Below are 57,671 nucleotides of genomic sequence, written 5' to 3'. Positions count from 1 at the left end.
AACCAATGACACAAAAGAGTAAAAAATCACATATTCCGTTCCGCTTGAACCTATTGTTTTTTGTAATTTTTGGTTTGTTTGTGGCATTGATCGTACGATTAGGCTATTTACAGATCGCTGAAGGACAGGAGTATGCAAAAAAGGCTGAAGAAAACTCAGCATTGCAGATCAAAAGCAGTGCGCCGCGAGGTGAAATATATGATGCAAAAGGAAATTTACTCGCTGGAAATAAGGCCAATCTGGCAATTACTTACACACGTGGAAAAAAGGTTCAGACAAAAGACCTTGTGCCGATAGCAAATAAAGTAAATGATTTGATCCATGTACCCGCAGATGAATTGACGGAACGGGATAAAAAAGATTTTTGGTTAGCAACTCCTGAAAATTTAAAAGCTGCTCAAAAACGTTTAACTGATGCAGATAAGACGGACGAAAAAGGTAATAATATAACAGATGAAGGAACCTTATATGCTAAAACAGTGGAAAAAGTAACGCCAGAAGAAATCAATTTTGATGAACATACGTTACAAGCAGCTACGATTTTTAAACGAATGAACTCTGTAGGCGAACTTAATACAGCTTTTATAAAAAATGAAGGAGTTACACAGGATGAAATTGCAATAATCGGTGAGCATACTTCAGAAATTGCGGGTGTTTCTACTGGAGTAGACTGGGATCGAGATTATCCAAATGATACAGATATTAAGAGTCTTATAGGAAAGGTATCTTCTCAAAAAGCAGGTTTGCCAGCGGAAGAAGCTGATAAATATATCGCTAAAGGGTACGAACTAAACGATCGAGTAGGAACTAGCTATTTAGAGAAGCAATATGAAGACATTCTTCAAGGTAAAAAAGGAATTTCAGAAGTAACACTGGATAGTAAAGGCAAAACAGTTACTCAAACACCTGTAACAGAAGGTAAAAAAGGTGAGAATCTAAAATTAACAATTGATATGGCGTTTCAAGCAAAAATCGAAGAAGTTGTTCGAGAACAGTACCAACAACTATTAGCAACAGGAAATGCTGCATATTCAGATGGCGCGTATGTCGTTGTTATGAATCCCAAAACAGGTGCTGTAATGGCTATGGTTGCATTAGACCGTGATCCTGCAACCAATGAACTAACGTCAAATCCATTAGCTACGATCAATAAAGCATTTGAACCTGGTTCAGTAGTAAAAGGAGCAACGATTTCAGCTGGTTATGAACAAGGTGTGATTACTGGAAATGATTTATTAATCGATGAGCCTTTGCAAATTTTGGGAAGCGAGCGAAAATCGTCTGTATTTAACAAAATTCCAGGAAATCAAATTCCGCTTAGTGCAGAACAAGCATTAGAGTACTCATCTAATGCTTATATGATGAAGCTAGTATTAAAAATGATGAATACTGATTACCAATATAATATGCAGCTGCCATACGAAACGGGAGATCCCACCTTATTTAATGTTTTGCGCAAAACATTTGGTGAATATGGAATGGGTGTTTCGACAGGAATCGATTTACCTGGTGAAGAAACAGGCTTTACGAATAAAGCTTTTGATGATCCAGATCGTGCGCCAATGCCAGGACATTTACTCGATTTATCCTTCGGGCAGTATGATACGTATACAGCGATGCAACTTGCGCAATATGCCTCCACGGTAGCCAATGGTGGCACTCGATTCGCTCCGCATGTAGTTGAAGGAATTTACGATAACAACTCTGATGGTACACTTGGTGATTTAAAAAAAGAAATAGAACCGAAAGAATTGAATAAGGTAGATATTAATCCAGAACAAATGCAAATCATTCAAAATGGTTTTTATGATGTTGTTCATGGAACTGGTGTCTTTACGACAGGAAAATATATGCAAGGTGCAGCACTTGAAATTGCTGCTAAAACAGGTACGGCTGAGACCAATGTTGGTGAGCATGTTACGGTTAATAGTAACGTAGTAGCTTATGCTCCTTATGATGATCCAGAGATCGCTATAAGTGTCATTTTACCTCACTTGACTGATGAAAGTAGTAGACCTAACCAATCAATGGTTACTGCAATCGTCAATGCGTATGCTGAATATAAAGCTCAATAAAATTTGTAAAGTAGTTTTCCTTTACAAATTTTGTTAAAAGGGTAGAAATTCTTAAGTAAACATGATATGATATTTGAGGCTAAGAAGTATCTTAGAAATATGAAATTAGATATAGGAGGGAAAACACATGCGCGTAAACATTACTTTAGAATGTACTTCTTGTAAAGAACGTAATTATCTTACAAGCAAAAATAAACGTAATAATCCTGATCGTTTGGAAAAGCAAAAATATTGTCCACGTGAAAGAAAAGTTACTTTACACCGTGAAACTAAATAACGTTTTAAATTATACGCTCAATCCCTTAGCATATAAAGGATTGAGCGTTTTTTAGTTACTTAAAAATAATTTTTATATTCCAGCTTCAAAAAGGATCGTAGTATGAGTATGTCTAAATTCTTGGTAGCCCATGTTCTGCAGTCCAGCTTTTTATCATTAACCATGTGTTGTGCTGTTTTTAAATCTATTCGTTCAAGTTTAATAGCACCAAAAGTAGGCAATACATATTTCTTCATTCGGTGGTCAGTTTGCAGATAGGTTGTCTCTTTGACTGTTGTTTTGTCAAATTCAAACCATAGAATATATATTTCTTCAAGAGTAACAACGGTTTGCTATACGGATTTGATAATAAATGGTTCAATGCTTTCTGTGTACTTATTTTTTAGTCTTGAACCCTCGTCTAATAGTGTTACACCGCTCTCCAGTAACACAGTCATAATGTAGGAATGTTTCGAACAGCCATAACGTATACCATTTTTCTTTGTATATTGTTTAAATGTAGCTATTCATTTTTTGAATAAACTTTTCATCGATCAGTTTACCGTCAATTTCGTAAGCTAAACAATCACTATTTTGTCATGTCCCAGTCACTTTTCTTGAACTACTTTATTTTGTGTATCAATAAAGAGTTGGATAGGATTTTTTTCTGTTTTACTATTTGTGATACTTAACTCAACACTAGATATATCTTGTGGACGAATATCACCAATAGGAGACGAATAAATATATTTACCATTTACTTTAAGTTGGTTATTTAAAGAAGTATCTGCAATCAATGTTGTAGTAGCAGGAACAGACTCTCTTTTCCAATTAACATGTATAAATAATACGTTAGTATCTGAAGGATATGCTTGAATCAAATCATTATCAAATGTCAAATTAATACTATAGTCATTGAAAGAGCGTGTGTCACGGTAAAAGTTTATAGCCAACAATTGTGTATTCTTTCCAAAAGGTTCATGTAAAGGGATTTGTTCTTGGTTTACTAATTTCGAATTAGAGTAATCAAAGCTGATATCTTTATCAAATATGATGACGTTTGATCCTTCAGGTAGTCCGTAATAGTTTTCTACATTCCCCTTAAAGAGGTCAACACTATCAGAAGGATTATATAATTTTCCGACGAAATAATTTGGAATATAGATTGTCTTTTGATTTGCTGATTTACCCGATAAGATAATATCTTCTCTTATTTTGAATTGTCTATTTAAAGAGATTACACTTCTCGTAGTATAATAATACCCGAATAGGAAAGGGATACAAAGCAAAGATATAAAATAGGTAGTGCTTTGTTTATAGAATGGCACATTAGAGTAGAATAAATCGTTTGAAATAAAGGATATCGAAATTAAAAAAAAGATCAATGCACCATTTAGAGACCTAGGTTCTACAGGAAATCCATATGCTCCACCAAGAGCAGCGTTTGTAATAATAGCAGAAAAGAAAAATATTATACTATAAACAGCATTATTTTTAAGAGGTGCTTGTTTCCTGAATATATATATAAATCCTATTAAAATGAATGCAACGAAAATCCATGAATAACTTTTGAAAGTATCGATAAATAGTTGACTAGAGAAGTAATTCCATAGTCTTCTAAATAGCGAGTATTCACGCTGTATTTGAAAAAGAGGATTTTTCAGCCTTTCGTAATTGCCAGGAGCTAGAAGTAGAGTTAAACTTCCAATAATTGTGAAAGGCAGACCGAGAATAAATACAAATTTCTTTTTTTCGATAAGTAAAAATGTCAGTGTAAGTAAAATGACAACAATCGAAGTATTCTCATTAGAATTTCCAGCAAGCCCTCCTAAAATCGGAATCAAGATATAGTGCCATTTTTTTAGTTGTTTATCTTTAAGATAAAATAGTATGGCAAAGTAAGCTACAATAAAAAAGTTTGTTAAGATATAATTAGAAAAACCTACTGTCCAAAGTGACGTTTGCCCAAGATTTGGGTTAGCGATCCAATAAAGTAAAAATACTATGATGAAATTATTGAAAGGCCATTTGTAATTCTTATTCGTAAGTGTTGGAAGGTAGGAAATAATTAAAAGTAACCCAATCCAAATAATAGCTTTAATCAACTTGTACAAGATAGGAGGTAGCTGTAATAATATTAGAGAAAATGAATCAGCAACAAGTCTTCCCGACCAGTTCAAGTAACGCCATCTTATGTTTGCCCAGGGAGTATTGTTTGTTACATAAATAAAATCATCACTCAGTATAGGTGTAAATACTATAGGAATTAAAACTAGCACAAACAATAGAGTAAAAAATATTAGAATGTACATCCGACTACTCTCTTTTTTAGAACTTCTTGTTGTTGTATACAACCGTTGCGAATCTTTCATTTTGTACTCCTTAGATAGAATTTTCATAGTCTAAAATAATTTGTTTCTTTACATTTGATCCAAATCCTGAAAGAGCAACATTTATATGCTGCTTGTTTCCAGTAGATTGGAATCTCTTGATTCGCTTTGAAGTATACAAGAAATCGTGATTAAATTGCTGTATACAAAATTGAACAAGCTTGTGTAGAGTGCTGCATTGCTCATTTTTAAGTTCTCAGCTATTTTATAGAAAGATATATTAGATTCCATGTATTTCACAATTATAATACCTGGCAGCATAAGTATTCCAGTTTCAGCATTGGCTAGATATTCTTGATATAATTCCTCTTTTTTAAGTTCCCTTACGAAAAATCCTCTTCCTTTTGATAGTCTTTTAATTTTTTCATATAGATTCACTATTAAGTCAACCTTTCTAAGTCGACAAGAATAATAATTAGACTAAAAGGCTACATATCCACTGGAAAAGTAGAATTTAGGTTCTAATGGTATTCTTGTAAACAAGTTTAACAACTAAAAAGACAACTAATAAATACGATGATTATATCAGCAGATCTCCAGTAAAGCTTTTAATCAAAATATTCATGTCTTGTTTAAGTATGTTTAAAGTGTAGAATAAATCTTTATTTACGTCAACGAAGTTTAGAAAATAGTTGTTAAACTTGTTTAATAAAATTGTTAGGATTTAATGATATGGCTAATATCCAGGAAAAAAAGTTTTGGATCATTTCGCTAATAATGATTGGGATATACCTGATGTTGCTAGTGCTTTAGAGATAATCAAACAGTATTCTAGAAAAATTTCAAAATATCCATATATAAGCAAATATGATTCTGTCTCATTTATGCAATTCTTATTGATTGGTGCTCAAAGATTAGAAATAGATACTATATCTGCTGACAGTATTAAAGTAGTGTAAGAAAAAAATACTTAAAAATGAACGTACCCTAAAAAGTTAGATTTTTGAGGTACGTTCATTGTCATATAAAAGGCTAGCGATTTTTTAAGAAATTAGTGCGCATAGGTAATAAATTTATTTGTTTTTTCGGTAGGCGATTTAAAAATAGTGTCTATTTTCCCAAAATTAGTAATTATATTCATTATATAATGGTTGTTCTTTTATTATCTTTAGTTTATAAAAAAAGAGCGCAAAAATATATAAAAAAGATATATAATTGTATTAACGATACGTTTAACATTTGTCGTTTTGAGGATTGAGGATTGTAAATAGTCTTAATAATTAAAGTTTTATCAGTATCTTATAGTTACAATTCTTTATTATTTGGCTGTATACACATTTATTATTTTAATGTTATTGTTTCTTTTTATATTTTTAAAAATCTCATAATTATATATTTCTTTAATTAATTTATGGAAGAAATAAGAGATTTATATAAAAAAGAGGAAAGGTGGATTCTATAGTAGTTTTCTAACATTTTAGAAAGGAAGGAATCAAATTGAAGAAAAATCTTTATTTAACGATCTTATCCGCAGGTTTACTTAGTGGAATTTTATTTGCTGGGGAGCAACTTGTAAAAGCAGAGTCCGCTGCAACGACTCCTGGTCAAATTGAATTAAAAGTGAACGATGATATGACTGATCCTAAAGATCCCACAAATCCAACGAAACCAGGAAGTATAGGTGATAATGGAGGACTGAGTACTGCAAATGAAGGTCCATTGTCATTGGATGTAGCACCAGCAGTTTTTGATTTTGGCTCTCAAAAAATGTACATTTCAGCACACACTTACTCAGCGGTAAATGCCGATGCAGAGAAGGAAACAGGTGATCCAATTGAAAACCAATATTTACAAGTGACAGATAATCGAGACGCTGGCATTTTTGGTTGGGTAGTAAAAGTAAAACAAGATACCTACTTAACAGATGGGAATAAGGTGCTAACTGGAACAACCATCAATATTCCTGAGGGGATTGCACGGAATGAATTAAATATTCCTGCGACTGATCCAGATTCAAAATTGACGACAGAGGCAGTAAAAATTGATACAACCGAACAAACAATTTTTGCTTCTAAAGCAATAAATGAAGGTGGAAAAGCAACGAGCACTTCTTTTTGGAAAGCAGCAGATGTCAGTCTAACGATTCCAGCTAATACAGCTCAAGCAGGTAACTATACGAACACAGTAACTTGGACTCTGACAGCAGAAATCATGCAATAAGAGGATTAAATAATAGATAGTTAGATAAAATAGGAGGAAACAACATGAAAAAAGTTGATTTATTAGTTAGTACAATCTTATTAGGTGCTTTAAGTTTGAGTTTTGCGGCTCCAGCTTTAGCAGAAGATGCAGGAAATTCTGCAACAGTTACGGGAACAGTTACGTTTGAAGCAAATGATAATGCTACAGGTGCTAAAGATCCAGAAGATCCGACAAAACCAAACCCTAATTTACCAGATCCGAATAACTCTACTACTGGTGCAAAGGGTCCTCTTTCTTTAGATGTCGCTCCAAGTGGTTTTGATTTTGGTTCAAATAAAATAAGTATGGGTAAAAAAGATTATGCGTCTAGCATGACAGGGAATCATTATCTGCAAGTAACGGATAATCGTGATGATGCCGATGGATGGACAGTAAAAGTGTATCGTACAGAATTTACGAATGAAACAAGCGCACTATCAGGCTCAACATTCACGATTCCAGCTGGTATAGCACGCAACTCATTAAGTGAGACACCTTCTGAAGAGGATCTAACTATATCTACAGCTGGTAAATTTAGCATTCCTGTAGGTGAATCTTCAGCAATAAGCGTTGTTGGAGCAACAGGTGAAGAAAAAGTTGGTAAACAAACGACAACGTACGTTTGGGATGCATCAGAAGAAGTATTGACGATTCCTGCAAATACAGGAAAACAAGGAACATTCACTTCAACAATTAATTGGGTAGTAGCAACAGAAGTTTATCAATAAAAATAGAGAATGGGGATAATAAAAATGAAGAAATTGAGTATTTTATTTAGTGTCGTTTTTCTAGGTATGTTAACAGCGAGTTTTGAAAAACAAGCTTTAGCGGATGAAATTGGTACAGAAGCAAATCCTGCAAAAGGAACGGCTGCAATTGAATTTACAGACAATACAGGGGTAACTGATCCGAAAGATCCAGAAGATCCGACAAAACCAAACCCTAATTTACCAGATCCAAATAACTCAACTACAGGAGCAAATGGACCACTTTCTCTTGACGTGATCCCTAATGAGTTTAACTTTGGAACTCACGTGGTAAGCTATGGCGAAGGTACGTACAATTCTAATGCAGCTGCTGGAATAAAGCACTATATTCAAGTAACAGACAATCGTGATGATTTAGGCGGCTGGTCAGTTAGTATGAGTCGTACAGAGTTTACGGATGGGACAAATACATTACAAGGATCGCAACTTTACATTCCTGCTGGTACAGCAAGAAACAATTTATCTGCTAATGCAACAATTGCAGATCCGAATATAACTTTAGGTGAAACAAGTGAAGCTAACGGTTTTGAAGGAATGCATTCAATTTCAACAACTGAAAGCACGCTATTTAGTGCTGCAGATAATATTGAAGATCTAGTAGGTAAAGGAACAACTGTTTATTCTTGGGAAGCGGCAGATGAAAAACTTTCTATTCCAGCTGGTAGTGCGAAAAAAGGAACATTTACTTCAACAATTAATTGGGTATTAAATGCGACACCAATGAATTAATTATACAATTAAAGGATGATTAAATATGATCGGATGGAAAAAAAAGTTAATAGCGCTTGGATTGTTCATTTTTTCCTTTGTCCAAGTAACTGCAACAATTGCATACGCGGATAACGAAAACGAAGCTGAAAAGAATTCTTCTATAGGCTATAGTGTGCAAAAAGTAAGTCCAGAAAATGAACTGAATAACTCTAGTTCATTTTATGATTTGTCAGTGAAACCTGGGGAAGAATTTACAATTGAAGCAAAGTTAATAAATCCTTCCGATGAAGAAATAATTATCGAATCCCAGTTTTTCACTACATCGACGAATAAAAATGGAGAAATTAATTATACATCTGAGGTAGAAAAACCCGATAAGAGTTTGAAATACAAGTTTTCAGATATTGGAGAAATTACTGCCTCAGATATAAAAACAACACTTCCACCTAATTCTGATAAAATAATTAGTGCAACAATTGCAGTCCCAAAGGATGTGCCAGATGGTGTTATTTTGGGCTCTTGGTACTTTGAAAAATTAGGTCAAGCAGAAAAAGACAAAGATGATGAAGGTATTGTGATTAAGAATAAATACAGCTATGCGATGGCTGTGAAATTGACTGTAAATAAAGAAATTGAAGAACCCAATCTGAATTTATTAAACGTGACAGTTGGGTTAAATAATTACAGAAAAGTAATAAATGCAAATATTCAAAATAACAAGCCAGCAATCGTCTCTAATTTAGAAATTTCTGCTGAAGTTATGAAAAAAGGTACATTTGACGTTTTATATAAAAATGATGCACAAAATATGATTATGGCACCCAATTCTAATTTTCCTTTCCCAATATTTTTAGGTGAACAGCAGATGAAAGCTGGGGATTACACATTAAAAATGACAGCGACAACAGACGATCCAAAATGGGAGTCTGAGACTTGGGAATGGACAAAAGACTTTACCATTACATCTGATAAAGTCAAAGAAATTAATGATGCTGCAATCAATGATCCTAAAAAACCGACTCTTTGGTGGTTGTATGGATTAATTATTTTAGGAATACTGATTGTTATCGTTTGTTTAGTATGGTTCTTTAAAAGAAAAAAGAAAAATAACGACGTAGAAAAGCCAATCTAAGTAAAAGGGGTACAGGCCATAGGAAGAAAGGAAGAAACAAATGAAACGAATACTTTCTTTATTATTTGGAATAATGTTGTGTGGGAGTTTTCTACTCAATTTCCCACTAAAAACATTAGCTGATGATGGATCTACTACGGTTGCTACGAAAGGTTCCCTTGTCTTAGACGGATGGGCTGAAGAGCCTATTGCTGATTCGAATCAGCCAATCGGTCCTCAAGGGAATTCAAGTCTAAATAACTACAATGAAGGTAATGGTGCTAGAAAGACTCTTCCCCAAACGAATACTAGTTCAAATCTGATATTGAGTCATTTAGGGTTAACTTTATTAATGTTAACTACATTTTTTATGGTAAGTAGAAAAAGATTAGCTTATTCAAAAAAAGAGGTAATAAAATGAATAAAAAAAACGTTACATTATTATTAACTGTTCTTTTTATAAGTGTTCAATTTATAATACCAATTTCGATTGTAAGTGCGCAAGAAACACTAAGTAGTTCTTCATTAATAACATCTGAACATGAAAGAAATGAAGAGGAATCTACGACAATTATGACAGAAGAATTAACTGATGAAACGACTGTCACTACCGAATCAATTGAAAGTCAAAGAACGAATGATTCTTCAGTTCATTTGACCGAAGAATCGATCGTTAATACGACTGAAGAACCAGAAATAGAAGAACCAGCTATAGAAAATAGCAAAGCTCTAAAACCAGGTGTAGTTTTGGCTGAAGGGATGGTTGTATCCGCAGATTTTCCAGATAATATGACACTAGAACAATATTTAGCTCAATATTCTTATCCTCATTTACCGAAGGCAGGCGTTACAAGCGCATACAGATCAGCAGAAAGCGACTTAAGAACACTAAATTCAAGTGAAATTGCATTAGTACGAAATGAAACAGAGCTTATTGCTGCTATTGGGAATGCTAACATTAAAGGAATTAGTGTTATGAAATCTTTTGCGGTCTCAAACAATAGCTATTTTGGAGGAGCGAATAGAAAAATTATTTTGGAAGGGAACGGGATGTTAATTGATTTTAAGCTTACCCTTTCAACTATTTCAGGAGTAAATTCAGAGGTAACAATACAGAATCTAAATATGTATCACGCCAATTATTTTGGAGCAATCCTACCAACTGCATCTACTTCAATATTAAAGTTTCATAATGTGAATGATTACGGAACACAAATAATTAGTTCAGCATTGTTGCCTGTACAAATATCTGGGGATTTTGTTAGTAGATTTTCAACGATAAGCTATACTTCTCCTATTGATGGAACTATAGTATATACACAATATAATGGGCAGCAAAACTTTGAATCTTCAAATATTGAGTTCTTTGCTGATTCTGTAACAACGCTTGAAACCTATAATGGTACAAACATTGATTTAACTGCAGCTGGGAATGTAATTGTGGAAGAAAATGCTAAATTGAATTTGATGGCGGCAAATAAAGAGATGAGCTATGGTGAAGGGATTCAAGGGTATGGTATTAGTACGAGATATGCTTCAAAATTTATTATGGAAAAAAATTCAGAAGTAACCTATACGTATAAAGACCCAGGAAATGGTATCAGGGACTACGCTGGAATTCTTTGGTTTCAATCAGCGGGTAGTAGTTTTACCATGAAAGATGGCGCCAAAATGTATGTAAATAAAGACTCTCATTCTGGAAATAATGGATTAATCCATTTTAATGGAAAAGGGACCTTTAATTTAGATAGTGGTAGTTCCATTGAGATGAATATTAAGGATAAAAATGCTGGTGCCACTGCCATTAGTCTACCAACGGTTGGTTCTGAATTCAATATTGTCAATAATAGTAAAATGAAATTAAATATGACAAATACTGGGACTGGAACCAATCCATTGCTAAATGTTGGTGGACAAGCGAAATTAACGGTTGACTCAGGCTCAATTTTAGACATGCAAGCAACAGGTTACCAATCGAACTTAATTACCTTAGGTAGCGGGACGGCCTCTGCTAACACGCTCTTTACTGTGGGGGAAGATGCAACCCTAAATGTTCATTCATCTAAGCGAACAAATAGTTTAAATGATGTCGTTTCAGTTGGTAATTATGCTACATTTAAAATTAAACGACTGGGAACCTTCAAGTTAGCTGCAAATAAAGCTAGAAATATTTTTTCAGTCGGTTCGAATTCGACTTTTCAGTTTTTCGATGCTAAATTTGTAGATTTTGGCTTTACTGAAAATCCAGATGCGACGAGTTCTCTAATTAATATGAGTGGGAGCGCTGGGAAATTTTTAATAGATATTCAACATATAAAAGCATGGAAACGTACTTCTTCAGCTCTAGTTGATGATAAACCAGACTTTGACTGGAACCCGATGTACGGACTTGAAATTCCTTATTCAGGTAATATTGTAACATCAGCAAATCTCAAGGGGAATTCTACAACGGCAGGAGTTGCTGAAAGTTTCAAAACGAATTTTAAAACAGGTCCGACAATTGGATTTCAACGATTAGTGTTTGAGTTTATTCCAGATGTGACAGTCTCCATTGACAATAGTCCAGTCGATAATCCAAATGATGAAAATTCTAGAATTATAAGAGGGACGACCAAAGGCGGCGCATATGTTCGTTTAGTGGATGAAGTTGTAGCTGGTGGCTATAGTTCTTTTCCAGCAGAAAATAATAAAATCCCTAATCCAGCAGAAAATTTATCAGGGAGTGATACAAAAAACTTTACGACACAAGCAGATTCATCTGGTAAGTTTGAGTTTGAAGTACCAAATGGGAATAAGAATCCATTCGTAGCTGGAAATGAAATTACAGCTTATGCTTTTTTAGATGGTAAATCTGACACGGATAAAAAAGTTGTTTTGGACACTACTGCACCTACTGCGACAGCTATTGAGCAAATGGTATTGGTTAATTCTGATATTCCAGATGCTAAAAGTTTTGTTCCTAATTTAACTGACTCTAATCCTAATGGCAAACCAGTAGCTTCTTATTTAGAATCAGAAGAAGTTTTAAGCGAATATCTTTCTGTGATTGGGCAATACGATATAACAATTAGAGCAGTTGATGTAGCTGGAAATGAAGCAACTTTTCCAACTAAATTGACTGTTGTTGATAAATCTCATGATTTGACAGGTCAAGACGTTACATTAAAAATTACTGAAATTGAGGATTTATCGAAAACTGAATTTGAAGAGCTATTAAAAAGAAAAGTAAATGCTTCCGCTTATTCACTTATAGGTGGTATCTTAACAGACTTAACGAATAAAATTAGTTATGATTTTTCAACTGTATCTCAAAGTGCGGGGGATTATTCTTTACGTTTTAGTTTATCAGAGACAGATTCAGGTGTTGTTGGAGGATTAACGTATACAGTGAAGGTTACAATTGGGGCGTTAAATCCGACAAGTCCAGTAGATCCCGACAATCCAGGCGCTGGAACACCTCCACCTGGAGGAACAGAAAATAGTGGAACTGGAGCAACAGGATCATTACGAATAGATTATGCACCATCTTCTATTAACTTTGGAAGTATACCATTTTCTTATACTACTACTACACATCAAGCAAAGCTAAGTACTAATACCGAAGGGCAGCCGTTAGATAAGCAATGGATTCAAGTATCGGATAATCGTTCGGATGGTAATGGTTGGAGTGTTAAAGCTGAGCAAATAGAAGCCTTTAAAGACGATCAAGGAAATGAGTTAAAAGGAACAACATTGACTATTCCTAAAGGGACCATTTATAATTCAGAAGTGACAGGTTCTGTTGATACGGATGGTTCTAACTCGAAAATGATAGCTCAAGAAGGATCTATTCTTTCTGGAACAAGTGCTACTCTTTTTGGGGCACATGATGCTGGTAATGATAGTATTGGAAAAAATATCAGTACTTATCAATGGGATCCAACGAAAGTAACTATTAGTATCCCAAGGGGAACAGCAAAGACTAAGACAAAATATCAGACTACCATTAATTGGTCGTTGACCAGTGAGGCCACACAATAACATATTTTCAAATATAAAAGTATGAAAGGCGTTTGTTTGATTAATTACATCAATCTGGTCAAGTTAATCAGATTAAGTACAAACTGGCGTAGAAAAATAATTAGTCTGTAAGATTCGATAATTATTCGATTCTTACAGACTAATTTTATTTTAGAATAGTCAATGAATTATTTTTTGTGATGAAAGGTAACTATTAAGTTTTCAATGCTATAAGGAGCTGTTTTTAAGAAATTCATCAAATGTATCATGTAATGTTTTTATATCACGTCCATTTAATTCTGGACTTAGATAACAAATAAATGCCGTTTGATTTTTATCAGATATATTTGTTGAAAAGCTTAAAGTAGAATTTGTATTGATCGTGATATCAACAGCTTCATTAGTAAAAAGTAATTTGTAATAATGGCTAAAGGAATAAGTAATTAGCGTTTCAACCATTGATTTTTCTAATTCTGACTTCAAATTTATAATTTCTAACCGTATTTCTCTTTCAAAATAGGGAAAAGGTCTATATTCCCCGAAAAGAAATTTGTATCGTTTCTTAAGTAAAGAGGTATTTAGAAAAATTTCTTTTTGTGTACTGTCAATATCTTTTTCTAAAAGATGCTCTATTTTATTTTCTAAAATAGGCGTGTTTATATTTAACCTTTTTTCAATATATTTATCCGGCCAGTTAGGATAAATCATTTGTTCACAATAAATACTATATAAATATCCTTTTAGTTTTGTTAATTGATCAATCTCTTTTTCAGAAATTAATTCTAGAAAGTCAGTTGTAGCAGAGTCTACAAGAGCTGAAAGACGGAGACTGTACTCACGAAAAATTTCAAATGTAAAAGAAGCATTTTTAGTGTAATAAAATGAATCATAACTTAAAAGATTAAACAAAAAAAATGAAATTTCGTGATTATAATTACGCGTAAAAATGCTAAATGAACGAGTTGTTTCAAAAAAGTGAGTAAATAATTCTTTGCCTTCAGCTAGTACAGCAGACGTTAATTCTATCAATCGGTTGTTACGAATACGTATCAGTTGAATAGCTAAATCAAAAATGATTTCTTTGAAAAAAATATCGTTATCAATTGTTATTTTTGAAAAATTAAGAAAATCGTTTTTTAGTGTATCATAATCAATATATTGCTGGAATGGCCAAGGCTGTCCTAGATAGACTTCTGTTAAAGCATAGTATGCTAATTTTCGAATAGTGGATTCGTCACCAGTTAAATTTAGGACACCATTTTTTGAGATGACTTTTAGTTGATAGGCAGAAAATTCTATTCTAAGAGCTTTCAATCTGCGACGAAACGTAGCGATATTTACATCATTCTCAATGCAAAAATTAGTTACATTTATTTCAAATCCTAAAATCAGTAGAATTCCTAATTTCACCGATGTACAGCTTTGAACTAAACTATTTCTTAAATAGATATATTGTTCAGCATCTTTAATTTTAAAGTAAACAACTTTGCTATCATACGAAAGTTCCATAGCAGATGGATGGACATTCTTCATATCTAATTTTAATAAGTCTAAGTATTTTTTTAATGTAATTTCTGAAAAAGAAGTAGTGTGTTTTAATTGATTGATTGTAACAATAAAATCATTATCTACTAAATTATCCAAAATCAATAATTTAGTTCTTACTTCTGTATCATAAAGTATTATTTTATTTTTATTTTTCATTTTCAACCTCTCTTTATTTTTTGGTTAAAATTATTATTTTTTTTATATTTAAATAAAATATATCTAATTTCTGTAATGAAGTAAAGGAATTTGATACATGCGTGTATGAATAAAAATAAGTGAGTTTTTTGAAATATTTCATTTTCAGGATAAAGATCGAATGGCATTTCAAGTAGTTGAATAAATTTATTTTGTGATTAAATGAAAAATGTGTATGTAGAATAACAAGAAATTTAAGTAGGGGAGCTAATGGTTAAGAAAAACTTAAAAATATCTAAAAGATGTCCATTAGATGTCTTTTGTGTTACGATTGTGTTACGAAAGTATTAAAGGAGTTTTTCATGAAAAAAATAATGGTGGTTGTTAGTTTGCTATTTCTATTTTTACCTATTATTTGCCATGGAGAAGAAAGTGGAGAATCTTCTACTGAATCAAAATTCGATGATTCAAATGAATTATCGTGTCAGTATGCTCGAAAGCAAATTTTAGATGGGAAAACAACAAGGATTAAGAAGAAAAAAGAAGAGGTTTATCTCGAATTTCCTTTTAAAAACAGTCCATATATGAGTTTTGCAACGTTTGTGTTGAATGGGCCAACGAATAGTTATGGTGGATTTATTGAAACGATTTTTTATCGGGATGAGATTAAGATCAAAGAGATGTATTATGAGAAAGATCCGGTTAAAACTGATAAAATAGGTATCTATACAACGGATTTATGTTTTACTTCAGAAGAAGGAGTCATTTATCATTACAAAAATGTTCCATATTTAGTTAATAGTGATAAGCCAACAACGTTCTTTTCAAAGGTGAATTTTAATAAAGAAAATAAAACGATATCTGGTGAGGTCATAACACCAACATTAAAAAATACTTATCACATTGAACTTTTCTACACAGATAATGATGAGTACCATTACCAGGAAGGGGTGGTAGATAAAAATGGTGCATTTAGTATTGATTTAAATCGAGAAGGTATTGAGGGGAGAATGTATCTTAGAGCAAGTGATGGATTAGGAAATTATGCCGATGCCTGTGATATTATAAAAGAAGGAAGTACCAATTATCCTGTTCCACCAAAAGTTTTGAAGACAGCAAAAGAAAATCAGAAAGTCATTAAACGTAAAGAGAATTCTTTTGGAATGATTGTCATTATTTTTATTCGAATATTCGCTGTATTTTTGCTATTTTTGGCACTTCTTCGCTTGAGAGTACTTTTAAAGAGACGAAAAAAGTATAAACAATAAGATACTATCTAAAAAAAATAGTGAATTTTAACTAAAAGTATACACGTCAATAAATAAGACCTGTTAATAGGAGGTGATTAGCATGAAGATCAGTGTTAGACATCGATACATCAAAAAGATTCCCGTTCTGGAAGTTGTCTCAGAGGAAGAGAAAAATAATACGTTGCCTTTAGTGATATATTATCATGGTTGGCAATCGGCGAAAGAACTGTCACTGACCCAAGCTCGGAAATTAGCGAAAAAAGGAATACGTGTGATCTTACCGGATGCAATGAACCATGGTGAACGAAAAACAGGACCGATCTCACCAATCCCGTCAGTAACTTTTTGGTCGAGTATTCAATACAATATTATTGAGTTTACCCAGTTGGTGCGTCATTTTGAGAGACAGCAGTTGATCGAAGGAGGGAAAATTGGCGTTGGTGGTGTCTCGATGGGAGGAATCACAACCTGTGCTTTGCTGACTCAACATCCAGAAATCAAAATAGCTGCTTGCCTGATGGGAACACCAGCACCGCAGCGTTATATTGATCGAGTGATGGAGCGGTCAGTGGAAATGGACTTTTTTGTACCATATGATTTGCCCTTATTGCTTAGCTGGGTTGCGAAGTATGATCTTTCAAAAGTTCCTGAAAAGTTAGCACAGCGTCCAGTTTTATTCTGGCATGGGACACAAGATTCTAAAATTCCTTATGAGGATATGGCTAATTTTTACCAAGTGATTCAAAGTGAGTCTTATGCCAAACGTAGTCGATTTATTACTGGTGAAGGTGAGGGACATCTGGTCAAAGGGGAGATGATGGAGGTCGTTGCTGATTTTTTTGAAAAGGAATTAATTTATTGTTAAAGCGAACTCAAACAAAAGTGATCTACCCCAGAAAATAAGCTGAAATTCGCGAAACTTACTTTGCTAAGATTGGTGAATTTCAGCTTTTCTCATGTTTTGTTCGGATGGTGTTTCAGGCACTTAGTTTTTATTTTGTGGATTGCTTATTTTAGTTTAAATTTAACTTGTGTATTGTCGTTAAATTGCCCTTGATATTGGAATTGTTTGTAGCTTGTACCTTTACCTAGTTTATTTAAAATATGTGAAGTGATTTCTTTTTCACTACCATTTTTTAGATCTAAGCCAGCAATGATACCTTCGATTTTTTCTTCAGCAGCACTGCCTTGTAATTGAATTTTATTCGATTTATCTTGGTATTGCGCTTTGATCGTGCCGTTTGAATTTACTTGATACTGTAATTGGACTTGTTGCCCGGTTTTGTAGGTTACTTGAATTTCTAATTTTTTCAAATCGGATTGCTCAGGAGTAACAGGTGTTTCAGGCGTTTCGGGTTTTTCTGGAACTTCTGGCGTTTCTGGATCAGTAGGTGTTTCAGGTTCTTGGGGTTTCTCAGGAACTACAGGCGTTTCTGGAACATAGTATGATTGTAAGCCGAATTCTGCTTTTACATACCCTTTCGTAATCAAGATCACTTTAAGATGTAACTCTTTTTGGTACGTCATTTTTTGTAATAAGTTTACTGATTTGTAGTAATTTCTACTGAAATCTCTTGCAATTACAGTGGCATCTGATGATGAATAACCAGCTGCTTCCCAAGTACTTGCTTTAACAAGTTCACTGTATACAGACGATACATTTGAACTGGTTAACGATAACCCTGTGTACGTTAAGATGTCCGCTTTATTGAATAAAGTGACTGTCTTATTGTAATTTGACTCCACTACTGTTGCTGCGTCTGCTGAGTTTGACACCACTGCCAAACTAGCGGAACATAAGCTGATTGCTAATCCTGCAACCATCATACCTTTAAAAAATTTCATAAAAATACCTCCTCTTTTTTGCTACTATTTTATGAATAGTAGCTTGCCTATATTATTATCCAAAGTAGATATAAAGTAAATATAAATGAGTGATTTCTCATAATGTTTGAAATTTTTTATTATTATGAGTAGGCAATGAAAGAGAAAATTGATTGAATTAAGTTAGTTGACTCATAATGTTTTGATTTTTGATATAATGTGTAAAGAAGTAAAGAGAAGTGTAGAAAGGAACTGTAATGATGAAAAAAGCAACGATTAATAAAACGGTGAATTTGTTAGATGGAGGCTGTAATGCTTGCGGAATTATTGAAGATGAAAATTACACATTGACAATAGATGAACAGGTCATTCCTTTGGAGGTATTGACAGTTAATTCTTTGATAACGGCGATTGTTTTAAAAAATGGATATACACGAGACTATCTGATGGATGTTATTGATGATTATACGTTATATAAAAAAGATGACTATCAAGTTACGCTTAAAGAAGAATATGATTTTTTGACTTATTCGAATAATGCAGTGACAATTGAAACAAAAGATCAAATTATAGATGAAAAAAAGTTAACAGAAAAAGTGAATGAAATCTTGGATGTTCTTTTCAATGTGGAGAAATTAGCGTTTAGTAATTAGACAAGTTTGTAAAAAAATTGAGGTCGGGACGAAGTAAGAGTGATGTCCCGACCTGCTTTTTTGTTATTCTATTTGAAAAAGTTCTGACATCCCTACTTTTTCAAATCTTTCTTGCGAATCAGAAGGACTCTCATCATGATCGTAAACCAATAGCTTGAAATCCTCTGTTTTTGGGATTCGTAAGTATGTTTCACTGTCAGTTAAAAGGATGATTTGCTGGCAAAGCCACTCAAGAACCGTTTGGATATCTTGATCATCTTCTACCCAATCATCAAACAAGTGCAGAGAAGCAAAGCGCTGATTTTCATCCCAGTCTCTAGAATTGTATTTCGTATCTTCTAATTGTGATTTGCTATGGCCCTTACTCATATAATAATTCGTTGTTTCTTGCCAAAGTTCCACAGTATTAAAACAAAGGTTGATTTCACCTTCTTCATGAATATTGCAGTCTAAAGCAAAGGCATAAAACGTTTCATCAGGATGATCTAATAAAAAGTTATCGATGCTATCTGTCAAAAAGTTGAAAAAGAATTCTTGCTGCTTTTCTAAAAAATAGTCCATTTTGCATCCTCCGTATGTTATGTCCTTTAAACATTGAAACAGATAGTAGTATGAATGTCTATCTAAAGTTGATTTTTATAATAAGATAGCTGTTTTTTAAGAAAATATAAAGATTGTTTTATTTAATAGTATCTGTTATTATATACCGCTTCTATTTAAAGTACAATTATAGAGCGTTCTATTAAAAAGCATCGTTATGAGTTTAGATTATTTAGCTAAAATTTAATTTGACTTTGTGATTCGATACGCTTATAGTTTAAATTGAATTAAATACTTGTTAGGTGAGGCTCCTATATAAACACAAGCTACTGCTCAGAAATGTCGAAAGACAGGTACGGGTAGGACAAGATTCGTCGAATTAAGGCGTTTTTCAAAGTAGCTAAAAGCAATGCTTTTTACGTTATATAGTGCTAAAACTCAACGAAGAGAAGATCTGGTTAAATTGTAAATCCATGAAATATTATGTGTTTACCTTCTCCTGTAATCTAATCCCTTCGCTGAGTATTCTTGGTGAGGGATTTTTTCTTTTATCTAAGAAAAATTGGAGCTAATTAGTTTCATGTGCTATACTACGCTTTGCTTTAAATATGAAACAAGTCTAATCAATTTTTATGTTTAGAAAGGAATAAACAATGAAAAAATCTGTAAAAATAGTGACAATTGTCTTGTTATCGACCCTTCTTGTAGTCGTGAGTGCAGGCTGTTATGCAGCAGTATCATTTCAAACGGCAAAAGAAAAAAGTGGATCCAAACTTCCTAATATAAATCAAAATTTTACTGGTGATGAACAAACGAGTGATAAAGAGCTGACGGTTATGGTTGTTGGGAATGATTCTAGAGACGATGATGAAGATCAAGGTCGCTCAGATACGTTGATGGTCGGTCACTATGATGGGAAAACGAAACAGCCAAAACTGATTTCAATCATGAGAGATAGTTATGTAACATTTCCAGATGGCGGGCAAGATAAAATAAACGCTGCATACGCATATGGTGGTGCACAAATGACAAAAGATGTGTTGAAGATGAATTTTGATTTGCCGATCAATTATTATGTTGTCTTAGACTTTAAAGAATTTAGTGATATTATTGATGAGCTTTATCCTAAAGGGGTCAAGATTGACTCTGAAAAAGAGATTAATTTAGATGGCGTGGATATTCCTAAAGGAGAACAAATATTGCATGGAAATAGTTTATTGCAATATGCTCGTTTTAGAATGGATGAAGAAGGCGATTTTGGTCGTATCAGACGCCAGCAACAAGTGATGGATGCGCTAATTGAGCAGTCTAAAGATTTAATTCCAATTTGGGAATTACCTCAAGTCGCTGGGAAAATGGTTGGAAAAATCGATACAAATGTGCCGACGAGTTTATTAATTGATATAGCAAAGGATTTTCTTACTGGGAAAGTGAAACCTTTAAAATCACTCTCCGTTCCAGTTGAAGATTCTTGGAACTTTAATGATTATACTGAATCAGGAAGTGTAATCGAGCTTGATGAACAAAAGAATGCTGAGGCGATTAAGGCATTTTTGAAAGATCAATAAAACGTCATTAAATAATAAAAATGATTCGTTTACTCTCTTATTTTTATAGTGAGTAGGCGAATTTTTTTGAATTGGTAAAATATATCGGCTTATTTCTATGCGTTGTGATCTAGCGTGTGCTATTCTTTAAGAAAACGGTTTATTTTATAGAAGGAAGGTTTTATTGTGAAAGTCGTGATCATTGGTGCTTCATTTGCCGGGGTTTCCGCTGCTTGGTCGATCAGAAAAAAACATCCCGCAGCGGAAATTCATTTAATCGACAAGCAACGTACAATTGGCTATCTGCCTGGAGGAATTAGTCTTTATTTTAATGAAACGATTGATCTTTTGAACATACCTAAGTTTATTTCAGAAGAACAGTTAATAGATAATGGTATTTGTTTGATGTTAAATTCAGAAGTAGTTAGCATCGATTCAAAACAACATATCCTCACTTATGAAAAACAAGAATCAGCATTTTTTATGTCATTTGATAAGTTGATTTTAGCTACAGGCTCTAGTCAATGGTCTCAAAAAATTCTTGGTAGTGATTCCGAAAAAGTTTTAAAATATAAATTTTTACCTGGGGCGCTACAAGCTATCGAACATTTGGAAAGTAGTACTAAGATAGCTTTGATCGGCGGTGGTCAAATTGGTGCAGAAGCAGCAGATACGTTGCTGAAAAAAGGGAAAGACGTGCATCTTTTTGAACGTATGGATTATTTATTATTTAAGTATTTTGATAAAGAAATGATTCAGCCCGTTCAAGCTGAAATGGTTTCTCGTGGCGTTGTCTTCCATTTTGATGAGACGGTTGAAAAAATAATAGATACAGAGAAAGAGCTTCTCATCGAGACGAAAAAATCCCAACTAATCTGTGATAGCGCTATTTTTGCTATGAATGTCCGTCCTGATTTAAGCTATCTAGATGAGCACATCAAGATGCATACGGATCAAACAGTTTTAGTGAATGAGTATTTACAAACCTCTCAAGAGAATATTTTTGCGATTGGCGACTGTATTCAAGTTCCTTACAGTTTATCAAAAGAATCCTTTTACATTCCATTAGTAAACAATGCGGTGAGGTCTGGATTAGTGGTGGCTCAAAATCTTGTAGAACCCACCACGCCTTTTATCGGCTCAATTCGTACAATCGGAACAAAACTTGTGGATTATTATGTGGCAAGTACTGGCTTGACTGAAGCAGAGGCGCTATTTTATACACAACCGATAGCTGTTGCTCATGTTCAGCAAAAAAGTTCTTTATTTTCTGGCGGTGAAAAAATACAGGGAAAAATTATTTTTGAAAGAGATAGTCATAGATTACTAGGAGCCCAATTGGTTTCAAAGGCGGATATCTTAGAGAAAATCAATACACTAGCGCTTGGAATTCAAGTCGGCCAAACACTTGAGGAGTTTTATCAAAAAGATTTTTTGTATCATCCGTATTATTCTAATGTGATTGATGTTACCAACCAATTAGCTTTTGAGGGTTTGCGGAGTGTTGCAGATGAAGATTGAGAAATTATTAGATAGAAAAGAAGCGAGAGAAGTTGGGATTTTAAAGAAAGTTATCATCGCTGGTGGCCGTATTACGGATACTGATTTGCTCGATTATTTAGGTATTTCAAAGGCTTCTTTGGAAAGTGATTTAAAGGAGTTAGGTTATTACTTAAAGCCTTATGACAGAGACTGCAAGCTATTTTATGATGGTCAATGCGTAGCAATTCATATGTCAGATAAGTTTTCGATCAGTAAAGTTTTGGATGATTATGTTCGAGCGTCGATCAAGTTTCAGTTGATCGATTACTTATTTCATTATCGTGAATTTACTATTGCACAGCTGACCACCAAATTTATGATCAGTGAGTCTTCTTTGTTTCGAAAAATCAAAGAACTAAATCTCTTATTAGAAGAGTTTGAACTTAAAATTGGTAATGGTCAATTAAAAGGTGAAGAACTGCAAATTCGTTATTTCTATTTTCAAATATATTGGTTTTTGACTCCTTATGAGCAACATCAAGAAAAAACATTAACAGTTCAAAACACTAGAATTATTGAGGCACTGGAAAAAGCGTTATCTCTTTCTTTTGAGGAACATAGCAAATTGAAAATTAGTTTATGGTTGACGATTAGTAAAAAAAGAATTGTGGTTCAATCAAAAATATTTAAAAAATTATATGCTAAACGTCAGATGTATGAACAAGATCCTTTTTTTAAAACCTTGCGTTCGTTTGTCTTACGTTTTTTTAGCCGATATCCGCTTGAAATTGATGAAGAAGAGAGTCTCTTGCACTTTGTTTTTTTAATGAGTATGTCTGTTTTATCCGAGTCAGATTTTACAATGTATAATTTAATTCGAGGTAGGCGTACACCAACTTCATTAGCAGATACATTTGTCTTAGAGCATGTAATTTTGTATTATCGTCCGCAAAAATTTTTCCCAGAATTAGAGAAAAAAATTTTTTATTATTTCTCGCAAATTCATAGTCGATTGTATTTTTTTAAAGGTGAATTGGAATTGTTTGACCGAGAGAATATTTGGCAAAAGGAACAGCATCTTTCTAGCCACCAGCTGGCGGATTTTTCTCGGATTCTTTTAGATAAAAGTTTAGAATGCTTTGGGGAAAGGTATCAAACGGGTAATAGTTTATATGAATGGTCATTGGTGAAATATCTTAGTGTACTGGCAATCATTGATTTTGAAATCGTCGGTGAAACTCGGATCGGGATTGATTTAAAAATGGATCATTTGTATAAGGAAGTAATGACTCAGGTTTTAGTCTTGAGTTTGAAAAATTTGAATGGTTTAACGATTGAATCATTTGATTCAAAAAGATCGTATGATTTGATGATCACAAATATTATGAAGCCACATACTTATCGCTATGCAAAAGAGGTTTATGTGTTATCGGAACTTGGGTCAATGTATGATATCAATCAAATCAGGAAGAAAATCCGCGAGTTGCATACTAAAAGTTAAATCGAATAAAAAGACTAAATATAAAATGAGTTGCTATTTTGTTTTTGGTCTTTTTTTATTGATAGGAAAAGGTTATTTTGAAAAACGTTCATTTATTTTTGAAATAAAAAAAAAGATGACGTTTTTATGAAACTATTTCCTATTATTATAAATACATAAAATATAAAGCGGTTTCAAGAAGGAGAGGGAATTCTAATGACAGAACAAAAATACATCATGGCAATCGATCAAGGAACAACCAGTTCAAGAGCAATTATTTTTGATAAGAAAGGTAATAATATCGGTAGTTCTCAAAAAGAATTTACACAAATTTTTCCTAAAGCAGGTTGGGTCGAGCATAATGCGAATGAAATTTGGAATTCCGTTCAGTCAGTAATAGCAGGTGCTTTAATCGAATCAGGGGTAAAACCTTCTGATATCGCTGGAATCGGCATTACCAACCAACGTGAAACAACAGTCGTTTGGGACAAGCAAACGGGCTTACCTATCTATAATGCGATCGTGTGGCAGTCTCGGCAGTCTTCACCAATCGCCGATCAATTAAAAGAAGATGGTCATGGGGATATGATCCATGAAAAAACAGGTTTGATCGTGGATGCTTATTTTTCAGCAACGAAAATTCGCTGGATTTTAGATCATGTTGAAGGTGCACAAGCACGAGCTGAAAAAGGAGAGCTATTATTTGGAACAATTGATTCTTGGTTAGTTTGGAAATTAACGGGTGGAGAAACCCATGTAACAGATTATTCCAATGCGAGTCGTACGATGCTATTCAATATTCATGATTTAGATTGGGATCAAGAAATTTTAGATATTTTAAATATTCCACGCGCAATGCTACCTAAGGCAACCTCGAATTCAGAAGTTTATGGATTGACGAAGAACTATCATTTCTACGGTAGCGAAATTCCTATTTCAGGTATGGCGGGTGACCAACAAGCTGCATTATTTGGACAAATGGCTTTTGAACCTGGAATGGTCAAAAATACGTACGGTACAGGTTCATTTATTGTCATGAACACAGGGGAAAAACCTCAGCTTTCTGATAATAATCTACTGACAACGATTGGTTATGGGATTAATGGTAAAGTTTATTATGCATTGGAAGGAAGTATCTTTGTGGCTGGTTCAGCGGTTCAATGGCTAAGAGATGGCTTGAAAATGATTCAAACGGCTGCTGAATCAGAGGCTGTAGCAAATGAATCACACAACAAAAATGAAGTCTATGTTGTGCCTGCTTTCACGGGACTTGGTGCGCCTTATTGGGATTCTAATGCAAGAGGAGCAGTCTTTGGATTAACGAGAGGAACGACGAGAGAAGATTTTGTCAAAGCTACATTGCAAGCAGTCGCTTACCAAGTAAGAGATATTATCGATACGATGCAAAAGGATACAGGTATTGATATTCCAATGTTAAAAGTAGATGGTGGAGCTGCGAACAATGATTTATTGATGCAATTTCAAGCGGATATTTTAAATATATCTGTCCAAAGAGCTCAAAATTTAGAAACAACAGCATTAGGAGCAGCTTTTTTAGCTGGTTTAGCCGTTGGTTTTTGGAAAGATTTAGATGAATTAAAAGAGTTTTATGAAGATGGACAAGTGTTTGAAGCGAAAATGTCAGATGAAGAGCGTGATGATTTATACGAAGGCTGGCAACAAGCAGTCGCTGCAACGCAAATGTTCAAACATAAATCAAAATAAAGAAAGAAGTGAATGGTATGTCATTTTCAATTCAAACGAGACGAGCATCAATTGAAAAGATGAAGTCAAAAGAATTAGATTTATTGATTATTGGCGGTGGGATTACAGGTGCTGGTGTGGCGTTACAAGCAAGTGCAACGGGCATGAAAACAGGACTAATTGAAATGCAGGATTTTGCTGAGGGAACATCTTCACGTTCAACAAAATTAGTTCATGGTGGAATTCGTTATTTGAAAAATTTTGATGTGGAAGTTGTTGCAGATACGGTTCAGGAGCGAGCGGTTGTTCAAACGATAGCGCCTCACATTCCTAAACCGGATCCCATGCTATTACCGATTTATGATGAGCCTAAAGCGACATTTAATATGTTTTCCGTCAAAGTAGCAATGGATTTATATGATCGCTTGGCAAATGTAATTGGCACAAAGTATGAAAACTATACGCTGACAAAAGAAGAAGTGCTAGAACGAGAACCTCAATTAAAAAGTGAAGGATTACAAGGAGGAGGTGTTTACCTGGATTTTAGAAATAATGACGCTCGTCTTGTAATTGAAAATATAAAACGTGCTGCAGCTGATGGCGGTTTGATGGTTAGCAAAGTCAAAGCAGTTGGCTTTATCCAAAACAATCAAGGCAAGATTAGTGGTGTGAAAGCGAAAGATTTGTTAACAGGTGAAAAATTTGAAATTAAGGCTAAGATTGTCATTAATACCACAGGACCTTGGTCTGACAACGTTAGAGGTTTAGATACTAAAGAACAGTTAGTTCCACAAATGCGTCCAACAAAAGGTGTTCATTTGGTTGTGGACAGTAGTAAATTACATGTACCCCAACCTACTTATTTTGATACAGGAAAACATGATGGACGGATGGTATTTGTAGTTCCTAGAGAGAAAAAAACGTATTTTGGAACGACGGATACGGATTATATCGGGGACTACGAACATCCCACTGTTACAAAAGAAGATGTCGATTACTTGTTAGAAATTGTAAATAGTCATTACCCTAAAGCGAACATAACGATTGATGATATTGAAGCGAGCTGGGCAGGTTTGAGACCCCTAATTTCAGAAAATGGCGGTTCGGATTATAACGGCGGCATGAATGGCAAAATATCGGATAATAGTTTCGATCAAGTAATCGATATTGTTGATAAATATCAAAATAAAGAAGCTACACGTTTTGATGTAGAAAATGTCTTAAACCACATAGAAGAGTCATTAGCTGAAAGTAAAGAAAATCCTTCTGCTGTTTCTCGAGGTAGTTTGTTGGAGCGCTCAAATAATGGATTATTAACACTTTCAGGCGGAAAAATTACGGATTATCGCAAAATGGCTGAAGGTGCGATGAAAAAAATTCAATGTATTTTAAAAGAAGAATTTCATTGTATGATTGAATTGATTGATTCAAAAACATACCCCGTTTCAGGAGGAAATATCGATGCAACAAATGCAGAATCAGAACTAAACAATCTTGCCCAAATTGGTGTGAAAAAAGGATTGAGCCAAGAAGATGCAGAATACCTTGCTCATTTATATGGTTCAAATGTGACAACTCTTTTTGAAAGCATTTCGACTACTGAACCTGTAAAAGGGCTGACTTTAGCGGAGACTCTGTCTCTTCAATATGCATTAGAAAATGAAATGGTTCTGACACCAGCCGATTATCTTGTACGTAGAACGAATCACTTACTCTTTATGAGAGATACGCTGGACGAAGTGAAGCAAGGAGTAATTTCTGAGATGAGTCATTATCATAATTGGTCTGAAAAACAAATAGAGCAGTATACCAAAAATCTAAACGAGTTAATCGCAGAATCGGACTTGAGTACATTGAAAGAAGGGACGAAGTAAAATGGATACTTCAAATATGACGCAGATTTTCAGTGAGTTTTTAGGAACGATGATTTTGATTCTTTTAGGTGATGGCGTATGTGCGGGAGTAAATTTGAAAAAAAGTAAGTCCACCGCATCGGGTTGGATTGTCATTGCGTTTGGCTGGGCGATGGGTGTCACGATTGCAGTCTATGTTGCAGGGTACATGGGCCCCGCTCATTTGAATCCAGCGGTGACGGTTGCAATGGCGATGACAGGTAGTTTTGATTGGAGTTTAGTTTTACCGTTCGTTGTAGCACAAGTACTTGGAGCACTTGTTGGGGCTGTTTTAGTTTGGTTAGCTTATTTACCACATTGGCAAGTAACGAAAGATCAAGGAGCGATTTTAGGGACATTCGCTACTGAACCTGCGATTCGTAATTATCCAGCGAACATGATGACTGAGGTTATCGGCACATTTGTTTTGGTTTTGGGATTACTTTCATTTTCTCAACACAATTTTGCAGATGGCTTAAATCCATTGGCTGTTGGGGCATTGATCTTGTCTATTGGTCTATCTTTAGGAGGACCTACGGGATATGCAATTAATCCTGCTCGTGATTTTGGTCCACGTTTAGCGCATCAATTATTGCCAATTTCAACTAAAGGACATTCTGATTGGAGTTATTCATGGGTTCCTATTGTTGGTCCTATAATTGGTGCGGTTGTTGCTTCCGGTATATATATGATGATGCTTTGATTTTCATATGAGAATTAAGAGTTGAGGAAAGCAATTTTCTTAGCTCTTTTTTAATTGCCTATAAATTGATAAAGAAAATCTACATTTGACTATTTCATTTGTGAAAGATACTTTATAATAAATACTATCAATTGAGAAGAGGGGAAGATATGGAGCATAGTACTTTTTTGTCATCCGATCAAAAAACAACGAGTCATTTTATTTGTTGGAAGCCTATAGGTGAAGCCATTGGAACGGTTCAAATCATTCATGGAATGGCGGAATATATTGAACGTTATAATGACTTTGCGCAGTATCTAAATGAGTTGGGATTTATCGTAGTTGGTCATGATCACCTAGGCCACGGTGATTCTGTTTCAAAAGTTTCACCAAAACATGGGTATTTTGGTGAAGCTGAGCCAGTGCGTTTCGTGCTAGAAGATATTCATCAGATCAAAGAATGGATTGAAAATAGCTATCCAGAGTTGCCGCATTTTATGCTAGGTCATAGTATGGGATCATTTGCGTTACGCAATTATTTACAATTATATGAAGCTAAAATTAGTGGGGCTATTTTTATGGGTACGGGTAAAAAGCCTGCAATGCTTCCGTTAGCCCTTTCTTTAACGAAAGGACTGAACTTAACGGCTCCTGGAAAGCAAAATAAATGGTTGGATCAATTAGCGTTTGGTTCATTTAGCAAGCAGTTTAAAGAAGTGGGTAAGTTTAATTGGTTAAGTAAAAATCAGGAGAATGTGAAACGATATGAAGAGGACTCCTTAACAGGTTTTATGTTCACAAACAATGGCTTCTACACGTTATTTCGTTTAGTTGACGGAGCAAATTGTGCTGATTGGGCGCAGAAGATTAATCAAGAGTTACCAATTTTAATTATTAGCGGTGAGCAAGATCCAGTTGGCGATTTTGGTAAAGGTCCTAGGAAGGTTGCAAAAGAGTTGGATGAGGCGAATGTTAAAGATGTCTCACTGGTGTTATTTGCAAAACTACGACATGAAATTTTATTTGAAAGTGAAAAAAAACAGGTGTATAAAGCAATCCGCAATTGGTTAAAAAAAAGACTGAATTCTTAGTTAAAAGACTAGAAATTTGTTTGCTATTTAGTGGTTTTTTCTATAAACTACAATATAAGGTTAAAAATCAAAGTGATTTATTATAGGGAGGGATGCATGTGGAAAAAACGAGAGTAAGAAAATTAGGCTTGGCAAACTTAAAGTGGCTCCACGAGCATCCAATATTGAAAAGACAAAAAGAAAAGAAAATCAGTCAATCTTTATTCAATGATCCTTGTTGGAAGAAAGCACAAACGATTGCGATTACTAAATCGTTAGATGTTGAATTTAATACGCATATTCTGCTTGTTAAAGGCTGGGAAGAAGGAAAGCAAATGCTAATGCCGATAACAGGTCATAAGCGGAAATTAACGTTTCATTCTGTGACAGCCGAAACTGAATTTGAAACAACCGCATTTGGTGTGGATGAACCTGTGGCAGCTCCCGAAGTCTCTGTTGAAAAAATTGATTTATTGGTTGTACCAGGAATCGTGTTTAAGCGAGAGGGGTTTCGAATTGGTTTTGGTGGAGGCTTTTACGATCGGTTTTTGGAGCATTATCAAGGTGAAACATGTAGTTTGGTATTTAGCGAACAAATTCAGGAAAATTGGCAGGTGGAATCTTTTGATTTACCTGTAAAACGATTATTTATCAGCTAGGAGGAACGCATGAATTATCAAATGCAAATAAAAATAAAAAAACTTTTAAAACAGCCACTAGTGACGTATCTTTTACTTGGGATCACGACGATTGTTTTTTTAGGAATGGAATTGTCAGGCGGATCGGAAAATAGTCAGGTTCTGATCGATTGGGGCGCAATGTCGCGAGTAGAGATTCTTTATTTACATCAATATTGGCGTCTATTTACACCGATGTTTTTACATATCGGTTGGTTGCATTTTGCAGTGAATATGGTGACACTGTACTATGTCGGTTCACAAGTTGAGAGTATCTATGGTCACTGGCGTTATCTTCTTATTTATCTATTGAGTGGTATATCTGGGAATATTATTAGTTTTACTTTTGGTTCGCCAGCTAGCATTTCAGCAGGTGCTAGCACATCTTTATTCGGATTGTTTGGCGCTTTTGTTATTTTAGGTCGTCATTTTAAAAACAATCCAGCGATCTCATTTATGGTACAACGTTATGCGATGTTTATCGGTATCAATTTGATTTTTAATTTATTTAGCAGCTCAGTTGATATTATGGGGCATATTGGAGGCTTGATCGGTGGGCTTTTAGTAGCATCTGCTTTAGCTGTACCGGATCGTTCGGAAGAGTTCAATATCCACGAACGAATTATATGTGGTATCATTTTTGTTTTTTTATTAGGTGTTTGTCTAGCCTGGGGTTTGAAAAAATTCGGTTTACTTGTATAATAAGGAAGTGCATTTAATGGAAACGCTATATGATGTGCAGCAGTTATTTAAGCAGTTCGGTATTTACATTTATGTAGGTGCTAGAATTTACGATATTGAGTTGATGATGATTGAACTGAAAAATATCTATGAAGGTCAGTTGATTGATAAAGACACCTATCTCCATGCGAGAAGTGTTTTGCAACGAGAACATCGAATTGAAGAAAGCAGAGCAACTGAGAAAGGAACCGAGTAAATGGATAAGAAATTGATTGGGATTGACTTGGGCGGAACAACGATTAAGTTTGCAATTTTAACAACTAATGGAGATGTTCAGCAAAAATGGAGTATTGAAACCAATATTCTGGATGAGGGTCGGCATATTGTGCCAGATATCATTGAATCAATCAATCATCGGATTTCTCTTTATGAGATGAAACATGAAGATTTTATTGGTATCGGTATGGGTACTCCCGGCAGTGTAGATATAAAAAAAGGGACTGTAGTCGGTGCTTATAACCTTAACTGGACAACAAAACAAAATGTAAAAGCGCAAATAGAGGAAGCTACTGAAATTCCTTTTGTTCTAGATAATGATGCCAATGTAGCTGCTTTAGGTGAACGTTGGAAAGGTGCTGGTGAAAACAATCCAGATGTTGTTTTTATCACGCTTGGAACAGGAGTTGGCGGCGGTATTATTGCAGAAGGGAATTTATTACATGGTGTTAACGGTTGTGCGGGTGAGATTGGACACGTAACTGTTGATCCGGGTGGTTTTGAATGTACTTGTGGTAAACGTGGTTGTTTAGAAACTGTTTCTAGTGCTACTGGTGTGGTTCGGGTTGCTCGTCATATGTCTGAAGAATATGCGGGGGATTCGCAGTTGAAGCAAGCCATTGATGATGGTCAAGACGTTTCAAGTAAAGATATCTTTGATTATGCAAAAGCAAACGATCCGTTTGCCTTGATGGTTGTTGACCGTGTATGCTATTTCTTAGGTTTGGCGGTCGGAAATCTTGGTAATACGCTAAATCCATCAAGTATCGTGATTGGCGGTGGAGTTTCTGCAGCAGGTGAATTTTTACGTAGCCGTGTCCAAACATATTTTGAAGAATTTACTTTCCCAGAAGTTCGTAGTAGCACGCAAATCAAACTTGCCGAGCTAGGCAATGAAGCAGGTGTTATCGGAGCGGCTTCACTGGCATTACAATTTATGGAGAAAGAGTAAGAAAGGGATTTTATAATGAATGTTTTATGGATTATCAACGGTGTTTTAATAACAATTTTATTAGCAATTGGAGCAAATGAATTATATCTTCGAATCATGGCAAAACGCTCAGCCAAAACAATCACAGAAGAAGAATTTAAAGAAGGTATGAGAAAAGCTCAAATTATTGATGTCCGTGAAAAAGACTCATTTGATGCAGGTCACATTCTTGGAGCACGCAATATGCCTTATACAACGATCAAAACGACACTAAATTCAATTCGTAAAGATCAACCAGTCTATCTATATGATCAAAAAAAATCATTGAGTATTCGTACAGCTAATCAATTACGAAAAAATGGTTTTAAAGATCTTTATATTTTAAAAGGCGGTTATGAAGGCTGGACTGGAAAAACGAAGAAGAAAAATGCTTAATTAATAAAAGGCAGAGAGAAACGCTGGTTCGAAAGAGGCTCTTTGTCAACGAATGTTGGTGAAGAAAATCTAAAGAATTAAATCAATTAGTATGAGACCTAGAGGAAAAATTCCTCTAGGTTTTTTGTTTGCCTGAAAAAAATGGTACCAAAACATAAAGAAATTCTCAATTTAAAATTATAAAAATTACGAAACCCATAAGCATTTCTCTTCAACACCTTAATATGGTTATTTAGACATTCCAGTGGTCCATTAGAATAAGGCAATTCTAGCGCAGGTCTAATTTCATTTTGGACCTTCTTAAAAGTACCAATAGTCGTTTGATAATAGCTGGGAAGACGGCTGAACTCTTCGTCTAATAGGGCGTAAAACCAAGCGAAATCTCTTGTCTGTATGGCATAAAGAAAGTCCTGATAACAAGTGTAGCCCATTTTCAACGCGTCATCATACGCAAGTAAACGATCAACGATTTCTGTTTCAGTTAAATAGGTGCGGAAGGAAGAACGCCAAAGCCGTTTTCAAAAACAAGCTTCGATTGATTTTTTTAAGGAAGTTTCCAGTATTTCTTCAAGTGTCGATACTTTTTCGCTCCGGTATTCCCCTGATGAAGAAACGTGTTCATTCTCTGACATCATTCAGTAAAATCAGAGAAGTGGTATAGCCCCAACGGATAATAGAGGCTTCCTCTTCCGATTCGCAATGAGGACAAACATGAGCAGCATAATCGAGCGTACCTGAAAAGACCTAGCAGATTCTTCCTTTTGATTGGTTTTCGTCGACTTAATTCTAAAGGATATCAGGGTGTCTTTTCTATTATTTTGCATTAAAAAAAGATGCCAGTGAGTTCTCACCAACATCAGAAAGTATAGAGCCTCGAAAGATGGACAACGTTTTCTTCTCTGTGTTTTTTTAATTCTGAACCGAAAATCATTTGACTTTTGCCTGCATATCTAATAAATAAAAGATAGTTAAGGTGAAACCAATTATGAAGTACGGATTTTTATTTATAGTGGTAAACAGCCAGTAAATTCTGAGAGAAATCTACTTTAAAATTTGTAAATACTCATCGCATACTAAATCTAATTTTCATCATTTTAACTTATTGATAAAAGTTGTTTTACGGAAGTTGCTTGTTAGGATAAAATGAAGATGAGGTGACAAAAAATGATTCAAATAAAAAGAGCTTATGAAAAGCCAAATACTGATGATGGTTACCGTGTATTAGTCGATCGTTTATGGCCTAGAGGAATATCAAAGAAAAAAGGGCACTTAGATTTGTGGTTAAAGGAAATTGCACCTAGTAAAGAACTTAGAAACTGGTTCAATCATGAACCAGATAAATTTCCTATATTCAAAAGAAAATACCAAACTGAATTAAAATCAGGTGTAGCTCAAGCTGCATTTCAAGAGCTTTTGCAACGCATGAAAAAGTATCCTGTTATGACGCTGATTTATAGTGCAAAGGATGAAGTACATAATAATGCTATTGTACTAAAAGAAGTTTTAGAAAAAAAGAGTCACATTAATCTAAAAAATTAAGTTGAAAGGAGGCAAATAATGAAAATCGCGATTGTTGGCGGCGGTCCTCGTGGGCTTTCTATTTTAGAACGAATCGTTGAGTGGTCGAGAGAAGAACAGGTGATCCAGATTACAATGTTTGATCCTTATGGACCTGGAGGCAAAGTCTGGCGGGAAGATCAGCCTTTATCTTTATTGATGAGTTCAGTTACCTCTCAAGTCACTTTATTTACAGACGAAACGCTGAGTACAAAAGGTCCTATAGCAAAGGGACCGAATTTATATGAATGGGCACAAGGAGAAGCGGCGATTTTTATCAAAAAATACAATTTTGAAAATAAAGTAATGCTACTGGAAGAGTGTGAAAACTTAGGGCCAAATGATCACTGCTCAAGAGTTTTCTATGGGTTATATCAAAAATGGTTCTATGAATATGTACAGACTCGAATGACAGAACAGACGTCAGTAAAATTCTTTAAGGATACCGTTCGAGCTGTAAAAAGGCAGGAGGATAAGTTTTTAGTTTATACTAAAGCAGTGGAAACTACGGTAGATACAGTTATTTTAGCGTTAGGTCATCAAGAAAATGAATTAATTGGAAATGAAAAAGAGTTAGCCGCGTATGCTAGCGAACACCGCTTATTTTATTGCTCACCTAAAAATGCCGCGAATGCTTATCTCGAAGCAATCACGGAGAACACAACCGTCTTGATTAGAGGCTTAGGATTAGTCTTTTTTGATTATCTTACTTTACTAACGAGCGAACGTGGCGGCTTATTTAAAAAGCAGAAGGGTGAGTTGATTTATCAAGCTTCAGGAAAAGAACCCAAAATCATTGCAGGTTCTGGTCGAGGTATTCCTTATCATGCTAGAGGTGTTAATCAAAAAGAATATGGGGAAAAATATCAGCCGCGTTTTCTAAAAGAAAAAAGTTTGAATAAGTTTAAAAGAAAAGGGAAATTTTCTGCGGAGCAGTTTTTTGAGCTTTTAAAGAAAGAAGTGGAATTTGTTTATTATTCAACATTGGTTGATGCGAATTATCCTAAAGTAAATCAAAGTCGATTTAATGAGGAGTTTATTCGAACAAGAGGGGCTAATTCGCTCTTAGAAAAATATGGTATCCATAAAAAATATTATTGGGATTGGTCAGTTATTCAAAGTCCGGATCAATGTGTGGGAGAGGTAGATTCTTTTCAGGAATTCATCATTACGTATTTAAATTGGGAGGTTGAAGAGGCAAAAAAAGGCACGATTTCAGGCCCCTTTGCGGCAGCATTGGATAGTTTGAAAGATTTGCGGGAGGAAGTTCGTTTTATGCTGGATCATGAATTATTTTCAAATGATGAGTGTAAAGAATGGCTGTGGGACTGGTTTACTCCTTTAAATGCTTTTTTATCAATCGGACCACCATTAGAAAGAACTTCAGAGCTAAAAGCGTTGATTAAAGCTGGTATCGTAACTCTACTTAAACCAGAAATGGAGATAGTGACTGAAGCGGGTTGGTTCATTGGTTCTTCTCATAAAGATCTGACTCAAAAATATAAAACCCATTTTTTAATTGAAGCGAGATTATCGAAAACAGCGAATCAATTTAGTTTAAATCCTTTGGTGCAACAACTTTTAAGAGATAAAATGGCGTGTCTGCATCAATTGAACTTAGCAACAGGCGAAGTTTATCAAACAGGTGCACTTTTAATAGAGCGAAAAACGAATCAAATACAGTTAGCAACAGGGGAAGTTGTTAGTGGCTTGTTTTGTTATGGTATTCCAACAGAAGGAATTCATTGGTTGACAGCAACTACTTCTCGTCCTGGAATCAATCCTTGGAACTTGAGAGAAGCAGATTTGATTGCTAAAAATATTTTCGAAGGACTAAAAGTGGTAAAAGAGGACAGTAAAGTCTAATTGTTGCTTTCCTTTTTAGTTTGAATTTTGGAAAAAATAGATAACCTTCACATAGAACGCTTTTTGTTCTATGTGAAGGTTATCTATATTACTTGGTTTAAAGAGGGCTAAGCATAAGCACGTTATTCCCTGTTGCTTATTATCGAGAAATGCGTTTACGCATGGCTTTTTTACGATTTTCCTCGATCATGTCTTCTTTTTCTTCAATTGGATCAAGAACAGTTTTTTTAATAGTAGCTGCAAAGCCGACAACAGCAGCACATGTTACTGCTGTTCCTACAAGCATACCTGAAATAAATTTTTTCATATACATTCTCCTCTCACTTATTTAGACACTTTCATTATGAACTAAAGTAAGGAAAAAATCCAATAGATTGCGGTAAATGTATAGTAAACTTATCTAATCGATGAAGCTAGGTTTGATTTTCGCAAATATTTATGAAATACTTGATTTATTTTAGTAAATGTTTTACAATTTATTTACTAAAATAAATCAAGAGGTGACAACTGTGGAAGATGAATTGAAAGAACGATTTCATTCTGTGTTTGGAATAGAGTCAAAAGAAGTTTATTTTGCTCCTGGAAGAATCAATCTGATTGGTGAACACACAGACTATAATGGTGGGCATGTTTTTCCAGCAGCTATTACGATTGGCACTTACGGCGTAGCTAGAAAACGTGAAGATCAAACGATTCGTCTTTATTCAGAAAATTTTTCAGAAGTAGGAATTATTGAACGTTCTTTCACTGATTTAGTGTATAAAAAAGAAGATGATTGGACAAATTATCCTAAAGGTATGATTCATTATCTGATTGAACAAGGCTACAAAATCAATCAAGGACTGGATATTCTTTATTATGGTACGATTCCAAACGGAGCAGGTCTTTCTTCCTCCGCTTCGATCGAATTACTAACAGGGGTCATTTTAAATGATCTGTTTGATTTAAAAATTGCAATGTTAGACTTGGTGATCACAGGAAAGCGTGTAGAAAATCAATTTATCGGGGTAAATTCAGGCATTATGGATCAGTTTGCTATTGGTATGGGCAAGCGGAATCATGCTATTTTATTAGATACCAATACACTCGATTTTGAATTGGTACCAGCTGAATTTGGCGAGTATGCGATCGCAATCATGAATACAAACAAACGCCGAGAACTAGCGGACTCAAAATACAACGAACGCCGAGCAGAATGTGAACTGGCTTTAAGCCGCTTGCAAACCGTTTTACCGATTAAATCTTTGGGAGAATTAACAGAGGAACGTTTTGAGCAAAAGAAAAAAATCATCGCTGATGAGTGCTTGATTAAACGAGCGAAACATGCTGTAACTGAAAATCAACGAACGATCAAAGCCAAAAAATTTCTCGCGGAAAATGATGTATCAAGTTTTGGTCAATTATTGAATGATTCACATGCTTCTTTAAAAGATGACTATGAAGTGACTGGAATTGAACTAGATACTTTAGTAGAGGCAGCACAGCAATTTCCAGGTGTATTAGGCGCACGAATGACAGGAGCAGGTTTTGGTGGTTGTGCAATAGCTTTAGTCAAAGAAACAGAGATGGATCATTTTGTTAAACAAGTTGGACAAACGTATCAAGAAAAAATAGGTTATCCAGCAGATTTTTATATTGCAAATGTTGATGATGGCGCTAGAAAACTGTAGAATAGAGAATACATTAAAAAAATGAATTTAATTTCGTTTGTATTCAACAAGGAGGCAGCAACATGTCAATTTTAGTTTTAGGCGGAGCAGGTTACATAGGTTCTCACGCCGTTGATCAATTAATCAATAAAGGCTACGAGGTGGTCGTTGTTGATAATCTACAAACTGGGCACAAACAATCAGTTCATGAAAAAGCCACATTTTATCAAGGGGATATTAGAGATAAAGGATTTATGCAAGATATTTTCAAAAAAGAAACGATTGATGGTGTGATTCATTTTGCTGCCAGTTCGCTTGTCGGTGAATCAGTAGAAAAACCATTAGTGTACTTCAATAACAATGTTCATGGAACTCAAGTTGTATTGGAAGTGATGGAAGAATTCGACGTTAAACATATTGTGTTCTCATCTACAGCTGCAACTTACGGAGAACCTAAAGAAATGCCAATCATGGAAACAATGCCGACAAATCCTGAAAACCCATATGGTGAAAGCAAGTTAATGATGGAAAAAATGATGAAATGGTGTGATAAAGCTTATGGTATGCGTTATGTTGCATTGCGTTATTTCAATGTTGCTGGCGCTAAATCAGATGCCTCTATTGGCGAAGATCACGATCCAGAAACTCATTTGATTCCAATTATTTTGCAAACAGCATTAGGGCAAAGAGAGTACTTAGGGATTTATGGTGATGATTATGATACACCAGACGGTACTTGTATTCGTGATTATGTTTATATTGAAGACTTGATTGCAGCTCATATTGCGGCGTTGGAGTATTTACAAAAAGACAATGAAAGCAATATATTCAATTTAGGCAGCAATACTGGCTATTCAGTTAAAGAAATGCTGGAAGCAGCTAGAGAAGTAACAGGTAAAGAAATTCCAGCTAAAGTATTGCCACGTCGTCTAGGTGATCCTAGTAAATTGGTTGCCTCAAGTGAAAAAGCTAAAATGATTTTAGGATGGCAGCCTCAAGTCACGGATATCAAACAGATCGTCAAAACGGCTTGGGATTGGCATGTCAGTCATCCAAAAGGTTATGAATAATTTTGTCAAAGCAGATATATTATCTAGTTTCAAGAGCTAGCTTCTCAGGAAAAAGATAAAAACTGAATGAGCTTGTTCAGTTTTTTAGATTTAGGAGGGAACCTTGTGTCAATTAGTAAAACAATCACGGACTTTGTAACCTTGGCAATTCAAGCAGGAGGGTGGATGGAGTTAGATCGCTTGTATCTGCAAAATCGTGTACTTGCAACAATCGGTGAAGTCTCATTAGAACCTGTCATACCTAAAGCTGTGACGAAAACACCTTTGGAATTGTTGGATGAATTAGTAGCTCAAGCTATAAAAAATGGTATGGTTAAAGAGAAAGCTGTTGATTTAGAAATTTTTGAAGCACAATTGATGGATTTTCTCACACCTCCGCCTTCAGTTGTGAATGCTCTTTTTGCTCAGCATTATGAAAAAGAACCCGCAAATGCAACGGATTACTTCTATAAATTGAGCCGAGAAAATGATTATATCAAAACAAGGGCTATTGCTAATAACATTGTTTTTCCTGCAGAAACAGAATATGGTCAGCTAGAGATTACGATTAATTTATCAAGACCAGAAAAAGATCCAAAGCAAATTGCAGCAGAAAGAAAAGCAACTCAAGTGGACTATCCTAAGTGTGTCTTGTGTATGGAAAATGAAGGTTATAAAGGACGAACTAATTATCCAGCTAGAACAAATCACCGCATCATTCGGATGAACTTAGATGGAGAGAGCTGGGGATTCCAGTATTCGCCATATGCATACTACAATGAGCACTCGATTATTTTGTCTGAAGAACATCGCCCGATGGTTATTTCAAAAGAAACATTCCGTCGACTGATTAGAATCATTGAAGTATTGCCTCATTATTTTGTTGGTTCTAATGCGGATCTACCAATCGTAGGTGGCTCGATTTTAACCCATGATCATTATCAAGCCGGTCGGCATGTTTTCCCAATGGAAAAAGCAGAGATCGAACAATATTTTGAATTGACCAATTTTCCTTTAATGAATGCAGGAATTGTTAAATGGCCGATGTCTGTGATTCGTTTGCAAAGTCCAAATTCAGAAGATTTAGTTGAAGCAGCTACATTGATTTTAGAAAAATGGCGTAATTATTCTGATGAGAATGTATCCATTCGAGCTTTTTCGGCAGATGGAACGCCTCATCATACCATAACACCAATCGCTCGCCGCAAAGGTCAGCTGTTTGAATTGGATTTAGTTTTACGTGATAACAATGTTTCTGCTGAATACCCAGATGGAATTTTTCATCCGCATAAAGAAGTTCAGCATATCAAAAAGGAAAATATCGGTTTGATCGAAGTGATGGGTTTAGCGGTATTGCCACCACGTTTAAATGATGAGCTACAAGAAGTAGAAAAATATGTTTTAGAAAAAGAAAATTTGATTGCAGGTTACCATAAAGAATGGGCAGACCAGATGAAAGTAAGCTATTCTTTTAATGAAAAAAATGCAAAAGAGATTATTCAAAAAGAAGTAGGACAAATCTTTGCTCGTGTTTTAGCTGATGCTGGCGTGTACAAACGAACACCAAATGGACAAGCAGCTTTTAAACGATTTATTGACAGTTTATAGAATAAAGCAGGTGAAAAGATGGCAACAATCAAGGATATCGCAATATTAGCAGGAGTTTCGCCAGCTACCGTTTCCAGAGTGCTAAATTATGATCCTGATCTTTCCGTTGGGATCGAGACTAAGCAAAAAGTATTCAAAGCAGCAGAAGAATTAAATTACACGAAACACAAAAAAACTACAAAAACTGTTAAGGCTAAAATCATGTTGGTTCAATGGTATGATGAAGTAGAGGAACTAGAGGATATTTATTATCTTTCCATTCGTTTAGGAATCGAAAAAAAGGCGGAAGAGCTCGGCGTTGAGCTGATCAAACGTTCATTAGAAGAGCTAGATCATGAGCCGGTAAATGGTATTCTTGCTTTGGGAAAGTTTACTAAAGAACAAGCCGATTCTTTATTCGAAATGAATGCCAATCTTTTATTTGTAGACTTTGATGCGCTGGATTTAGGCTATAATTCTTTAGTCATCGATTTTCATCAAAGTATCTCTTGTGTTTTGACTTACTTTATACAGCATGGACATCAAGAGATCGGTATAATTGCTGGAGAAGAATACACTCAAGGGAGTCACAAACAAATTGAAGACAAACGGTTGACGATTTTTAAGCAGATATTGAAACAAAAAAAATTGCTTAACGAAGAATTCATCTTGAAAACGCCATTTACTGTTTTAAATGGTTATGAAGCGATGAAACAGTTTTTGGATCAGCATCCAGAGGATTTTCCAAGTGCTTTTTTTGCTTCTAGTGATGCTTTGGCCGTGGGGGCTTTAAAAGCGATCCGAGAAGTAGGACTTAAGGTGCCAGAGGATATTTCAGTGATTGGGTTTAATGATATCAGTGTGTCAAAATATGTTAGCCCACCTTTAACGACGATAAAAGTCTATACAGAGTGGATGGGAGAATTGGCTATTGAAACGGTCTTTTCAATTATCCAAGAGCAAGCGCCTGTGGCAAGAAAAATAACGATTGCTACAGAATTGATAGAAAGAGCATCAACGAAGTGATTTTTCGTTGATGCTCTTTTGACTATTTATAAGCAATTGCAAATAAGTTGATATCATCATTCACACAGCTTTGCAAAGTAATCCGTTCTCCACCGCCTGTACCAATTGTAAGATCCCAATAGTCGGTTCCTGAGCCTACCTCTGTTCCATAATCATCTAATTGAAGCATTGTACGTACAGTATAAGTAGTAGGTGTACCATTTGCATCGGTTACAACGATTTGACTACCTGTACCTAATGAGAAGACTGCTGAGAAGGCACCAGGATTATGACCGATAAAATGAGTATTTTGACCATCATCACCTGATTGAACTGCAGCGCCCCCCCATGTTGAAGCAACGCCGCTAGGATTTGAATCAATCACACTTTGTCCACTTCCTTGTCCGCCATTTTGATAGGGAATCGTTTGACCATTCATCGTGAGGGTCATCGGTCCATATGCAGGTTCTGCAGGAACCTCGGGTGCACTGATAGGTGAAGCTTGCCCAGCTTCCGCAGGTGTGATTTGCTCTACGGGCACTTGCTCCGCAACAGGTGTTGCTTCGGGCTCACTTTTTGGAACAATTTGAAATGTTCGATCAGCACTACCAATATTTCCGCTAGAATCAGTTGCAGTAAAATGGATTGTCTGTGTGCCTAAGACAGAGGTATCTAATGCTCCATCTGCAGACACTTTTACCGTAATATCTCCGTCTTTATTATCAGTGGCGGTGACTTCTTCATAGATATTGACTTGAGCATTTTGTTCAACAGTTTTTTCTGGCACATTAATCTTTGGTGCAATAGTATCTTTAGCAGAACTTAGGGCAACAATTTTTTCTTTCCCTTGTTTTTTCTTAGTAGCAGTAGCTAATTTAGTTAATTCTTTTTCTGTAGGAACGTTGTTTACTGAGATAACTTTCGCTTTTTTAGGTTCACTAATTAAACGATTTGTTCTAGTACGTGTATCAACGAAAATGTATCCGCCAATAAATAAAGCAATACCTAAAATACTGATAAAACCAATGATAATAGTGTGTTTAATTGTGTTTTTTTTCATGTAGAATCCCTCCAAAAATTGTGGTGAGATTTTCCATTTATCGATAAATTTTAAATCCGCGTTTTCATATTTTTATAATAAGACTCATTTTTAAATAAACCAATTGAGTTGCGCTTTGGATTAATTCAAAAAAGGGGTAGAAGATGCTATAATTACTATTAAACGGGGATTTCTTCAAAAAAATCTTAACTAATGGAAAATTTTGAAGAAAAATATAATAAAGGTGAAAAGAGGAGAAAAAATGGAGAGATTGTTATCACCATCTATGCATAGAAGAGTGTTATTGTTGAACCTATTAAATGGGCCAAATAACTGGATCACCTCGGATTATCTCGCTGAGAGTATTGATTGCTCAAAGAAAACAATTATGTTGGATTGTCAGTACATAGAAGATCGTTGGTCAGATTATTTGACGATAGAAACTTCCAGAAAACATGGGATTCGACTGATTGCTTCACCACACAGGTCGATCCATGAAATTTATATTGAAATTATGCGAGAATCAAATGCTTTTTCTTTATTAGAATCAATTTTTTTTGAACCTAAGCAATCTGCTGTTTTTTGGGAAAAAAAATTATTTTTAAGTAATTCTAGTTTGTATCGTTTGTCTAATTTGATTAGTTCTGCCTTGAAAGATCGTAATATTAAAATGAGTCGTGCACCATATTTTGTACATGGAAAAGATGAACGACAGATTCGCTATTTCTTTACGTGCTACTTTATTGAAGTTTATGGTATTCGAGAATGGCCGTTTCATTTAGATCGAGAAAAGGTTTTTAGCTTATCAAACAAAATTAATAAAAAATTTGACTTAGAATTGAATGATAGTCAAATTGTTCATTTAGCATATTCGATTGCAGTAACGATCATTAGAGAACGACAAGGTTTTTTAATTCAGAACAGAAAAGATCCGATCAATAGCTTTATAAACACGACAATTGATGTTAGAAAATATCAAGCAGATGTGGAAGAAATCGCAAAACCATTAAATGTAGTTATTCCTGATAATTGGTATGAAGATTTTTGTTATTCTATTTTTTGGTGGGATTTTGGTTGGGATAACGAACAGGAGAAAGTAAATGTTATAAATCAAGCAGAAAAATTGGTAAATACGATTAAAGAGGCGCTGTCTATTTCTATTTCGGAGCAAAGTAAAATAAGTATCGTTCGTTTAATTGAGTATACTTACGCGAAACACAAAATGTTTCCATATAAAAAATTTATGGTTTATGATCGCTATTTGTATTCTAGCAGAGCAATCAAACAAAATTTTATCGTTTTTACAGCTGTCGTTGATAAAGCTCTAGGTGAATTGGAAGCTAAAACGAAGTTTCCATGGAAAACAATTTATTTAGATAGCATCCTTCATGAAATGGCAATTCGCTGGCAAGATCTTAGCAAGCTTACAGATGAAATGAGGAATCAGTTATCGGTTTTAGTTTTAAGTGATCTAGGGAAGGAACATGCTCAACTGCTTAGTTCTGTTTTAAAAGAAAATTTCCGCAACAAAATTAATCTTTCTGTTCAAGAGAGTCATTTTTATGACCAGATAGTGAATATACCTGATCAAAATTATGACCTATACGTCTCGAACTATGCTGTTGAAACTGTGGATGAAGAAGTCAATATGATTGTAGAAGATATTCCGTCATTTAAAAATCTTACTGATTTACGGAAATATATCGATAAAAGACGTTTAGTTCTACCAAAAGATATTGCTTATTTAAATGTCTAAATTGTTATTTTAATGAGTTGCTCAATTTAAATATTTTTTTGAAATAAAAATAATGATTGTCATTTAATAAATAGTAATGCTATACTAAAATAGTATTATTATTTTTAAAGGAGAGAATTATGAAAAAGAAAGCTTACAGAAACACACCTGCATTTGTCTTTCTAAGTTGGGGGTCATTTGCCTTTTTCGTGGCATTGATGTTGATCGGCTTATACACGTTAAAGGAACCTTTAATGGTTAAAGGTTACTATTTGATGGGATCAGTTGGATTGATTTCTTCATCATTTACACTTTCAAAAGTGATCAGAGACAATCAAGAAGATGAAGAACGTTATAACCAAATGTTCCGAGCAAACGACGTATTAATAAAAAAAGAAGAAACGGAAGCGCATATCTAATAAATAATAAAAGTTCTGACGAGAGTCAGGGCTTTTTTTGAAAGAATTTTTTAATGAGTTTGCTTTTTTTGATGCCTTATCCATAAAAATCACGTATAATAGAAGATAGTGAAATTTCGAGGGAGGGGTAAATTATGGCTTATCAAGCTTTGTATCGTGTTTGGCGTTCACAGCGTTTTGATGATGTTGTTGGACAAAAAGCTATTACGCAGACACTAAAGAATGCAATCATACAAAAGAAAACCTCACATGCCTATTTATTTACCGGCCCAAGAGGAACAGGAAAGACGAGTGCGGCGAAAATTTTTGCTAAAGCAATCAACTGTAAACATAGTGTAGACGGTGAACCATGTAATGAATGTGAAACATGTATTGCGATCACTGAAGGTCGTTTAAATGATGTTATTGAGATCGATGCAGCCAGTAATAATGGTGTTGAAGAGATTCGTGATATCCGTGATAAAGCTAAATACGCACCAACACAAGCTGATTATAAAGTCTATATCATTGATGAAGTACATATGTTGTCGACAGGTGCCTTTAATGCATTGCTAAAAACATTGGAAGAACCACCGCAAAATGTTATCTTTATCTTAGCGACAACCGAGCCCCATAAAATTCCGTTAACGATCATTTCAAGAACGCAGCGTTTTGATTTTAAACGGATAAGCACACAAGATATCGTTGATCATTTAGGCTATATTTTAAACCAAATCGATGTTAATTTTGAAGAACAAGCCTTATATGTGATCGGTCGTGCAGCAGAGGGTGGGATGCGGGATGCTTTAAGTATTTTGGATCAAACGATCTCATTTAGTGATGAAAAAGTTACTTTGCAAGATGCCATGCAAGTTACTGGTAGTTTAACCTATGAAATGATGGATCAATATATTTCTCGCTGTGTAAATGGTGATGTTGAGCAAGCATTAGAAATACTAGAGTCTATTCTTAGCTCTGGTAAAGAAGCTAGACGCTTTTTAGAAGATTTGTTATTATATTGTCGGGATCTACTTATGTTTCAACAAGCGCCGAATCTCTTAGCAGAAAAGGTGGGACATCTGACGGAGAATTTCAAAGAGTTAGCGGGACAAACTGCTGCTGAGAAAATTTATCTGATGATCCAAATTTTAAGTGATACGCAAAATGATATTCGTTTTACTAATAATGCCAATATTTATCTTGAGGTTGCAACAGTTAAACTGGCAAAATCTGTTAAAAAACCAGTTGAAATTTCGAGTGAGACACAACCAATGCCGATAGAAGAGATCGCAACCTTGCAGCAGCAAATTGAGCACCTACAAAAAGAATTAGCAGAACTAAAGAAAAACGGTGTGATAGCTAAAGAAGCTGAACCTGTTAAAGCAACACGGGCAACGAGCAGTAAAAATACATTACGGATTCCAACCGAGCTTGTGTATAAAGTACTGAATGAAGCCACCAAAGATCATTTGTTGAATGTAAAAAATGTCTGGGATGACTTATTACAAATGATGACTGTAACACAAAGGGCTATGCTTAAAGCTAGTGAGCCCGTTGCCGCAGGTCCCAACGGTTTAGTGATTGCGTTTGAGTATGAAATCGTTTGTGGTCGAGCTATGGAAGATGAGGAAATGCAGTTAGCCGTTCATAATAATTTAAGCCGCTTGGTGAACAATTATGCACCTGACATGGTTTGTATTACAAAAGAAAGCTGGCCAAAATTGCGTCAGTCATTTATCAGCCAAAATAAGGAAGCACCGAGTGATCAACAAAATGAAGGTCAGCTTGTTAATAATGAGGAGAATCATTTACTAACAGAGGAAGAACCAGTAGAAGAGGTTAACAACCAAGTAGTAGACGAAGCGATTGCCATGTTTGGTGAGGAGCTTGTTGAAGTAATAAATGATTAAGAGGAGACGATAGTTATGATGCGAGGCATGGGAAATATGCAAGGAATGATGAAACAAGTTCAAAAAATGCAAAAAGACATGGAAAAGGCACAAGCAGAATTAAACGTAAGAGAGTTCGTAGGTGCTTCAAGCAATGATTTAGTGACAGCTACTTTTACTGGCGATCGTAAAATGAAAGACATTTCGATTAAAGAAGAGATCGTTGATCCAGAAGACGTAGAAATGCTACAAGATTTAGTGATCATGGCTGTGAATGATGCTTTGACTAAAGTAGAAAAAGAAACAGAAGCAACAATGGGTAAATACGCTAAAGGAATGCCTGGCTTTTAATTTAAAAGAATTATGGATAGTATGAAACGAACGTGGGACAAACTTAAAAATTAGTTTTGTTCCGCACTCTAAATCCGAATAGATGGCGAGATAAAAGCAGACTACACTCCGTTCCGATCACATCAACTTCTAAGCGCTTTAGTTCTTAGAAGTTGATGGACTCGGAAATAAGCTTTTGTCTTGGCCTCGTTTGCAACAAGAGAGCGGGGCAAAAACTGACCTCAGTTTTTGCCCGCGCTCTTATTTTTTATGAATAGTATTTTATTTTCGAAGAGACATTTTCAGCCTACTACTTACTTATAGTTAAAGTTCAAAAAAGTAATTTTTACTTTTTTGAACATCTTAAATTCACGTTTAATTTGTACATTTCTTTTCAACCGCAGTAATTAACCAAGAATATTTATTTTTCTAGTTGTTTTTTTCTAAAGATATAAGCTCCTGCAATTAATAGTACCCCAGAAGAAGCAATCATCATGTTATTGTTTGTTTCACCTGTTCTAGGTAATTGATTAGCTGTTGTTCGACCCGAATCAATCGATTTTTTTGCTGTAGTAGGAACTGGTGATGCTATTGGAGAAATATTATCTGTGGTAGGAGCTTTAGTTTCTTCTACAGGTGACTTAGGATTTAATGGGTTATCACTCTCTGGTAGAACGGTTAAAGTAATCTCTTTCTCTGCAACAACAGTTTCTACACTTCGCTGTTGAAGAGAGCTACTAATATAAAATCGGATTTTATGGGTTCCTGTTTCTACTAACTTACTTCCAAGAGCAGTAACTTGGATTTGCTCTCCGACTACTTCAAAGCCTACTGTAAGTCCATCGGCATTCTTAAAATTCGCCCAACCTAAAATAATATCCTCTGTTAGCGTTTGACCTACATAAGCTGTTTGATCTGATACCTCAATAGATGGCTTAGCTACTTCAGAGGAAGTAGAATCAGTGGAGCTAGGATAAGTAGAAGTAGAATCAGTGGAGCTAGGATAAGTAGAACTAGCATCAGTAGAACTAGAGTCAGTAGAACTAGAGTCAGTAGAACTAGAGTCAGTAGAACTAGAGTCAGTAGAACTAGAGTCAGTAGAGCTAGAGTCAGTAGAGCTAGAGTCAGTAGAACTAGAGTCAGTAGAGCTAGAGTCAGTAGAGCTAGAGTCAGTAGAACTAGAATCATCAGTGTACTCTAGGGTAGCTATAACATCATTTAAACTACCAACACAACTAGAGTAGTTAGCTTCTAAATTATTATCTAACGCATGTTGACCTTCGGATACAGCAGTCGTTAATCTTGCAATGGAAGCCGCAGTAAGCAATCCAGGATCAGCTAATATTTCTTGCCCTTTGGCTACTAACCTCTCTAAATCGGCACGGATTAAATCAATATTTTCATTAGTAGAAACTGCTAATTCCTCAGCGTTAACAACTGAATTTACCAATGATGTTGGCCCAACAACAGAGCTGATTAGTACTAATGCAGCCATAATTTTTAAACTTTTTTTCATAAAAATTCTCCTTTGTTTGTAAAAATTGGTTTGTTTAACCATAAATAAATATACGATATACAAAATAAAAGTCAAGACTTTTTGTTAATAAAAAGCAGAAATATATGATATGTTATATAATTTTACTTATGTTATGCTAAATTAAATTCTGGTAATGCTCACTACACATGAAAAGCTTTATATAATGGTTTCTAGATTTAAGAAATGAAACGTTGGGAAATCGAACTGTAATTTTTTCGGAAGATAGTTGTGTGTATACTTTTTTAATATAGTGGGTAACTAGCTATAAAAAGAGATAATGTAGAAATTGTATAAATGTAGGTTTCTCTTCACTAATCGTAGGAAAGAGGGGTGGGAAAGAAGCGTTTAATCCCGAGAAATAAGAGGGGGTTACTTCTACGCTCACCGTGTATTTGGGTTTTAGTTGACTGGGTTGTAACTCTTAGCGTTATGACCCAGTCATGTTGGTCATTGATCTAATTACATAAAAAGAATTCTGAATGAATAAAGCGTATAATTTATCGATAAAAAATCAGATAGAACGTAATAGTAGAGATACGGCTTTATGAGAAGAAGAGCTTAATATTATGATATAGGCTAACCATTAACAAAGCTACCTTTTTCATGATTAGTTGAAAGGTGTGGTAAAATGAAAACTATAGCTACAAATGAAATTGAAAGTCTTGGTTTTAACTCAAAGCAAGCAATAAGAATTTTTTGATGCGTGAAACAAAAATGCTAAATATTTTTCTAAATCTGTGGAGATACCTCATTTTGAACAACCATTAAAAGTTAGTGTATTTAGAAACAATATGTTTGCTTTAAGGTGTTATTTTCCATATTTTAGTGGACGGAAAATTGCGTATATACAAAAATAGCACCATTAAATTTAAAGATAATTTGTATGGAAAATGAATATTAAAGTAGAAATTTTATCTGCATGCTATATTAAATAGTGTTTTAATCGTTAAAAATGTGTGGGAGTTATGGAATACATATTTTTGTGATGCTATAAAAAAAGGAAATTTTGGTAAATTCAAATAATAGATAAAAATAATGTTGGAAAAAGAAAAATGAACAACTTAGAAAAATACGTATAGATTGTAGATGTTGATATAAAAACAATGTAAAAAATGAGCATGCCAAAATCACCTTGAGTTATTACCTTGATTAAATATAAGAAAATGAAACGAATGTACTTGAATTGTATTAATCTTTTTATTACTTTGAAAAAATCATTCTTTAAATGCTTGATATGAAAGGAATTGTTTGTAAATATGCATTACCCTGAACCGATTGCCAAATTAGTCGAAAGCTATATGAAATTACCAGGTATTGGTCAAAAAACAGCTGTTCGTTTGGCTTTTTATACACTTGACATGAAAGAAGAAGATGTCAATGCTTTTGCGAAATCTTTGATCAGTGTGAAACGCGATCTACATTTTTGCAGTATTTGCGGAAATATCACAGAAGAAGATCCTTGTGAAATTTGCCAAGATACAACCAGAGATCGTAGTATTATTTTAGTAGTTGAAGAATCAAAAGACGTTATGGCTATGGAGAAAATGCGTGAATATCACGGGTTATATCACGTACTACATGGTGTATTATCACCAATGGAAGGAACTGGTCCAGAAGATATTAATATTGCGTCATTGATTCAGCGACTTCATAATGATGAGGTTAAAGAAGTCATTATTGCAACAAACGCGACGACTGAAGGAGAAGCCACAGCAATGTACCTATCTCGTTTGATTAAACCTGCTGGGATCACAGTAACTCGATTAGCTCATGGCTTGTCTGTCGGCAGTGATATTGAATATGCAGATGAAGTGACTTTATTAAAAGCAGTAGAAGGTCGTCGAGAGCTTTAAAAGATAAAAAAATCAGTTGCCAATGTGAAGGGCAGCTGTTTTTTTATCTCTATGTTTCAACAATACTGATCGTGAACGCAACCCCCTTCATTCTGACCTATCTGAATTACGAACGATTTTGTTTCTATGTAATGATTGTTCTAGATGTTAAATAATGTAAATAAAGGTCAAATTGAAAGGAGTAGTTTGAGTTTGGATCATTTGCTGCTAATTTTTCAATAAGACATCAACTATTATAGATAACTCACTCCAAGTTCATTATCAATATCTCCAAAGTAATTATACTTATTTCCAATCAAAAGACAAAATCTATAAGGTTTTTCATTCCAGTTTTATTTATTCATCAGGAAAATTTTAATAATAAGGAATTCAATTAGACTGATTGTGGCAGATAAAGTATAATAGATAAAAGGACTCAAAGTAAGTAAGGGGATTAGTAAAGTGCAAGGTATTTTTATAACGATCGAAGGACCAGACGGCGCAGGAAAGACAAGTGTATTGAATGAGTTATATCCAAGGCTAGATCTGGCAGCAGAAAGAAGCATTATTAAGACAAGAGAACCTGGTGGTATTCCCATTGCTGAGAAAATTCGTCAAATCATCTTAGACCCAAGAAATCAGGAGATGGATGAGCGGACTGAAGCCTTGCTCTATGCAGCGGCTAGACGTCAGCATTTGATGGAGAAAGTTTTACCTGCACTAGAGGAAGGCAAAATCGTTTTATGCGATCGTTTTGTAGATAGTTCATTAGCGTATCAAGGTGCAGGACGGCGAATTGGCGTTGAAGCAATCGCTACGATTAATGAATTTGCGATTGAAGGAACTGTCCCAGATTTTACAATTTATTTAGATGTAGATTCAGATACGGGACTGAATCGTATCAAAAATCATCGTCAGCAACAAATCGACCGATTGGATTCAGAAGGGCTTGAATTCCATCAGCGAGTTCGTCACGAGTATTTAAAACTGGTGGAAGAAAACCCAGAAAGAATACTGAAGATCGATGCCAGAATGAGTTTGGAAGATGTTGTGGAAGCAACCTTTCAAGCGATCGTAAAACGTTATCCAGAATATTTTAGAAACTAGGAAGGTGACCGAATATGAAAATTATTTTAGCGATTGTCCAAGATAAAGATAGTAACCGTTTAGCCAATGAACTTATTGATGCTAATATTCGTGCGACAAAACTCTCATCAACAGGTGGCTTTTTAAAAGCTGGAAATAGTACATTTATTGTAGGGATCGATGATGATCGTGTGGATGAAGCATTGGAATTGATCAAAAAAACGTGCCAATCTCGTAAACAATATGTGTCAACTCCTGTAACACTAGATATTACGATGGATGGACAAGTTCCTTATCCTGTCGAGGTTGAAGTAGGCGGTGCAACTGTCTTTGTTCTTCCTGTAGAAGGATTCCATCAATATTAAGATGAAAGAAGTACAAGTTTTAAAAGAACAACAACCGTTGCTTTACCAGCAACTTCAAAAAAGTTTCGAGCATGGTCGACTTGCCCATGCTTATCTTTTTGAAGGTGATACAGGAACTGGTAAAAAAGAATTTGGTTTATGGATGGCAAAACATATTTTCTGTACGAATCTGACGGAGAACAATCCTTGTAATCAGTGCAATAATTGTCTACGTATTAATGATAATGAACACCCTGATGTATTACGGGTTGTACCGGATGGTCAAACAATTAAAGTTGATCAAATCAGAGCATTAAAAGCAGAATTTAGCAAAAGCGGAGTAGAGACTGCTCAAAAAGTCTTCTTGATCGAACAAGCGGATAAAATGAGCATTGGCGCAGCGAACAGTTTATTAAAATTTCTAGAAGAGCCAGAAGGAAAGGTTTTAGCGATATTAGAGACGACGTCTTTAGCGAAAATTTTACCGACGATTCAATCGCGGTGTCAGGTTCTTCATTTTCAACCTTTAGTGAAAGAAAAATTAGTACATTCTTTAATAGAATCTGGAATCAATAAAAATATCGCCAATCTTTTAGCTGAGTTGACAAATAGTTTTGACAAAGCAGTTGAAATCTCGCAAGATGAATGGTTTAATGAAGCTAGGGAAATTACTCAACGATGGTTTGATTATATGATAAAAGATGATTTACAGGCTTTTGTCTATGTTCAAAAAAAAATGATCAAAACTTTCAAAGAAAAAGAACAACAAGAGTTGAATTTTGATTTATTACTTGCTTATTACCGTAAGCAACTCACTGAAAGTGTAGCGACTGAACAGCTCAAACGTGTGATAGAACAACAAGCACAACGAGTTGAACTGATTTTAAAAGCGCGACAAAAGTGGGAAGCGAATGTCAGCTTTCAAAGTGTTTGTGAGCAATTAGTGATACGAATGATTCACCCTAAAACATAAATAGGAGGATGAAAATGGTAGAAGTAGTAGGAGTTCGCTTCCGTGAAGCAGGTCATATCTATTATTTTGCTCCTGGAAAATCAGAGTATTTTTACAATGATAAAGTACTTGTGGAATCACAGCAGTCTAAACAGCTTGCCACAGTTGCGATACCGAAAAAAACGATTGATCCTGAAGATTTACCTGAGGATTTAAAACCCATTTTAAATAAAGCTTCAGAAACTGATTTAGAAAAGGAACAAAAGAATGTAGCTGATGCAACAGCTGCATTAAGTGTGGCTAAGGAAAAAATACGGGCACACGAATTAGAAATGAAATTGATTCGTGTTGAATATACGTTTGACCGCAGCAAAATGGTTTTTTATTTTACAGCAGATGGTCGAATTGACTTCCGTGAGTTGGTTAAAGATTTGGCGGCAATCTTCCGTACGAGAATCGAATTACGTCAAATCGGTGTTAGAGATGAAGCAAAAATTTTAGGTGGAATTGGTCCATGTGGTAGACAATTGTGCTGTTCAACTTTTTTAGGTGATTTTATGCCAGTATCGATCAAAATGGCGAAAGATCAAGGATTATCATTGAATCCTGTAAAAATTTCTGGTTTATGCGGGCGCTTGATGTGTTGTTTAAAATACGAAAATGATGAATACGAAGCAGCGAAAAAGGAATTACCTGATTACGGTAAAGATGTGTTGACGCCAGATGGTAAAGGTCGAGTAGTCGGTTTGAATTTGTTGAGCCGTATCATCAAAGTCCGTTTAGTTGGTCGAGAGATAGCTGTAGAATATGATTATGATGAAATTAAAGAAGCAACGCAAAAAGCACAAGCCGAAAAAGGTGATCATAATGGATAAACGTTCTTTATACGATGGTCTTAGTTCTTTAGAGACAGATCTACAAGGAACTTTGGGACAATTATCAGAGATTAAAGAAGCACTTCACGAGTTAGTTGAAAAAAATACAACACTTGAAATCGAAAATCAACGCTTACGGGAACATTTGCAAGAGTTGACTAAATTAGCGAATGATCCTAATGATCCAGCCAAGCAAGAGTTATCCAAATCTCGCATGAATTTAGAAAAGCTTTATGAAGAAGGATTTCATGTCTGTAACATTTTGTATGGCTCACGCCGTGAAAATGACGAAGAATGTGCGTTTTGTTTAGATGTTATTTATGGTGAACGATACAAATAAATTTTAGAGGCTGTGACAAAATTTGTCTCAGTCTTTTTACAATTACCAATCTCAGTGTTGAAAAGGAGCCGCTATGCAAAAACAAAAAAGTTTTGATTCATCTAACATTGGCAAACTCTATTTAGTGCCGACGCCAATCGGAAATTTAGAAGATATGAGTTTTCGGTGTATTAATAGTTTAAAAGAAGCAACGATCATTGCGAGCGAAGATACTAGAAATACGCAAAAGTTACTCAATCACTTTGAAATCAAAACGCCTCAAATCAGTTTTCATGAACATAATTATAAAGAACGGATTCCACAATTTATAGAACGTCTAGAATCTGGCGAGATGATTGCTCAAGTCAGTGATGCGGGAATGCCGTCTATTAGTGATCCAGGTCATGAATTGGTTGAAGCATGTATCGAAGTGGGGATTAAAGTAATCGCTTTACCTGGTCCTACCGCAGGAATCACAGCACTAATTGCTTCGGGATTATCCCCCCAACCATTTACATTTCATGGATTTTTGCCCAGAAAGAAAAAAGAACAAATTGAGACTTTAGAGAAATTGAAAAGGACATCGTCAACACAAATTTTTTACGAATCACCACATCGGATTACTAAGACAATAGACCATTTTTCAGAAGTATTTGGTGAAAAACGAAAAGCTGTGATTTGCCGTGAATTGACGAAACTTCATGAAGAATATATTCGAGGTACTTTGGCTGAATTGAGAGATTATTTGGCGGAGCACACGTTAAAAGGTGAGTGTTGTCTTTTAGTTGAAGGTGCTGATGGATCGGAATTAGTAGAACATGTGGATTTAGAACTTTCGGTCAAGGAGCATATTGATGTATTGATAAATACGGGAAGTTCTTCTAAGGAAGCGATCAAAGAAGTTGCAAAGCTGCGGGGATTAAAAAAACAAGATGTGTATAAAGAATTTCATGTCAATTAAGTTTAATCAAGAAACAATCATTTCAATAATAAAATAGAGTTGGAAATGACTCTGCTCTTTTAGAATAAAACAAGTTGTGAAGGAACGAATGTTCGTGTATAATGTTTTTAAAGATAGTGGGATTTTTAGAGGAGAAATAGATGATTGTCGAAGATGTTTTATACGGTTCATTTGAAGTTGAAGAAGTTCTAGAAGCATTGATTTTATCAGAAGAGATACAACGGTTAAAAGATGTTCATATGGCTGGGCCAGCTTTTTTAATTTATCCGTTTTGGAATGAGACAAGATATGAACATTGTATTGGTGTTATGCTGTTGATCAGAAGACTTGGCGGTACATTGGAAGAGCAAGTTGCAGGATTACTGCATGATGTGTCACACACTGCTTTTTCACATGTAATTGATCTAGCTTTAACGAATAAAACCGAAGATTACCATGAGAAAATCAAGGCACAATTCATTGAGCATTCAGCTATTCCTACTTTATTAAAGCAGTATAATTTTGATTATCAGACAATTCTATTTGAAGATGAACAATGGCCGTTACTTGAACAAAAAGCGCCTTTATTATGTTGTGACAGAATCGATTATACATTGAGAGAAGTATATCGTTATTTTTCCGTTCCAATAAATGAAATCCAGCAATTTTTGAATTCAATTACTATTATAGAGGATAAGATTGTTTTAGATTCAATCGAATGGGCAATTTGGATGATAGATCAGTACCAAAAAGTAGTGATTGACTTTTTTTACGATCCTCGAAATATTTGCGGCTATGAATGGATGGCAAAAGCAATTCGTCTTGGGCTAGAAACACATGAAGTTACGTTGGAAGATTTAATGGAGACCGATTCGTTATTTTTTAAAAAGCTAAAATCAAGTCCGTCCATAGAAGTCGCTCAACTAGTGGAAAAAATAGAGAATCCGCCAAAATATAGTGTTTGTTCTAGTGAAGATACTTATGATATCTGGCAAAAGAAAAAAAAGCGATTTGTTAATCCTTTAATAAAAATCTCTGGTAAAGTTGTTTCAGTGTCTGATGTATCAAAAGTCGCTCAACTAAAGATTGAAAAAATACTTGCTGATAATGAAAAGGGAATTTTTCTTAAATTGGATTAAGGAGCAGATGATACGTTGTACCTATTTGAAAGGAGGATGGCGATTATGATAAGTGAACTGCGCTTTCCCTTGAAAAAAGATACTTCCCGTAAAATTATTCATATCGATATGGATGCATTTTTCGCTTCAGTAGAAGAACGTGATCATCCTGAACTAGTTGGACATCCGCTAGTAATTGCGCGTCATCCCAGTGACACAGGTGGTAAAGGTGTTGTGACTACAGCAAATTATGAAGCGCGTAAGTTTGGTATACATTCTGCAATGAGTGCTCAAAAAGCGTATGAATTATGTCCTGACGCTATTTTTAAACCAGGTAATTATGAAAAATACTCTGAAATTTCTCAGAAAATCAGAAAAATTTTTTGCCGATATACAGATATTATCGAACCAGTTTCAATAGATGAGGCTTATTTAGATGTAACGACAAATAAAATCGGTAGCAAATCAGCTATCAAAATTGCGAAGTTAATTCAATACGATATCTGGAACGAATTACAGTTAACTTGTTCGGCAGGTATAAGTTATAACAAATTTTTAGCAAAATTAGCTTCTGATTTTCAAAAACCAAAAGGGTTAACAGTTGTGATGCCTGATGATGCGGAAGGATTTTTGAAAACTTTACCGATCGAAGCATTTCACGGAGTAGGAAAAAAAACAGTTCCTAAAATGCATGATTTAGGCATTTACACTGGTGAAGATCTATACAGACAAGATGAGATGGCGCTAATCCGTAATTTTGGTAAAATGGGTTATTCTCTTTACAGAAAAGTTCGTGGAATTCATGATTCTCCAGTAAACATAACAAGAGATCGTAAATCTGTAGGGAAAGAACATACATATGGCACACCATTAACGACTGAAGCGCAAGTAACTGCGCAATTAAGACAATTAGCAGAACGAGTAGAAGAGTCTTTAGAAAGAGTTCAAAAACATGGGAAGACCGTTGTATTGAAAGTTCGCTATGCAGATTATACAACAGTTACAAAACGCCAGACATTACCAGAGTATATTTCTAAAAAAGAAGAACTATATTATCAAGCAAATTTAATTTGGGAAGATATTCTTGGTTTGGAACAAGGCATTCGTTTATTGGGGATAACATTGACGAATCTTGATCCAATGGCTTATGAAAATATAGTTTTGCCTTTATGGGAAAAAAAACGAATTGAAGAGAGTGAAAAAAATTAATTTTTTGGACGGATATTTTCGGAGCAAAATTTTTTGAAATTTTGGTTATAAATTAATTTTTATGCTACGATCTATTCATAAATACGAAAGGAAGATTCAATGAGCAAAACAATTATGTGGTTTCGCAAAGATCTTCGTTTAGACGATAATACAGCATTTAACAAAATGCTGGAGAATTGCAAAGATACAGATGAACTGATTTGTGTTTTTCAATTGAATCCGTTACAGTTTTTAGAAAATAGTTATAATCAAGATGCTTTTTTCTTTAGTCTAGCTACTTTTTATGAAAATGCTAAAAAAAATAATATAACGATTCATTTCGTATATGGAAATTTGGAAGAAAATTTTAAAGAATTGAAAAAAGAGTTTCAAGAGTGGAATGCAGTATATTTTAATAAAGATGAACGTGGTTTTGGTAGGGAACGAGATCAAAAAATGACTGCTTTTTTTGAGAATAACCAAATTCAGGTATGTTCTTATCAAGATAGTCATTTGCATGGTGTGGAGGAAGTAAAAAAGCCAACAGGTGAAAGTTATAAAGTCTTCACACCCTATTTTAGAAAATGGTTAACCATGCCTAAACGCCTCTATCAAAAATCTTCAAAGATTGTTGGTCCATTTAAAAAAATTACACATCCTCTATTTAATGAGGGTGAGAAACAATTTAAGCGAATTATTGAAGCAATAGAATTGCCGTTTGAGTATGAATGTGGAGAAGCTGTGGCTGAAAGCTATTTAAAAAACTTTATAAAAAATCATCTACATGATTATCAAAAAGGACGAGATTATCCGTTTTCAGATCAAACAAGCAAATTATCCAGATTTTTAAGGACTGGCGAATTATCAATTCGCAAAGTCTGGTACGCTCTTAGTGCTGAGCCAGATTCCGATGGTCGTCAAACCTTCATTTCAGAACTGTGCTGGCGAGATTTTTATAATATGATATATTATGAGAATCCTAAACAAAAAACGCAAGAAATCAAAGAGCAATACAGACAACTGCATTGGAATTATAAACAAGAAACTTTTGACCAGTGGAAAAATGGTCAGACGGGTTT

Annotated in this window: 53 protein-coding genes, 1 pseudogene and 1 riboswitch (2 of these 55 running past the window's edge); of the genes and pseudogenes, 44 read left to right on the top strand and 10 right to left on the bottom strand. The window is 34.8% G+C overall.

Annotation, left to right across the window (positions count from 1 at the left end):
• Both AC4BBR_RS13025 and rpmG read left to right on the top strand, forming a co-directional pair.
• Positions 1–2,075 carry the 3' portion of a penicillin-binding transpeptidase domain-containing protein gene (locus tag AC4BBR_RS13025; RefSeq protein WP_490459949.1) on the top strand. The gene continues 46 nt to the left of window position 1, outside the view, so 2,075 of the gene's 2,121 nt are visible here — the last part of the coding sequence; its start codon lies beyond the left edge, outside the window; its stop codon occupies positions 2,073–2,075.
• Between the two features lie 127 nt (positions 2,076–2,202).
• Positions 2,203–2,352 (top strand): 50S ribosomal protein L33, encoded by a 150-nt coding sequence (gene rpmG / locus AC4BBR_RS13020; protein ID WP_002296119.1) that lies wholly within the window; start codon positions 2,203–2,205, stop codon positions 2,350–2,352.
• Positions 2,353–2,411: 59 nt separating this feature from the next.
• Here rpmG and AC4BBR_RS13015 read toward each other — a convergent pair whose 3' ends face one another.
• The 3 genes from AC4BBR_RS13015 to AC4BBR_RS13005 form a co-directional block, all read right to left on the bottom strand.
• Positions 2,412–2,660, bottom strand: a complete 249-nt coding sequence (locus AC4BBR_RS13015; RefSeq protein ID WP_490462122.1) for a tyrosine-type recombinase/integrase — start codon at positions 2,658–2,660, stop codon at positions 2,412–2,414.
• Positions 2,661–2,939: 279 nt separating this feature from the next.
• Entirely contained in the window at positions 2,940–4,703 is a 1,764-nt protein-coding gene (locus tag AC4BBR_RS13010; RefSeq protein ID WP_490459948.1) for a DUF6056 family protein, read from the bottom strand.
• Between the two features lie 81 nt (positions 4,704–4,784).
• Positions 4,785–5,099, bottom strand: coding sequence for a hypothetical protein (locus AC4BBR_RS13005; protein ID WP_490459947.1), 315 nt, complete (start codon positions 5,097–5,099; stop codon positions 4,785–4,787).
• A gap of 320 nt (positions 5,100–5,419) precedes the next feature.
• Between AC4BBR_RS13005 and AC4BBR_RS13000 the strand changes: the two genes are divergently transcribed.
• The 7 genes from AC4BBR_RS13000 to AC4BBR_RS12970 all read left to right on the top strand — a co-directional run bounded on the left by AC4BBR_RS13000 (position 5,420) and on the right by AC4BBR_RS12970 (position 13,511).
• Positions 5,420–5,620 (top strand): hypothetical protein, encoded by a 201-nt coding sequence (locus AC4BBR_RS13000; RefSeq protein ID WP_490459946.1) that lies wholly within the window; start codon positions 5,420–5,422, stop codon positions 5,618–5,620.
• Positions 5,621–6,158: 538 nt separating this feature from the next.
• Positions 6,159–6,881 (top strand): WxL domain-containing protein, encoded by a 723-nt coding sequence (locus AC4BBR_RS12995; protein WP_490459945.1) that lies wholly within the window; start codon positions 6,159–6,161, stop codon positions 6,879–6,881.
• A 44-nt stretch (positions 6,882–6,925) separates the two neighbouring features.
• Complete coding sequence (locus tag AC4BBR_RS12990; protein WP_490459944.1) at positions 6,926–7,630, top strand: WxL domain-containing protein; 705 nt, start codon at positions 6,926–6,928, stop codon at positions 7,628–7,630.
• A 24-nt stretch (positions 7,631–7,654) separates the two neighbouring features.
• Positions 7,655–8,398, top strand: a complete 744-nt coding sequence (locus AC4BBR_RS12985; RefSeq protein WP_490459943.1) for a WxL domain-containing protein — start codon at positions 7,655–7,657, stop codon at positions 8,396–8,398.
• A gap of 25 nt (positions 8,399–8,423) precedes the next feature.
• The gene (locus AC4BBR_RS12980) at positions 8,424–9,512 is read left to right on the top strand and encodes a WxLIP family cell surface protein (protein ID WP_490459942.1); all 1,089 of its coding nucleotides are present in this window, start codon (positions 8,424–8,426) and stop codon (positions 9,510–9,512) included.
• A gap of 40 nt (positions 9,513–9,552) precedes the next feature.
• Complete coding sequence (locus AC4BBR_RS12975) at positions 9,553–9,912, top strand: EF2685/EF0750 family sortase-dependent surface protein (RefSeq protein ID WP_490459941.1); 360 nt, start codon at positions 9,553–9,555, stop codon at positions 9,910–9,912.
• Positions 9,909–13,511 (top strand): WxL domain-containing protein, encoded by a 3,603-nt coding sequence (locus AC4BBR_RS12970; protein ID WP_490459940.1) that lies wholly within the window; start codon positions 9,909–9,911, stop codon positions 13,509–13,511. The genes AC4BBR_RS12975 and AC4BBR_RS12970 overlap by 4 nt, the downstream gene beginning before the upstream one ends.
• 207 nt (positions 13,512–13,718) lie before the next feature.
• Here AC4BBR_RS12970 and AC4BBR_RS12965 read toward each other — a convergent pair whose 3' ends face one another.
• Entirely contained in the window at positions 13,719–15,194 is a 1,476-nt protein-coding gene (locus AC4BBR_RS12965; protein ID WP_490459939.1) for a hypothetical protein, read from the bottom strand.
• Between the two features lie 341 nt (positions 15,195–15,535).
• Between AC4BBR_RS12965 and AC4BBR_RS12960 the strand changes: the two genes are divergently transcribed.
• Both AC4BBR_RS12960 and AC4BBR_RS12955 read left to right on the top strand, forming a co-directional pair.
• On the top strand, positions 15,536–16,441 hold the full coding sequence (locus AC4BBR_RS12960; RefSeq protein ID WP_490459938.1) for a hypothetical protein: 906 nt from the start codon (positions 15,536–15,538) through the stop codon (positions 16,439–16,441).
• An 82-nt stretch (positions 16,442–16,523) separates the two neighbouring features.
• A complete protein-coding gene (locus tag AC4BBR_RS12955) occupies positions 16,524–17,288 on the top strand; it encodes an alpha/beta fold hydrolase (protein ID WP_490459937.1) in 765 nt (254 codons plus the stop codon).
• Between the two features lie 143 nt (positions 17,289–17,431).
• Here the strand turns inward: AC4BBR_RS12955 and AC4BBR_RS12950 are convergent, their stop codons facing one another.
• The gene (locus tag AC4BBR_RS12950; RefSeq protein ID WP_490459936.1) at positions 17,432–18,268 is read right to left on the bottom strand and encodes a YusW family protein; all 837 of its coding nucleotides are present in this window, start codon (positions 18,266–18,268) and stop codon (positions 17,432–17,434) included.
• A 236-nt stretch (positions 18,269–18,504) separates the two neighbouring features.
• Between AC4BBR_RS12950 and AC4BBR_RS12945 the strand changes: the two genes are divergently transcribed.
• Complete coding sequence (locus AC4BBR_RS12945) at positions 18,505–18,900, top strand: DUF4809 family protein (RefSeq protein WP_490459935.1); 396 nt, start codon at positions 18,505–18,507, stop codon at positions 18,898–18,900.
• A gap of 63 nt (positions 18,901–18,963) precedes the next feature.
• On the opposite strand, the gene AC4BBR_RS12940 is transcribed toward AC4BBR_RS12945, so the two are convergent.
• Positions 18,964–19,461, bottom strand: coding sequence for a DUF4303 domain-containing protein (locus AC4BBR_RS12940; RefSeq protein ID WP_490459934.1), 498 nt, complete (start codon positions 19,459–19,461; stop codon positions 18,964–18,966).
• A gap of 266 nt (positions 19,462–19,727) precedes the next feature.
• Positions 19,728–19,896: riboswitch (M-box (ykoK) riboswitch) on the top strand.
• A gap of 197 nt (positions 19,897–20,093) precedes the next feature.
• Here AC4BBR_RS12940 and AC4BBR_RS12935 point away from each other — a divergent pair.
• From AC4BBR_RS12935 to AC4BBR_RS12880, 12 genes are all read left to right on the top strand, one after another.
• A complete protein-coding gene (locus AC4BBR_RS12935) occupies positions 20,094–21,008 on the top strand; it encodes an LCP family protein (protein ID WP_490459933.1) in 915 nt (304 codons plus the stop codon).
• 165 nt (positions 21,009–21,173) lie between these two features.
• Positions 21,174–22,508: an FAD-dependent oxidoreductase gene (locus AC4BBR_RS12930; protein ID WP_490459932.1), complete on the top strand. Its 1,335-nt coding sequence runs from the start codon at positions 21,174–21,176 to the stop codon at positions 22,506–22,508.
• Positions 22,498–23,970, top strand: coding sequence for an AcpB/EbpR/MafR family transcriptional regulator (locus AC4BBR_RS12925; protein ID WP_490459931.1), 1,473 nt, complete (start codon positions 22,498–22,500; stop codon positions 23,968–23,970). The genes AC4BBR_RS12930 and AC4BBR_RS12925 overlap by 11 nt, the downstream gene beginning before the upstream one ends.
• A 195-nt stretch (positions 23,971–24,165) precedes the next feature.
• Positions 24,166–25,674, top strand: coding sequence for a glycerol kinase GlpK (glpK, locus tag AC4BBR_RS12920; RefSeq protein ID WP_490459930.1), 1,509 nt, complete (start codon positions 24,166–24,168; stop codon positions 25,672–25,674).
• Positions 25,675–25,691: 17 nt separating this feature from the next.
• Entirely contained in the window at positions 25,692–27,527 is a 1,836-nt protein-coding gene (glpO, locus tag AC4BBR_RS12915; protein ID WP_490459929.1) for a type 1 glycerol-3-phosphate oxidase, read from the top strand.
• Position 27,528: 1 nt separating this feature from the next.
• Positions 27,529–28,248, top strand: coding sequence for an MIP/aquaporin family protein (locus AC4BBR_RS12910; RefSeq protein WP_490459928.1), 720 nt, complete (start codon positions 27,529–27,531; stop codon positions 28,246–28,248).
• 149 nt (positions 28,249–28,397) lie between these two features.
• Positions 28,398–29,318, top strand: a complete 921-nt coding sequence (locus tag AC4BBR_RS12905; RefSeq protein ID WP_490459927.1) for an alpha/beta fold hydrolase — start codon at positions 28,398–28,400, stop codon at positions 29,316–29,318.
• A gap of 98 nt (positions 29,319–29,416) precedes the next feature.
• Positions 29,417–29,956 (top strand): 5-formyltetrahydrofolate cyclo-ligase, encoded by a 540-nt coding sequence (locus AC4BBR_RS12900; RefSeq protein WP_490459926.1) that lies wholly within the window; start codon positions 29,417–29,419, stop codon positions 29,954–29,956.
• A gap of 9 nt (positions 29,957–29,965) precedes the next feature.
• Positions 29,966–30,676: a rhomboid family intramembrane serine protease gene (locus AC4BBR_RS12895; protein WP_490459925.1), complete on the top strand. Its 711-nt coding sequence runs from the start codon at positions 29,966–29,968 to the stop codon at positions 30,674–30,676.
• A 16-nt stretch (positions 30,677–30,692) separates the two neighbouring features.
• A complete protein-coding gene (locus AC4BBR_RS12890; RefSeq protein ID WP_490459924.1) occupies positions 30,693–30,911 on the top strand; it encodes a YqgQ family protein in 219 nt (72 codons plus the stop codon).
• The gene (locus AC4BBR_RS12885; RefSeq protein ID WP_490459923.1) at positions 30,912–31,883 is read left to right on the top strand and encodes an ROK family glucokinase; all 972 of its coding nucleotides are present in this window, start codon (positions 30,912–30,914) and stop codon (positions 31,881–31,883) included.
• Between the two features lie 15 nt (positions 31,884–31,898).
• Complete coding sequence (locus AC4BBR_RS12880) at positions 31,899–32,297, top strand: rhodanese-like domain-containing protein (RefSeq protein WP_490459922.1); 399 nt, start codon at positions 31,899–31,901, stop codon at positions 32,295–32,297.
• A gap of 98 nt (positions 32,298–32,395) precedes the next feature.
• Here AC4BBR_RS12880 and AC4BBR_RS12875 read toward each other — a convergent pair.
• Positions 32,396–32,925: pseudogene (locus AC4BBR_RS12875) on the bottom strand (transposase); the annotation flags it as partial.
• 536 nt (positions 32,926–33,461) lie between these two features.
• Here AC4BBR_RS12875 and AC4BBR_RS12870 point away from each other — a divergent pair.
• Together AC4BBR_RS12870 and AC4BBR_RS12865 are read left to right on the top strand one after the other, a co-directional pair.
• Positions 33,462–33,836, top strand: coding sequence for a DUF488 domain-containing protein (locus AC4BBR_RS12870; protein WP_490459921.1), 375 nt, complete (start codon positions 33,462–33,464; stop codon positions 33,834–33,836).
• Positions 33,837–33,854: 18 nt separating this feature from the next.
• A complete protein-coding gene (locus AC4BBR_RS12865; protein WP_490459920.1) occupies positions 33,855–35,720 on the top strand; it encodes an FAD/NAD(P)-binding protein in 1,866 nt (621 codons plus the stop codon).
• A 139-nt stretch (positions 35,721–35,859) separates the two neighbouring features.
• Here AC4BBR_RS12865 and AC4BBR_RS12860 read toward each other — a convergent pair whose 3' ends face one another.
• Positions 35,860–36,027, bottom strand: a complete 168-nt coding sequence (locus tag AC4BBR_RS12860) for a DUF3042 family protein (RefSeq protein WP_010760505.1) — start codon at positions 36,025–36,027, stop codon at positions 35,860–35,862.
• Positions 36,028–36,229: 202 nt separating this feature from the next.
• Between AC4BBR_RS12860 and AC4BBR_RS12855 the strand changes: the two genes are divergently transcribed.
• From AC4BBR_RS12855 to AC4BBR_RS12840, 4 genes are all read left to right on the top strand, one after another.
• A complete protein-coding gene (locus AC4BBR_RS12855; protein ID WP_490459919.1) occupies positions 36,230–37,390 on the top strand; it encodes a galactokinase in 1,161 nt (386 codons plus the stop codon).
• Between the two features lie 62 nt (positions 37,391–37,452).
• On the top strand, positions 37,453–38,439 hold the full coding sequence (gene galE / locus AC4BBR_RS12850) for a UDP-glucose 4-epimerase GalE (protein WP_490459918.1): 987 nt from the start codon (positions 37,453–37,455) through the stop codon (positions 38,437–38,439).
• Positions 38,440–38,544: 105 nt separating this feature from the next.
• Positions 38,545–40,026 carry a UDP-glucose--hexose-1-phosphate uridylyltransferase gene (gene galT, locus AC4BBR_RS12845; protein ID WP_490459917.1) on the top strand — a complete coding sequence of 494 codons (1,482 nt, stop codon included), beginning with the start codon at positions 38,545–38,547 and terminating at the stop codon, positions 40,024–40,026.
• Positions 40,027–40,044: 18 nt separating this feature from the next.
• Positions 40,045–41,031 (top strand): LacI family DNA-binding transcriptional regulator, encoded by a 987-nt coding sequence (locus AC4BBR_RS12840; protein WP_490459916.1) that lies wholly within the window; start codon positions 40,045–40,047, stop codon positions 41,029–41,031.
• Positions 41,032–41,053: 22 nt separating this feature from the next.
• On the opposite strand, the gene AC4BBR_RS12835 is transcribed toward AC4BBR_RS12840, so the two are convergent.
• Positions 41,054–42,070, bottom strand: coding sequence for an immunoglobulin-like domain-containing protein (locus AC4BBR_RS12835; protein WP_490459915.1), 1,017 nt, complete (start codon positions 42,068–42,070; stop codon positions 41,054–41,056).
• Positions 42,071–42,311: 241 nt separating this feature from the next.
• Between AC4BBR_RS12835 and AC4BBR_RS12830 the strand changes: the two genes are divergently transcribed.
• The 4 genes from AC4BBR_RS12830 to AC4BBR_RS12815 all read left to right on the top strand — a co-directional run bounded on the left by AC4BBR_RS12830 (position 42,312) and on the right by AC4BBR_RS12815 (position 46,422).
• The gene (locus AC4BBR_RS12830) at positions 42,312–43,805 is read left to right on the top strand and encodes an AcpB/EbpR/MafR family transcriptional regulator (RefSeq protein ID WP_490459914.1); all 1,494 of its coding nucleotides are present in this window, start codon (positions 42,312–42,314) and stop codon (positions 43,803–43,805) included.
• A 119-nt stretch (positions 43,806–43,924) separates the two neighbouring features.
• Entirely contained in the window at positions 43,925–44,203 is a 279-nt protein-coding gene (locus AC4BBR_RS12825; RefSeq protein WP_490459913.1) for a YiaA/YiaB family inner membrane protein, read from the top strand.
• A 134-nt stretch (positions 44,204–44,337) separates the two neighbouring features.
• Entirely contained in the window at positions 44,338–46,092 is a 1,755-nt protein-coding gene (dnaX, locus tag AC4BBR_RS12820) for a DNA polymerase III subunit gamma/tau (RefSeq protein WP_490459912.1), read from the top strand.
• Between the two features lie 15 nt (positions 46,093–46,107).
• Entirely contained in the window at positions 46,108–46,422 is a 315-nt protein-coding gene (locus AC4BBR_RS12815; RefSeq protein ID WP_490459911.1) for a YbaB/EbfC family nucleoid-associated protein, read from the top strand.
• A gap of 400 nt (positions 46,423–46,822) precedes the next feature.
• Here AC4BBR_RS12815 and AC4BBR_RS12810 read toward each other — a convergent pair whose 3' ends face one another.
• Positions 46,823–47,917: an LPXTG cell wall anchor domain-containing protein gene (locus AC4BBR_RS12810; protein WP_490459910.1), complete on the bottom strand. Its 1,095-nt coding sequence runs from the start codon at positions 47,915–47,917 to the stop codon at positions 46,823–46,825.
• Positions 47,918–49,194: 1,277 nt separating this feature from the next.
• On the opposite strand from AC4BBR_RS12810, the gene recR reads away from it, so the two are divergent.
• The 10 genes from recR to AC4BBR_RS12760 all read left to right on the top strand — a co-directional run.
• Positions 49,195–49,791: a recombination mediator RecR gene (gene recR, locus AC4BBR_RS12805; protein WP_490459909.1), complete on the top strand. Its 597-nt coding sequence runs from the start codon at positions 49,195–49,197 to the stop codon at positions 49,789–49,791.
• Positions 49,792–50,232: 441 nt separating this feature from the next.
• Complete coding sequence (tmk, locus tag AC4BBR_RS12800; protein WP_490459908.1) at positions 50,233–50,877, top strand: dTMP kinase; 645 nt, start codon at positions 50,233–50,235, stop codon at positions 50,875–50,877.
• Positions 50,878–50,891: 14 nt separating this feature from the next.
• Entirely contained in the window at positions 50,892–51,221 is a 330-nt protein-coding gene (darA, locus tag AC4BBR_RS12795) for a cyclic di-AMP receptor DarA (RefSeq protein ID WP_069645446.1), read from the top strand.
• Between the two features lies 1 nt (position 51,222).
• Positions 51,223–52,173: a DNA polymerase III subunit delta' gene (gene holB, locus AC4BBR_RS12790; protein ID WP_490459907.1), complete on the top strand. Its 951-nt coding sequence runs from the start codon at positions 51,223–51,225 to the stop codon at positions 52,171–52,173.
• A gap of 14 nt (positions 52,174–52,187) precedes the next feature.
• Entirely contained in the window at positions 52,188–53,027 is an 840-nt protein-coding gene (locus AC4BBR_RS12785) for a PSP1 domain-containing protein (RefSeq protein WP_490459906.1), read from the top strand.
• Entirely contained in the window at positions 53,020–53,367 is a 348-nt protein-coding gene (locus AC4BBR_RS12780) for a DNA replication initiation control protein YabA (RefSeq protein ID WP_490459905.1), read from the top strand. Before AC4BBR_RS12785 ends, AC4BBR_RS12780 begins: the two co-directional genes overlap by 8 nt.
• Positions 53,368–53,440: 73 nt before the next feature.
• Entirely contained in the window at positions 53,441–54,307 is an 867-nt protein-coding gene (gene rsmI / locus AC4BBR_RS12775) for a 16S rRNA (cytidine(1402)-2'-O)-methyltransferase (RefSeq protein ID WP_490459904.1), read from the top strand.
• Between the two features lie 140 nt (positions 54,308–54,447).
• Positions 54,448–55,425: an HD domain-containing protein gene (locus AC4BBR_RS12770; protein WP_490459903.1), complete on the top strand. Its 978-nt coding sequence runs from the start codon at positions 54,448–54,450 to the stop codon at positions 55,423–55,425.
• A 45-nt stretch (positions 55,426–55,470) separates the two neighbouring features.
• On the top strand, positions 55,471–56,613 hold the full coding sequence (gene dinB, locus AC4BBR_RS12765) for a DNA polymerase IV (RefSeq protein ID WP_490459902.1): 1,143 nt from the start codon (positions 55,471–55,473) through the stop codon (positions 56,611–56,613).
• Between the two features lie 99 nt (positions 56,614–56,712).
• Positions 56,713–57,671, top strand: the 5' portion of a protein-coding gene (locus AC4BBR_RS12760; protein ID WP_490459901.1) for a cryptochrome/photolyase family protein. The gene runs 460 nt beyond the window's last position; only the first 959 of its 1,419 coding nucleotides appear in the window; its start codon is at positions 56,713–56,715; the stop codon falls past the right edge of the window.

It is taken from the genome of Enterococcus sp. AMC1251 (assembly GCF_058216535.1).
Note: the sequence above shows the minus strand (reverse complement) of the source record. Positions and strands in the feature narration are given on the sequence as shown.

Coding starts and splice junctions, on each gene's coding strand:
- rpmG (WP_002296119.1), top strand. CDS start 2,203: ATGCGCGTAAACATTACTTTAGAATGTACTTCTTGTAAAGAACGTAAT.
- AC4BBR_RS13010 (WP_490459948.1), bottom strand. CDS start 4,703: ATGAAAGATTCGCAACGGTTGTATACAACAACAAGAAGTTCTAAAAAA.
- AC4BBR_RS12990 (WP_490459944.1), top strand. CDS start 6,926: ATGAAAAAAGTTGATTTATTAGTTAGTACAATCTTATTAGGTGCTTTA.
- AC4BBR_RS12985 (WP_490459943.1), top strand. CDS start 7,655: ATGAAGAAATTGAGTATTTTATTTAGTGTCGTTTTTCTAGGTATGTTA.
- AC4BBR_RS12980 (WP_490459942.1), top strand. CDS start 8,424: ATGATCGGATGGAAAAAAAAGTTAATAGCGCTTGGATTGTTCATTTTT.
- AC4BBR_RS12975 (WP_490459941.1), top strand. CDS start 9,553: ATGAAACGAATACTTTCTTTATTATTTGGAATAATGTTGTGTGGGAGT.
- AC4BBR_RS12970 (WP_490459940.1), top strand. CDS start 9,909: ATGAATAAAAAAAACGTTACATTATTATTAACTGTTCTTTTTATAAGT.
- AC4BBR_RS12965 (WP_490459939.1), bottom strand. CDS start 15,194: ATGAAAAATAAAAATAAAATAATACTTTATGATACAGAAGTAAGAACT.
- AC4BBR_RS12960 (WP_490459938.1), top strand. CDS start 15,536: ATGAAAAAAATAATGGTGGTTGTTAGTTTGCTATTTCTATTTTTACCT.
- AC4BBR_RS12955 (WP_490459937.1), top strand. CDS start 16,524: ATGAAGATCAGTGTTAGACATCGATACATCAAAAAGATTCCCGTTCTG.
- AC4BBR_RS12950 (WP_490459936.1), bottom strand. CDS start 18,268: ATGAAATTTTTTAAAGGTATGATGGTTGCAGGATTAGCAATCAGCTTA.
- AC4BBR_RS12945 (WP_490459935.1), top strand. CDS start 18,505: ATGATGAAAAAAGCAACGATTAATAAAACGGTGAATTTGTTAGATGGA.
- AC4BBR_RS12940 (WP_490459934.1), bottom strand. CDS start 19,461: ATGGACTATTTTTTAGAAAAGCAGCAAGAATTCTTTTTCAACTTTTTG.
- AC4BBR_RS12935 (WP_490459933.1), top strand. CDS start 20,094: ATGAAAAAATCTGTAAAAATAGTGACAATTGTCTTGTTATCGACCCTT.
- AC4BBR_RS12925 (WP_490459931.1), top strand. CDS start 22,498: ATGAAGATTGAGAAATTATTAGATAGAAAAGAAGCGAGAGAAGTTGGG.
- glpK (WP_490459930.1), top strand. CDS start 24,166: ATGACAGAACAAAAATACATCATGGCAATCGATCAAGGAACAACCAGT.
- glpO (WP_490459929.1), top strand. CDS start 25,692: ATGTCATTTTCAATTCAAACGAGACGAGCATCAATTGAAAAGATGAAG.
- AC4BBR_RS12910 (WP_490459928.1), top strand. CDS start 27,529: ATGGATACTTCAAATATGACGCAGATTTTCAGTGAGTTTTTAGGAACG.
- AC4BBR_RS12905 (WP_490459927.1), top strand. CDS start 28,398: ATGGAGCATAGTACTTTTTTGTCATCCGATCAAAAAACAACGAGTCAT.
- AC4BBR_RS12895 (WP_490459925.1), top strand. CDS start 29,966: ATGAATTATCAAATGCAAATAAAAATAAAAAAACTTTTAAAACAGCCA.
- AC4BBR_RS12890 (WP_490459924.1), top strand. CDS start 30,693: ATGGAAACGCTATATGATGTGCAGCAGTTATTTAAGCAGTTCGGTATT.
- AC4BBR_RS12885 (WP_490459923.1), top strand. CDS start 30,912: ATGGATAAGAAATTGATTGGGATTGACTTGGGCGGAACAACGATTAAG.
- AC4BBR_RS12880 (WP_490459922.1), top strand. CDS start 31,899: ATGAATGTTTTATGGATTATCAACGGTGTTTTAATAACAATTTTATTA.
- AC4BBR_RS12870 (WP_490459921.1), top strand. CDS start 33,462: ATGATTCAAATAAAAAGAGCTTATGAAAAGCCAAATACTGATGATGGT.
- AC4BBR_RS12865 (WP_490459920.1), top strand. CDS start 33,855: ATGAAAATCGCGATTGTTGGCGGCGGTCCTCGTGGGCTTTCTATTTTA.
- AC4BBR_RS12860 (WP_010760505.1), bottom strand. CDS start 36,027: ATGAAAAAATTTATTTCAGGTATGCTTGTAGGAACAGCAGTAACATGT.
- galE (WP_490459918.1), top strand. CDS start 37,453: ATGTCAATTTTAGTTTTAGGCGGAGCAGGTTACATAGGTTCTCACGCC.
- AC4BBR_RS12840 (WP_490459916.1), top strand. CDS start 40,045: ATGGCAACAATCAAGGATATCGCAATATTAGCAGGAGTTTCGCCAGCT.
- AC4BBR_RS12835 (WP_490459915.1), bottom strand. CDS start 42,070: ATGAAAAAAAACACAATTAAACACACTATTATCATTGGTTTTATCAGT.
- AC4BBR_RS12830 (WP_490459914.1), top strand. CDS start 42,312: ATGGAGAGATTGTTATCACCATCTATGCATAGAAGAGTGTTATTGTTG.
- AC4BBR_RS12825 (WP_490459913.1), top strand. CDS start 43,925: ATGAAAAAGAAAGCTTACAGAAACACACCTGCATTTGTCTTTCTAAGT.
- dnaX (WP_490459912.1), top strand. CDS start 44,338: ATGGCTTATCAAGCTTTGTATCGTGTTTGGCGTTCACAGCGTTTTGAT.
- AC4BBR_RS12815 (WP_490459911.1), top strand. CDS start 46,108: ATGATGCGAGGCATGGGAAATATGCAAGGAATGATGAAACAAGTTCAA.
- AC4BBR_RS12810 (WP_490459910.1), bottom strand. CDS start 47,917: ATGAAAAAAAGTTTAAAAATTATGGCTGCATTAGTACTAATCAGCTCT.
- recR (WP_490459909.1), top strand. CDS start 49,195: ATGCATTACCCTGAACCGATTGCCAAATTAGTCGAAAGCTATATGAAA.
- darA (WP_069645446.1), top strand. CDS start 50,892: ATGAAAATTATTTTAGCGATTGTCCAAGATAAAGATAGTAACCGTTTA.
- holB (WP_490459907.1), top strand. CDS start 51,223: ATGAAAGAAGTACAAGTTTTAAAAGAACAACAACCGTTGCTTTACCAG.
- AC4BBR_RS12785 (WP_490459906.1), top strand. CDS start 52,188: ATGGTAGAAGTAGTAGGAGTTCGCTTCCGTGAAGCAGGTCATATCTAT.
- AC4BBR_RS12780 (WP_490459905.1), top strand. CDS start 53,020: ATGGATAAACGTTCTTTATACGATGGTCTTAGTTCTTTAGAGACAGAT.
- rsmI (WP_490459904.1), top strand. CDS start 53,441: ATGCAAAAACAAAAAAGTTTTGATTCATCTAACATTGGCAAACTCTAT.
- AC4BBR_RS12770 (WP_490459903.1), top strand. CDS start 54,448: ATGATTGTCGAAGATGTTTTATACGGTTCATTTGAAGTTGAAGAAGTT.
- dinB (WP_490459902.1), top strand. CDS start 55,471: ATGATAAGTGAACTGCGCTTTCCCTTGAAAAAAGATACTTCCCGTAAA.